Genomic DNA, 57,671 nt, shown 5'->3' on the forward strand with positions numbered 1-57,671 from the left:
ATCTTTTATCACTACTTTTGCCCATGTGGTAATTTTTATTGGTGGAACAACAAAATTACACACCTAAGGCGAAACCGAAAGGGAGTAGCCTTTTTTTATGCAAATTTTAGTCGGTCAGTAGTGATAATAAATAACGTATAACAGTTCCAAAAGTCAGGTTAGATATGTCCTATTTTAACCCCGTAAAAACGTTTTTTATTGGTTGAAAATCAAATAAAAAATAAGTGTAAAAATATAAAGGATGAGTCCACTGTAAAAAGTCGAGAACTTTCAAAAGCAATATTTAGCAAATAGTAGTTCTAAAAATTTTGAGGCTCTTCAACTTGTTTGCTGAGGCGCCTGGAAACGAAAGTTGAAGCGCCTCAACATTCGTTTCCAAGCGCCTTTAAATTTTCTTATATCATGCTTTCAAAAAAGCAATAACAAAACAGACAGACAGGTCACAATTGTGGTGAAAATCCGGAATTGTTTTTCGGGTAATATTTTTATTAGTTTTACTCCCAAATAACCACCAATCAGGATAAAGGGAACGGCAATCAGATTTAATGTCAACGTGGATATTGTAATATTATCCCAAACCCAAACCTGAATGGGTAGCTTTAAATAATTTACCACTAAGAAAAACCAGGCGTTAGTTCCGATAAAGCTAAGCTTAGGCATCTTTACTGATAAAAGATATATGGCCATTACGGGGCCTGCGGCATTGCCTATCATGGTTGTAAATCCTCCTAATAGACCAAATAAAGGGCCGTACCACCAATGATTTGTCCATGTGTTCTGTTGTCCTTTCCACTCAAACCAAAGCATCACAAAGATTGCAAACAGCAAACAAATTCCCAGTAAAAGTTTGAATCCCTCGGGTGGAATCATTTTATCCACTAAAATAGCCACGCCAAATCCAAATAGTGCTGAAGGTAATAATTTGAAGATATATCGCCATTCAGCCACACGGCGATAATAAAACACAGCTATCAGGTCGGCAAAACAAAGCATCGGAAGGATCAGTCCGGTTGAGGGTTTCGCGCCGAATGCTACGGCCATAATGGGAACAGTCAGCATACCAATTCCCTGAATACCTGTTTTGGATATTCCGATGAGTAATGCAGAAAAAAACAGTAACATTAAATTTAAAGGGGATTGCACCCACATGGATATATCAATATTCATCTCGTCGTTCGTGATTTCGAGTACAATAGTACGTCTTTTAAAAATAGCAGAGTACTCTTTTATCTTTTCTTAAGCACAAAAAATAACTACATTTGTCTGGTTAAATGAAACAAAGATTCAAATGAAACAGATAGGAGTATTAATTACGTTGTTTTTGTTGCTGTTGACAGGTTGTGGAGGTAAACAATCTGAAGACAAAATGGTCTCGGTAACGATTGAACCGCAACGTTATTTCGCCGAGAAGATAGCTGGAGATAAATTTAAAATCAATACGGTTGTCCCTTCCGGTCAAAATCCGGAATCGTATGACCCGACTCCTCAACAGATGGTGCAGGTGAGTCGTAGCAAGGCTTATTTACGAATCGGACATATTGGTTTTGAAGAAGTTTGGATAGATAAACTTCAGGAGAATAATAAAGAGATGAAGTTTTTCGACCTTTCCGAAGGTATGGAATTGATAGAAAATGCCGAAGAACATCACCACGAACATGAGCATGACCATGAGCATGGTGAGGAATGTAGCCATAGTCATTATGGCGTTGATCCGCACATCTGGAGTTCGATTACCGGAGCTAAAAAAATGGCCTGGAATACATTGAACGCATTTATTGCGTTAGATAAAGAAAATACGCAGTTCTATTGGGAAAATTATAACCGGCTTATGACAGAAATCGAGGCTACGGAACAAGAGATTGAAAAATTGTTAGCTCCGCTGAAAAACCGGACATTTATTATTTATCATCCGGCATTGACTTATTTCTCTAACGAGTATAATCTGACTCAATTGAGCATTGAGATGGAAGGTAAAGAACCCTCGCCCGCGCAGTTGAGACGTCTGATTGATACCTCGCGCGAATCTGGAGCAAAGGTGGTGTTTATTCAGCAAGAGTTCGATAAGAAAAATGCAGAATTAGTTGCAAAGGAAACGAACTGTAATTTAGTTGTTATTAATCCGTTTGATTATGACTGGAAAAAAGAAATGATTCATATAGCACAAGCATTGGCTGATGGAGAAACTAATTGAAATAAGAAATGTCTCTGCTGCATACGGCAATAAAACGGTGTTGCGTAATGTAGATCTGGATATTTATAAAGATGATTTCCTGGGGATAATAGGACCGAATGGTGGTGGTAAAACGACCTTGTTAAAGGTAATGCTTGGATTGCTTACACCTGCTTTGGGAAGTGTGACTTTCTGGAATGATAGGGAAGAGACCTCTTCTTGTAAGATCGGTTATCTTCCGCAAATCAATAATATTGATAAGAAATTTCCGATATCGATCTGGGAAGTCGTAGCTTCTGGCTTAGCCGAACAGAAGCCGTTATTTCGTGCATACACGAAAGCGCAGGAAAAACGGATAGATGAAGTGCTGGAGCAGATGGGAGTCAAAGAACTCCCTACGCGTCCGATCGGAGAATTATCCGGAGGACAGTTACAGCGGGTTCTGTTAGGAAGAGCGATTGTGTCTAAGCCGCAAGTACTGATCTTAGATGAACCGAACTCCTATGTGGATAAACGCTTTGAATCTCATTTTTATGACTTACTGTCTGAAATAAATAAAGAGAGTGCGGTTGTCTTGGTCTCTCATGATATAGGAACGGTAGTGAGCATGGTGAAGAATATTGCTTGTGTAAACGAAACGTTGCATTATCATTCCGGAAGTGATGTGACTGAAGACTGGCTGACGCATGTCTATAATTGTCCGATTGATATTGTAGGACATGGTGATTTGCCTCACCGGGTGTTAAAAAGGCATGAGAATTAACCTTTTGTTGATTTGTCGGTATGTGTCCAGGAGTATATTGTATGATAGGGTTGCCCGAATTCGGATTTATTGTTTGGGTTGCCGTTCTTTTGTTTGGTATCAAAGCTGTTTCGCAAAATCCATTTATCAGTCGCGGGCAAAAAACACTATGGATATTAACCGTATTAGTGCTTAACTGGATTGGGCTGCTTTGGTATTACTATACATTTTATATGAAAGATAATAAGGAATAATTATGAAAATCCTGATTACCGGCGCCAGCGGATTTATTGGCGGATTCTTAGTGCAAGAGGCATTGAACAGAGGATATGAAGTTTGGGCAGGGGTACGCAAAAACAGTGACCGGTCTAATCTGCAGGATAAACGCATACATTTTATCGATCTTCGTTATGATGATATTACGACTTTGTCCACCCAATTAGCCGAACTCAAAGAAACACACGGAGTACTGGATTATGTGATACATAATGCAGGTTTAACCAAAACCCTGAATAAAGATAATTTCTTCCGCGTTAATGCACTTTATACCAAGAACCTGATTGAAGGATTGCACGCTTCAGGACATTCGCTCAAGAAATTCTTGCTGATGAGTAGTCTGAGCAGTTATGGCAAAGGAGATGAAAAAACTTTCCGTCCGATTCGTCTGGATGATCCGCAGAATCCGGATACTGCATACGGTAAAAGTAAGTTAGACGCAGAAAATTTCATTCGTTCTCAATCCTATTTTACTTATGTTATTCTTCGTCCCACAGGGGTTTACGGACCGGGTGAGAAAGACTATTTTGTGGAGATAAAAAGTGTACAGTCGGGAATTGACTTTGCTGCAGGAAGTATTCCGCAACGGATTACTTTTATTTACGTAAAAGACCTTGCGCGGGCAGCTTTTCTTGCCCTCGAAAATGAAAAAGTAGTAAATAAGCATTATTTTGTGGCAGACGGAGATGTGCATACCGATGAATCGTTTGCCAAAATGATACAAGACATTCTCAAAAAGAAACATGTCCTTCGGGGACGTATTCCTCTGCCCTTAGTACGTCTGGCTTGCATTTGTTCCGAAGGAATAGGAAAATTACTGGGTAAGAGTATGACGCTGAATACCGATAAATACATCATCCTGAAGCAACGTAACTGGATTTGTGATGTTACGCCACTCCAGGATGATCTGGGTTTTATGGCTCAATATCCTTTACGCAAAGGACTGGAAGAAGCTATTGAATGGTATAAAAAAGAAGGTTGGCTTTGAGATCAGTCCACTTTCTTTATAGAACCCGATCCGGCCACTTTTTTCGTGATTTCAGGGTCGCCTTTGTAGCGTATTTTTCCGCTTCCGGCAATTTCCACATTAATTTTATCACTAACACTCATTTCTACATCTCCACTTCCTGCAATTGAGCAAGAAAGCTCTTTTGACTGTAAGTCGAAGCCTTTAACCTCTCCACTTCCCGCTATAGATAAACTTACTTTGTTTGCTTCACCGCCTAAGATTAAGGTACCGCTTCCGGCTATCTCTGCATCAAATTCGCCATAAACAGCCTCTGCAGATCTTAATGTGCCGCTACCAGCAATATGTGTCTCTAAATCGTTTATTTCAGCACGGTCAGGCATGTCAACGTAACCGCTTCCTGCTATAGATATTTCTAATTTGTCTGTAACTAAAGGACTATTTATAGTCAACTTGTTACTACCTGCCAATTTAAAAGATTTAATCGTCGTAGAATTGGTTCTTATCGTAAACTCGGTAGGCTTAATCCGGTACATCTTTTCATATTTCTTTTGGGGTTTGATTTTGAGCTTTCCGTTTTCTACTTCAAAAAGAAATATGTCCAGAATGTTTTTATCCGTGGTTACTGTCAACTCCGGTTCTTTCTCCGATTGTTCATAGTAAGCCTCTATTTTTCCTCCTGCAAGAGTTAAAGCAGTATAATCCGTAATAGCGATTTTTTCTGTAACGACATTTCCGTCTCCTTCGATCGTCCGCATCGGGATGCAACTTGTAATTGCTAATAGTAATGAAAGGCAGATTGTTAAAGCAATACTCTTTTTCATGATTTTGTTTTTTTTATTACTGTTCTTGATTATAGGACGATCGAATTCAAAAAAAGGTTACAACATATCAACAAAAAAAGATTAGTCCTTGCTGATTGAACCTAATCCGGATTTCTTCTTCGTTACTTTTGCATCACCTTTATAAGAGATATCTCCTATTCCGGAAACTGAAGCATCTAATTCTTCACTGGCATATACTTCAATATCTCCTGCACCCGAAACAGAAGCAGAAACACTCTTAGCGATTAAATCATAAGCTTCCACATCCCCAGCTCCGGATACGGAGAATTTTGCTTGGTCTGCTTTACCTTTTAGATTGATATCCCCTGCACCTGAAACTTTTGCTTCCACTTTTTCGCATGCGAGTTTTTCTATATCCACATCTCCTGCTCCGCTAATTGAAAGTTTTACGGTCTGAATATCTGCTTGTTTCTTCATGATAATATCTCCCGCACCACTTACTGAGACGTTTAGTTCTTCTGATTCAAAGGGGGTCACAACAATAAAATCCATCGAACCCGAAACCGCAACCTTATTTAAATTTTTTGATGAAGCGTCAATGACCAATTTGGTAGGAGTTATTTTGTCTCTTTTTGTAGTTCTGATGGTTAATCTCCCATTAGAAGATTGTATATCTAAATAAGGAATCAGATTTTCATCTGTCGTTACAGTTAAAGAACTCGTACCTGCTTTCTGGCTATAGTTAAGTTTGTAACTCTCTTTAATCTTACTCGAGAACAGTTTGTTATTGTGCACAATATTTCCTCCGATATCAATCTTATCGAAGTCACCAACTTGAATTTCTTTTGTAACAATATTACCGTTTCCTTTCACATTCTCTGCATTTCCTGTAAATACCCCGAACAGGCAGATGGCTAAAATAAATACTTTTGTTCTCATATTTTCTTTTTTAATGATAATTGTTCTGTTTATATGACGTAAACTCATGAGCGAAGGTTGCACTTTTTATGCGAAAAATTGTTTCAATATAGATTATATTTTAAAGAGTTTGTACTTTAGCTGTATATAAGACGATGAATAAAAGAGGTTAAAATGAAAATAACGAAGACGAATGCTGCTCGTATATTAGATAAAGCTAAAATATCATATGACCTGATTCCTTACGAAGTGGACGAATCAGACCTGAGCGCAACACATGTTGCCGAACAGTTGAATGAACCTGTTGAGCAGGTGTTTAAAACCTTAGTTCTGAAAGGAGATAAGACAGGATTTTTTGTCTGCATAATACCGGGTGCTGATGAACTCGACCTGAAGAAAGCGGCCAAAGTGTCCGGGAATAAAAGTTGCGATATGATTCCCCTGAAAGAATTGCTTCCAACAACAGGCTACATAAGAGGGGCATGCAGTCCGATCGGAATGAAAAAACATTTTCCTACTTATATACATGAAACTTGTCTGACATACGACCGAATATACGTAAGTGCCGGTCAGAGAGGTCTGCAGATTCATCTTTCACCAACCGATCTCATCAAAGAAGTCCGGATCGAGGTGGTTAATCTGATATAAACAGAGTCAGGACGAGTACGTAGTAAACCAATGAGTCGCTTTTTCGCTATAGGTTTTTGAGATTGGTATGTCGGGGACTTTATCGATACCGAGTTCCATATAGATGCCATCCTTTTCGCGACGTATTACTTTTACCTGATCAAAATTGACCATGTACGAACGATGGCAACGCATAACGTTTGTGTCGGCAAGACTTTCTTCAATGGCCTTTAGTGAATTACGTAACATGAATTTGGTCAGATTTCCTTTGTTCAGATACCAGATACAGACGTAATTATCAGCAGACTCGATATAGAGCAGATTCGTTCGTTTTACAGAAAGTCTTAGCTCGTTCTTCTCATCATAAAAAGAATATACGTTTTGTTGCGCGGCAACGTTTGCCCTTTCTTCTGCAAGCATACGCAACAAACGTTCCTTTTCTTTATATGAGAAATACAGATGTATAGCGGAATAGGGCAAGAGCAATACCAAACTGGTATTAATGGCCGATTCTTTAAATACAGCTAAATATTCGCGTTCGGGATTAAGCACCAACGTGTATATCGTATAGAATAAAGACATGAAGAGTATTTCCAGAATGATCCAAACGGCATAACTACCATTACTGATACTATGCTTCTTTCCCCAGTAGTACATTATAATACGACTGATTACAACGACTAATACACCCGTAAGTATAATAAGACTTGAGAATACAAAGAATTTAAATTCGGAGACGTTATACCAATTCGACGAACTGAAGGGCTTGTATATATTGATGAAAACAAGAGCAAAGAAGGCGGTCAGAAGAATCAACCGGATGATGTTTGACTTTTCATAAATGTAAGACGGAATCTTGTTTGCAAGTACGCCCATAATGTGATTAGTTTTTGAACAAAGGTACACAATCTCTCGCTGAAGTTCATCCCGCATATAGGAATTTCACCCCTAAATAAGACTTTCTACCCCTTATGAAGCCCGCAGGAACCATTTTTTTTGAAAAGATCAAACTCTGTTGTTTGTTTGTATCAGCGAATAAAAAAACAACAGGTATGAACATTGCATTGCGTACAAAATTCTTAAGTCAATTATTCTCTTACGACAAGAGAACGACTATCGAAGACAGCAAACTGGAAATTATTCCTTATCAGTTTACGCAAACGGTAGGCGATGGTGAGATACATAATTTCCAGAAAGAGTTACCCACTACCGGTTTTTGTCCGGTAACGGATAACGATATTTTGGAGAATAAATCTTTTACCTATACGATCTTTGCTCCGAACGGACGCGAACGCCGTGATAAGGCCATTATTCTGTTACATGGATTGAATGAACGTACATGGGAGAAGTATCTGACGTGGGCAGAATCGCTTGCACTCTCAACCGGAAAGCCGGTAATTCTTTTCCCGATAGCATTTCATATGAACCGTACTCCGATTGCCTGGAATAATCCGCGTGAGACGATGCCCTGGGCAGTTCTTCGTAAACAGGAAATCGCAGACTTGTGTAATTCAACTTTTGCCAATGTCGCTCTGAGTAGCCGTATATCCTGCCACCCGTTGCGTTTTTATGCTTCCGGGAGAGAGTCTGTTTACAACCTTTGTCAGTTAGTTCGCGAGATAAAAAACGGTGAACATCCATTGTTCTGCGAAGATACATCGATCAATCTTTTTGCATATTCTATCGGTGCTCTGTTATCACAGGTTTTATTGCTGGCCAATCCCGAAGAAATGTTCTCGGATACTCGTTTGTTTATGTTCTGTGGTGGCTCCATATTCACTGAAATGAATGGTAATGCGCGTGATATTTTAGATAAAGAAGCCTTTGACCGCCTGCAACTTTATTTTAGGAATGATTTTTTGGAACGATTGGATATCCCTTCGTCGTTTAAGAATGATTTCTTAGAAGAAGCATTTAAGGCAATGATACGACCGGATGTGTTGACAGAATACCGTGAGTCTTTCTTTAAACGTGCCTGTAATAGAGTCCGTGCCATATCATTAAAGAATGATGTCGTTATGCCGACTGCCGGCATTGTTTCTGCTTTGGGAGAAGCTTCAGGCAAAATACTGAAGGAGTTTGATTTTCCTTTTAAGTATTCTCATCAAATTCCTTTTCCTGTAAATGGACCTGCTGATCAGGAGTTGGTTCGAGAGTCATTTAATCAGACGTTTGGTGAAGCCGCAGCGTTTTTGTAAGTAATAGCTTTTTTTTATCTTTGCGCCATTAATTTTCAACCAAAACAATATATGAAGAAAAAAATTATTCTCTTTGGAGCCATACCTATGGCTGTTTGTCTTTACCCAAACCTTATGAAAGCCCAAACTACCTCTCCGGATCAATGGGAGATATTTGTATCAACAGATAATGCAGTTCTACTTACGGACACGTTTCGTATGCAACGTTTTGAGGGAGATATGCAGGATAATTGGCCTTATACAGGCGGAGAAGGCTGTTCCATAATTGAAGCATCAGAGACCGGATTCACAGAGACAAGTGGAGGAAAACTTATGCATCTGGACTTAGGAAGTTCGTTGAAATTTTCTGACGCAGTTTCCCCGATGCATCAAACCGTAAGAGGAGGTTTGTCTTATGTGGCCAAAAATGCTATGACCGGAGAGCAACTAAAGGCCGTACTATATGAAGAGACCAAAAAAGATACAGCTGTTGTATGTAAGGTGTTGAAAGAAGATTTTACCTCAGATTTGAAACATGTAAAGATTGGCAGGACTATATATGCGATTGACTTTCTTGTAGGTGATCCTTCCGCAAATACCAAAAACGGATATTACTGTTTAGATAGTGTTTATTTGTATGGTGATATACCAGTCTATAGTCTCTTTACGGGAAAAACCTCTTGGAACAATACGGTTGCCTGGTCTCATTTACCGGCAGAAAGACATCGGCATGCGTTGATAAAGGGGGAAGTTTCCGTGACTGCTGATACGCATTGTGACAACGTAAGTCTTAATGGAGGAATACGAATTGAAAAGAATAAGGTGTTTCGTGTAAACGATCTAAATTTGTACGAGGCTTCTTCTTATATTACGAATGAAGGAGAACTTCTTTTAAATGGGAAAATTCATCTTACACGAACATTCCCTGAAAAAGGAGTCTGGTATTTCGTTTCTTTTCCTTTTGACGTATATGCGGATGGCCTTGACTCGGGTTTTACGTTAAAAGATGAGACTCCTAACGCAGGTGGTAATTATTTCTATGTACTGACTTATAACGGAAAAAGACGGAGCGAAGGGCAGTCTGTGCAGAGTAATTGGGATGTCTTGCCCGTATCAGTAACCCAAAGCGGTGAACCTGTTTTTGAGAAGAATAAAGGTTATCTGTTCGCAATTGACGAACAAGCTGATGCGACAACTATTTCCTTCTCTTCGCGATCAGAAGCTATTCCTTCTACATTTGGAAAGAATGCGGAGATAAATATTGATATTCCTTACACAACGACAGCCGATGATGCTAATTCCGGCTGGTTCTTTTGTGGCAATCCTCTCCCTGCTCCTATGCATGTAAATGAACTGGCACATCCGTCTTTAGATGGTTATGTTTATTTGTTTAACGGCGAAGAATACAGCCCGATACCTTTGGATGGAAATTATCTGTTGCCTCCTTATTCTGCCTTTTTCCTGAAAGCAAAACAGAGTACGACTCTCTCTGTAGGATCGAAGGAGGATGAAGGTCATAATGCTGTTCTACTGTCTGCAATGTATTCTTTGCATGATGCCAAAACAGAACCTTCAGCTACTATCACAACAGGTAATGAGGCGATTGTTAAGCATACTTCATACAGAATGGAAGCAACCCGGTTTTGTATTACTAATGCACCTGAAAAAGGAACAGTACATATTTGTGATGCAAATGGACGAACAATCTTAACAAGTTCATTTGTTGAAGGAGAAACCAAACAGATTGCATTACCTGAACAGCCGGGATTTTATGTTTTACTTCTTCAAACGCAAAACGGACGAATAGAATACAAACTTATCCGATAATGGAATCAAACTAATCCTGTATATTTGGGCTGTAGAAAAATTGAATAAATGAAAAAGGTTAATATAACTACAGCCCTTTTATTGGTTTATCTGTTGGTGATAGGCGTGCTTTTCTGGCCTGGCAATAATCCGAATGTTGAATCTCTTCAATATTGGGGCGTTCTTGGTGGTACTCTTTTTATCATTATCGTCCTTCGTATTATTCAGATTAAACGCCTGAAGTTGCGTGACAAATGGCGGAGAGAAAACGAAGAGACGCGGTCTGATAAAACAAATCACTAAGTTTACACAGACAGTTTGTCTTTCAGAAAACGCCCGGTGTAGGATTCTGCGCATTTTGCAATTTCTTCCGGAGTACCTGCGCACACCAGAGTACCTCCTTCTTTTCCTCCTTCCGGTCCGAGGTCGATTACATAATCAGCGCATTTGATTACATCCATATTGTGTTCGATAATAACAATTGAGTGTCCGTTCTCCAGCAGTGCATTGAATGCTTTTAATAAGGTTTTTATGTCATGGAAATGCAAACCAGTGGTTGGCTCGTCAAAAATAAATAAAGTAGATTGTTGTTTCTCTTGTCCTAAATAATAGGCCAGCTTTACACGTTGATTTTCGCCTCCCGACAATGTTGAAGAGGTTTGACCTAATTTGAGATAACCTAAACCTACGTCTTGCAACGGTTTCAGTTTTTTGACGATTTTCTTCTCCTGGCTACCTTGTTTTACACTAAAGAATTCAACGGCCTGATTAATGGTCATCTCTAATATATCATAGATATTCGCTCCACGATATTCAACTTCCAATAAATCCGAACGAAAACGTTTTCCATGACAAGCCTCGCATACTAATGTAATATCGGCCATAAACTGCATTTCTACCGTTATCTTGCCTTCTCCTTTACATTCTTCACAGCGTCCTCCTTCTTTGTTAAACGAAAAATAAGCCGGGGTAAAGTTCATTTGTTTAGATAAGGCTTGTTCGGCGTAAAGTTTTCGTATCTCATCATATGCGCCGATATATGTAACCGGATTGGAACGTGAACTTTTACCAATTGAGTTCTGATCAACAAATTCCACTTGTTTGACTAATTTCAGATCTCCTTCCAGACCGGTACAATCTACACTTGCCCGTTCGTTTCCTTCAATCGCATTTTTTACTCCCGTATAGAATATATCACGGACTAATGTACTTTTGCCGGATCCACTCACACCGGTTACCACGGTCATACAGTTAAGCGGAAATTTGACGGTTACTCCTTTCAGATTGTTTTTTCGCACGCCTTTTACCTCTATGTAGTTGTTCCATGGACGACGAAAGGGAGGGAGGTCAATTTTGTCTTCTCCTGTCAGGTATTTAACCGTATAGCTATTGCTGTCTTTTTGTAAATTGTTGACGTTACCCTGATAAACCACTTCACCACCGAGGCGACCGGCTTTAGGCCCAATATCTATAATGTAATCTGCCGCCCGGATGATCTCTTCATCATGCTCAACAATGATTACCGTATTGCCTAATGATTGTAGCTGACGCAATACTTTGATCAATAAATCCGTATCTCTGGAATGTAACCCGATACTCGGTTCGTCCAAGATATACAAAGAACCGACTAAGCTGCTGCCTAACGATGTCGCCAGATTAATACGCTGACTTTCTCCTCCCGAAAGAGAAGACGACAACCTGTCAAGCGTAAGGTATCCCAGCCCGACATCTATTAAAAATTGCAGACGGCTGTTTATCTCCGTCAACAGCCGTTTGGCAATGGCCGCATCGGTTTCATTCAACTCTAAATGATCAAAAAAGTCCTTTACTTCCGTAATCGGACGGCTTACCAATTGCGCAATATTCTGTCCGTCCACTTTCACATAAAGAGCCTCCGGCTTTAACCGGCTTCCTTTACACATCGGACAGGTTGTTTTTCCCCGGTAACGTGCTAACATTACGCGGTATTGAATTTTGTATTGATTCTCTTCTACGAACTTGAAGAAGTCGTAAATGCCATGAATGTTTTTTGTCCCGTTCCAAAGCAGCTCTTTCTCCTCTTCAGATAGTGCATAATAGGGACGATGAATCGGAAAATCACTTGCCGATTTTACAAAATCTTTCAGCCATTCACCCATCACATCCCCCTTCCAACAAACCACTGCACCTTCGAAAACAGAAAGACCTTTGTCCGGAACCACCAAGTTTTCATCGATTCCAAGTACTTTTCCATACCCCTCGCATTTAGGGCAAGCCCCCAATGGATTGTTGAAGCTAAACATCATATCCGTCGGTTCCATAAACGTAATCCCGTCGGCCTCAAATTTCTTAGAATAATCCTTTGTAACAGTCTCCTGCTCCGTATAAATACGAATACGACAAGCCCCATGTCCTTCGAAAAATGCTGTTTCAACCGAATCCGCTAACCGGCTTTTTAAAATCTTATCATTGGATACCGTCAGACGGTCAATCACCAGCTCCATATCCTTTTCAGACATAAGAGACTCATTTTCCAAAACTTCCGGAATGCGATATACCGTATCCTTTACGAGTAAACGATTATATCCTTCCTTCTGTAAAATTTCCAATTGCTCTTTTAAAGAACGCCCCTCAGGAGGAATGACAGACGCAAAGACGGCAAAACGAGTTCCCTCAGGATAGACAAGTACCTCGTTACGGATATCACTAACCTGATGTTTCTTGACCTCTGTACCCGAAACCGGTGAAATGGTTTTACCTATACGAGCATAAAGAAGGCGTAGATATTCGTATATTTCAGTTGACGTACCAACCGTAGAACGCGGATTGCGGGTGTTCACTTTCTGTTCGATGGCTATGGCAGGGGGGATTCCTTTGATGTAATCGCATTCCGGTTTGCTCATCCTTCCAAGAAACTGGCGCGCATAAGACGACAGGCTTTCTACGTATCGCCGTTGCCCTTCTGCATATAACGTATCAAACGCCAACGATGATTTTCCGCTGCCTGAAAGTCCCGTAATAACGACTAACTTATTGCGGGGGATTTCTACATCAATATTTTTTAGATTATTAATTCTGGCTCCTTTAATAAGGATATTGTTCTCTTTTGCCATAACCTGTACCCGTTCTCTTTTTTTGAAGACACAAAGATACGAAATCTTTCGCACCGTAATTTTTTACTCTCTTCACAAGGCATAAAAATGAAAAAAAATAATCATTAGAATAAATAAAAAAATATAAAGGATATTTTTCCAAAAATATCCTTTATAATTGGAAAAATAACCTTTATATTTTTGTGGCAATTTTTTCTTTGATTTTCAAGAGAGAAAAAATGCCCCATTTACGGGGTTAAAAATGGGGTTAAAAACGGGGTTAAATAAGTATATATTTGACCTGTTCAACGAGACCGGTGAGGATAATAATCTTTTGTCGTCTGTGAGTTGGCAAAAATAGCCTGTCAAATTCATTTAAAAGAGTATTCACTAAAAATAATATTCTGTAATTTCACCATCGGTTAGAGCTTGTTTTAATCTAAACGAATAAATGTGATGAAAATAGTTAGAATCCTTTTGATTGGCCTCGCAATTGTTGTTGTTTTACTTGTTGTCTTAGCTTTAGGAATCTCTACTTTTGCAAAAAATTACGTGGAGAAAAACAGTAAGGAGTTGATCGGAAGAAAAGTGCTGATGAATGATTTGGACTTGAATATTTTTACGGGAACCCTTTATCTTGATTCAATACGTTTATACGAGAAAGATGATACTACGATCTTTGCTTCAATCGACTCTTTTTACGTAAATCTGGAACTGTTACAGCTCTTGAAAAGTAAAATAGAGATTGCTCAATTGCGCTTTATTCGTCCTTATGCTGCAATTCTTCAGGATGGTGATGTGTTTAATTTTGATGATTTTTTCGCTGAAGGGGATACGGTAGAGAAGGAAAAAACTCCTTCTTCTTTTCCGGAGTCTGTATTGGTCCGTAATATTTATGTTGACGGCGGCAGATTGGCTTATACCGACCAACAGCTGAATAATACGATCCGGATGAACGATTTAGGAGTCGCGATACCCGAACTGGCTTTTGAACGGGGAAATACAAAAGCGGGGATACATCTGAAAATCGGAGATTCTGCTACCCTGAACAGTGAATTAACCATGAATATGCAAACAAATGAATACTTGTTGGCATTACAATTAGAGAACCTGCCTGTCGAAATAATAAAACCCTATATGGCAGAACGCTTCAATATAGATTCTTTTGATGGAACGCTGAATACCGATCTGAAGATTAACGGGAATACGGATCATATGATGGACTTTACTGTTAGTGGGACGGCAAAAGCTGAAAATTTTAATATGACCAACGGCCAACATGAGCCTGTTCTTGCTATGAATGAAGCTGTTGTAAGTATGAATAAAATTCATCTGCCGACTTCTACCTATCTTTTTGATTCGATTGAAGTGAAGGGAGGTAAACTTGATTTTATTCTTCATAAAGATTCAACAGATAATATCAATTCTCTTTTCAAAGCGGCTGCAGACATCGCTTCGGTTGATACGACTGCTGAGGAACAAATCGTGTTTAAGGTTGCAAAACTACATGTCACGGAGTCTCAATTGACATATCTGGATCATACATTGCGGAGTTCGGAATTCAGTCTGCCTCTTTCAAATGTTGATTTTACGTCGTCGGATTTTGATTTGAATTCAACAAACAAATATGATGTGAAGGCGACTGTACCTCATGGAGGCAAAATTGATTTCAGCTGGAAGGCGAATTTTAATAACTTGTCGGATCAGGAGATAGCGGGTAATTTCCGTAATATCAACTTGGGCTTGTTTACGCCTTTTTGCTTAGACTACACGGCGTATGATATAACAAAAGGTAATATGAATTTCACAACGAATAATAAAATACAAAACAACTATATTCAAAGTGAGAATAAAATAGATGTATATAACATGCGGGTAGGGAAAAAACGGAATGATATAAAGCCGGAATACAATATCCCGCTCAAGTTGGGTTTGTATATTTTGAGAGATAAGGATGAAAAAATAGAATTTGATATTCCAGTCAAAGGAAAGATCAATGATCCGGAATTTTCATATAAAAAGATCGTACTCAAAACAATTGTTAATCTGATTGTGAAAGTAGCCGTCTCCCCTGTACGATTTATCGCCGGTTCTTTAGGAATGAATCCCGATGAAATGGCTTCGATGCCTGTTGATGCATTGCAAACGGAAATAAATGCCCGGCAATATAGTCAATTAAACGAGCTGGCAGGTATTTATTCACAAAAACCGGAAATGGTTTTGCAATTGAAGCAATACGTAAATCTGTCTGATGCGCTGGATGATTATGTCCTGTATCAGGCTAAAAATGATTATCTGATCTCCCGTACTCCGGAGAAAAATAATCAGTTATTTTCCTATGAAGAGGCGAGCGACAGAGTTGCAGATGACGATGATAATCTGAAAAACTATATAGAGAAAAGAAGCGCAGATGGAGAAAAGAATATCGTTAAAAACCTTTCTTTGAGAGACAAGCTATACTTGATTTTCCCGAAAGATTCAATGCAAAGTCTGCTTGTTGAAAAACTCAAAAACAGAGATGAATACATTAAAAACTATTTAGTAGGCACCGGAGGCATCCCGATAGAAAACATAACGGTAGAGACTGCTTCGATGGACTCTCTTTCACACTACAATGGAAAGTCGCAATACAAGATTGAACTAACCTTGTCTGAAGATGAATAGAACTGCGTCAGTCAATATCCGTGCTACTTAGTTTCTTCTTATCAGCATATGAATTAAGAATTAGAGTCAGAGCGCCGTCGGACGTAATGTTGTGGGTCGTCCCAAAACTATCTAAAAGTGCAAATATGCTAATCATCAGGGCTGTGCCCACTTCGTCTATTCCTAATACCGCATGAATAAGCCCCAGAGAAGTGATAAGCGTACCTCCCGGAAGTCCGGGCGCAGCAATGGCGAATATTCCTAACAAGGGAATAAAAATGATCATTTTGTCGAGTCCGGGCATCGAGCCGTAAAGCAATTGAGAAACCGCAATTGTGAGGAAGACAACATCGAGAATTGAACCGACAAAGTGGATGTTACCGAGCAAAGGAATCGCAAACTCTCTGACATCCTTGCGAAGTACGGGGCTTTTCTTTGTTTCCTCTATCGCCACACCAAGACTTGCGGCAGAAGACTGTGTTCCCAAGGCAGTCAATATAACAGGTCCGTAAAATTTCAGAACTTGCCAGGGATTTTTACCTGAATACAGACCCGCGGTAATGTAAAGAAAACTGATCCAGGTTATATGACAAAGCAGTGTAATCAATAAAATAGCGAAGAAAACAGGTAAACGGGAAGCCAAAGCACCTTCATAAGCTAAGACACTGAAATTAGAAGCAATAAACAGGGGGAGTATTGGTAACAAAAAACGTTTAACCATTGTGAATACCAAAGACTGAAACTCATAAAGTGCTGCTTCAATTCGCTCTGCTTTCGTCCAGATAATGGACAGCCCTAACATAAAGGCAAGCACTAATGCGCTTAACACAGACATCAGAGGCGGAATGTCTAATCGGAATATCATCTCAGGTAATGCTTTGCCCGCGTCCGTTACGGGAATGATATTCAGCAACGGAATGCTCGTATAGCCTACGACAGCAGCCAATGACGCACTTCCTACACATGACGCATAAGCTAATAAAACGGCGGCAACCAGTAGTTTCGATGCATTTTTCTTTAATCGCGTGATGGAAGGAGTAATGAATCCGAATATAAGCAACGGAATCAGAAAAAAGATTATTTGCCCTAATACATGCTTTATCGGAAGAATAACGCTGATAACTGTTTCATTGGCAAAATGACCGATAATAAATCCGGCAATCACGGATAGGATCAACAATACACTGGTGTTAGAGAGTATCTTTTTCATTCTTTGCATTTGTTTGTTCGAGACGCAAAGTAAATTAAATAGTAAAGTCTGCTAAATACCATATTCGTGGTATTTAGCAGATTTCAATAGAAAAACGAGTTTATTCTACTTCGGTTTGTCTCTCAGCTTATGCCTGAATAAAAAAAGAAAAACTTTTGCGAAGTCTCTGAATATTTGTATATTTGCACCTTGAAAAGAGGCGAGGATGAGGAGGGGGCGGATAGTCCCCTTCTTTATTCTCATATTTAGAACCTATGATTGATAAAAACGAAATAGTTCGACTCGCTGAGGAAAAACTGGCTTCATCTACGATTTTTCTGGTAGATGTTCAGATTAAGCCGGGTAATATGATTGTTGTTGAGATAGATAGCGACGATGCTATTGGGATTGATGATTGTGCCGAATTGAGCCGTTATATTGAAAATGCTTTAGACAGGGAAAAGGAAGATTTTGAACTGGAAGTAGGATCGGCCGGAATAACTTCACCGTTGAAAGTGTTTCGCCAATATAAAAAGTATATTGGGAAAGAGGTAGAGTTATTGCTGGTAAAAGGAATTAAGGTTACCGGTATTCTGAAGTTTGCAGACGAGAACGGTCTTGTTGTCGTTGTGGAGAAAAGGATAAAACCGGAAGGCGCAAAAAGGAAAGTGCTTGTTGAAGAAGAGCAGGCATATGCTTTTGACGAAATAAAACATACAAAATATTTACTAAGATTCAAGTAAAAGATTATGGCCAAGAAAGAGGAAACAGTCAGTATGATTGATACGCTCGCGGAATTTAAAGAATTAAAGAACATCGACAAGGACACTATGATCAGTGTACTTGAAGAGTCATTCCGTAATGTAATAGCCAAAATGTTTGGGACGGATGAAAACTATGACGTTATCATCAATCCTGAAAAAGGAGACTTTGAAATTTGGAGAAACCGCGTGGTGGTAGCTGATGACCAGCTGGAGGATTCGAATTTGCAATTGACACTGACGCAAGCCCGTGAGATAGATCCGGACTGCGAAGTAGGAGAAGAGGTGACGGATGAAGTGCATTTTGCTAAATTCGGAAGACGGGCTATCTTAAATCTGAGACAAACTTTAGCGTCTAAGATACTTGAACTTCAGAAAGACAGTTTGTTTGCAAAATATAAAGATCGTATCGGGACGATTATTGCTGCTGATGTGTATCAGGTATGGAAAAAGGAAATTCTGTTGCTTGATGATGAAGGGAATGAATTGCTTCTTCCGAAGTCAGAGCAAATACCGACAGACTTCTATCGTAAAGGAGAAACCGTACGGGCAATTGTGCAACGTGTGGAAAATATTAATAATAATCCGAAGATTATTTTATCCCGTACGGATAAAGTATTTCTGCAACGTTTGTTCGAATTAGAAGTGCCCGAAATCAATGACGGATTAATTACAATCAAGGCGATTGCCCGTATTCCGGGAGAAAGAGCAAAAGTCGCTGTAGAATCCTATGATGACCGTATTGATCCTGTGGGCGCTTGTGTTGGTATGAAAGGTTCTCGTATTCATGGTATTGTTCGCGAATTGAGAAATGAAAATATTGACGTGATTAATTATACGTCTAATATTTCTCTTTTTATTCAGCGTTCTTTGAGTCCGGCTAAGATTACTTCAATTCGTGTCAACGAAGAAGAACATAAAGCAGAAGTGTCTTTACGTCCGGAGGAAGTTTCGCTGGCAATCGGAAAGGGTGGTTTGAATATAAAGCTTGCCTGCATGCTGACCGAATATACAATTGATGTATTCCGTGATATTGATAGTGTAGATGAAGAAGATATTTATTTAGATGAATTCTCGGATGAAATCGATTCATGGGTACTGGATATATTGAAAAATACTGGATGTAACACGGCTAAGAATGTGTTGACTATGGACCGCGCCGAACTAATTGAGCGTACTGATCTGGAAGAATCTACTATTGATGAAGTGTTAGCTGTTTTAGCTGCGGAATTTGAAGACGAGGAAAACGCATAAAGTATTACGATAAATTTTGATATGCCTATAAAATTAATAAAAGTAACAAGAGATTTAAACGTAGGGATCACCACGGTTGTGGAGTTTCTGAATAAGAAAGGTCATCAGGTTGAGAGTAATCCTAACACGAAGATCAGTGATGAACAATATACTTTACTCGTAAACGAGTTTGGGAAACCTTCGCATGTCGGAGGACGGGAACGCCCTGCATTTGAACGCCCTGTTAAAAAAGTGCATATCACAAAAAAAGAGACTCCGGAAGTTATTAAAACAGAAATTCCAGAGGAGTTTAAACCTAAGCTTGTAACAAAAGGAAAGATAGATCTGGATGAATTGAATAAGAGTCCGGAAGTGGTGGAGACACCTGTTTCGTCAGCACCGACCTCTGCTCCTGAACCCGAAACGCCTGTGCAGGAATTGCCTGTGCAGAAGCCTGTAGTTCATGAAAAAAAGGAAGAGGTGGTACCTGCTGTTGAGAAACAATCGTCTGCAGAAAAACTAAATGATGAAAATAAAATAACTGTGGAAACAGAGATTGTTAAAAAAGCACACCCTGAAGTTGTCTCTAAACCGATATTAAAGAGACAGCCGGAGAACGATTCTACAGACAAAGAAGAGGCTACTACTAACTCTGATGCTTCTGATTCTTTGTTCCGGTTAAATACTCCGAAATTTGAGTCCAACATCAAAGTTACAGGAAAAATAGATCTGGATACGCTTAATCAATCTACCCGTCCGAAGAAAAAAACGAAAGAGGAACGGAAAAAAGAACGAGAAGATAAGCGTGAAAGATATAGTCATAATAAACCCCAAGGTGGAGTATCTCATCCTCAAGGTGGTGGAAAAGACAATTCTTCTAATCCGGTTAAGGCAAGTCCAATTAAAGCCGGCGAAGGAGATCCCAAGAAAAAACGTAAACGTATCAAGAAAGATCGTGTTGATGTAAATAATACGTTGGGTACAAATGCTCCGCAAGGAGGAGGACATCATCATAACAGTGGCGGAAATAAAGACTTCCGTAAGCCTCGTCTGAAAAAGCCGGTTAAGGCAGAAGTAAGTGAGGAGGATGTACAAAAACAAGTAAAAGAAACACTGGCTCGTCTGACCAACAGAGGTAATAAGACGAACAAAGGTGCTAAATACAGACGTGACAAGCGTGATGCTGCCGTAAAGCGTGAGCATGAACTGCAGGAACAAGAGGAAAAGGAAAGCAAAGTATTGAAGTTGACGGAGTTTGTTACAGCAAACGACTTGGCTAATATGATGGATGTTCCGGTTACTCAAGTTATCGGTACTTGTATGAGTATCGGTATGATGGTTTCTATAAACCAACGTTTGGATGCTGAAACGATCAATATCGTTGCTGATGAATTTGGCTATAAAACAGAGTATGTAAGTGCAGAAGTGGTTGAAGCCATTAATGCGGACGAGGAGGAGGATACGGAAGAAGATTTGGTTGCCCGTCCACCTATTGTTACGGTTATGGGACACGTTGACCACGGTAAAACGTCACTATTAGACGGTATCCGTAATGCTAATGTGATTGCCGGTGAGGCCGGAGGTATTACGCAGCATATCGGAGCGTATAATGTGAAGTTGCCGAGAAGCGGACGTCGTATCACATTCTTGGACACTCCGGGTCATGAAGCGTTTACCGCTATGCGTGCTCGTGGAGCTAAGGTGACAGATATCGCAATCATCATCGTGGCTGCGGACGATAATGTCATGCCTCAAACAGTAGAAGCCATTAATCATGCTGCTGCAGCCGGCGTTCCGATTGTATTTGCTATTAATAAGATAGATAAACCGCATGCAAATCCCGAAAAGATTAAGGAAGAGCTTGCGAATATGAACTACCTGGTCGAAGACTGGGGTGGTAAATATCAGAGTCAGGAAATATCAGCCAAGAAAGGTACCGGTGTAGAAGAATTGCTTGAAAAGGTATTGCTTGAAGCTGATTTGCTTGATTTAAAGGCTAATCCGAAACGTAGAGCTACAGGGTCTATTATCGAGTCTTCTCTTGATAAAGGACGTGGTTATGTTTCGACGGTTCTTGTTGAGAATGGTACGCTTAAAATGGGTGATATTGTTCTTGCCGGTACGCATTATGGCCGCGTAAAGGCTATGTTTAATGAACGTAATCAACGTTCCGAACAGGCAGGTCCATCTGAACCTGCATTGATTTTGGGATTGAACGGTGCTCCTCAGGCAGGTGATACATTTAATGTATTAGAAACAGAACAGGAAGCACGCGATATCGCTAATCGTAGAGAACAGTTGCAACGTGAACTTAGTCTTCGTACGCAGAAAATGCTTACGTTGGATGATATCGGTCGCCGTATAGCTATCGGAAACTTCCAGGAATTGAATGTGATTGTGAAGGGAGACGTGGACGGTTCTGTAGAGGCCTTGTCTGACTCTCTTATCCGTCTATCCACACCGGAAATCCAGGTGAATGTAATTCATAAAGCGGTTGGACAGATTTCAGAATCGGATGTAGTACTTGCTGCTGCTTCTAATGCCATTATAATCGGATTCCAGGTACGCCCGTCTCAATCGGCAAGACGCCAGGCAGACAAAGAAGGAGTGGAGATTCGTTTATATTCAATTATCTACGATACGATCGAAGATGTGAAGAGCGCTATGGAGGGTATGCTTGCGCCTGAAGTTAAAGAAGAAATTACAGCGAATGTGGAAGTACGTGAAGTCTTCAAGATTACTAAGGTCGGTTCTGTAGCCGGTTGTATGGTGAAAGAAGGAAAGATCAAACGTTCTAACAAGATACGCCTGATACGTGACGGTATTGTTATCTATTCTGGTGAATTAGGATCTTTGAAGCGCTTTAAAGACGATGTGAAAGAGGTTGCTTTCGGATATGAATGCGGACTTAATATCACGAACTATAATGATATTAAGGTGGGCGATATAATCGAAGCATACGAAGAGGTTGAAGTTAAAAAAACATTATAAAACAAAAACATGAACTGGTTGGACATTGTATTTGTATGTCTGGCAGGAGTGGGATTAATGAAAGGCCTGTTTGATGGAATGATCAAACAGGTTGTTTCGCTTATAGCCTTGATTGTTGCTATCTTTTTCTGTTCGAAAGTGGCAACTTGGCTTGAAGTATATATTACTCAATTGGGATGGTTCCCGGAAGATTCGGTTTCAATAATCAGTTGTGTAGCAGGATTTATTTTAATCTTAGGACTTATTATTCTGGCGGGTGAGATCGTACACAGAGTGATCGGAGCCACACCACTTAGTATAGTAAATCATTTAGGAGGAGGAGCATTCGGACTGTTAGTTATGCTCCTTTTTTTGAGTTTATGTCTGAACACACTTGAATTTATTGACAAGAAGAATAAACTTCTTTCGCCTGAAGTTAAGATAGAATCCCGTTTTTATTTCCCAATAAAGGAAATCGTGCCAACCATTTACCCGTACAAGTTGTTTAATAATGAGTAAATGATTGTTTTTTAAATAAAGTATAATGCAGGAATCAAATGATATATTAAATGAGGTAACAACCAATGAATATAAGTACGGATTTGTTACTGATATTGATACGGAGACGATTCATAAAGGTTTAGATGAAGAAACGGTTCGTATTATTTCCGCAAAAAAGAATGAGCCTGAATGGTTGCTGGATTTTAGATTGAAAGCATTTCGTCACTGGCTTACTTTAGAGATGCCTACCTGGCCACATCTCACTATCCCTCCAATAGATTATCAGGACATCATTTATTATGCAGCTCCGAAGAAGAAAGAAGGACCGAAAAGTCTGGATGAGGTAGATCCGGAATTGCTTAATACGTTTAATAAGCTGGGTATTCCGTTGGAAGAACAAAAGATATTGAGTGGCATGGCTGTAGATGCGGTCATGGATAGTGTTTCCGTGAAAACGACCTTTAAAGAAACTCTGGCGGAGAAAGGTATAATCTTTTGTTCGTTTAGTGAGGCAGTATTGCATCACCCTGATTTAGTGCAGCAATATTTAGGAAGTGTGGTAAGTTATCGTGATAACTTTTTCGCAGCGTTAAACTCTGCCGTCTTCTCGGATGGGTCTTTTGTCTATATACCCAAAGGGGTTAGATGTCCTATGGAACTAAGTACATATTTCCGGATAAATGCGGCAAACACAGGTCAGTTTGAAAGGACACTTATCGTAGCTGATGATGACTCATATGTAAGCTATCTGGAAGGTTGCACTGCACCGATGCGTGATGAGAATCAACTGCATGCTGCAATCGTAGAAATTGTGGCGCAGAAAAATGCCGAAGTTAAATATTCGACTGTGCAAAACTGGTATCCCGGTGATAAAGAAGGTAAGGGGGGGATCTATAATTTTGTGACCAAAAGAGGTCTTTGCAAAGGCGAAAACAGTAAGATATCCTGGACGCAGGTAGAAACCGGCTCTGCCATTACCTGGAAATATCCAAGCTGTATTTTAGCTGGAGATAACTCGGTTGGAGAATTTTACTCCGTTGCGGTAACGAATAATTACCAGCAGGCAGATACCGGAACAAAGATGATTCATCTAGGTAAGAATACCAGAAGTCGTATTGTATCGAAAGGAATATCTGCGGGATTCAGCCATAATAGCTATCGCGGATTGGTGAAGATCTCGTCTCGTGCTGAAGGAGCTCGTAACCATAGTCAATGCGACAGTTTATTGTTGAGCTCTACCTGTGGTGCACATACTTACCCTTATGCAGACGTGCAAAACGAAACAGCAGTAATCGAACATGAAGCAACAACAAGTAAAATCAGTGAAGAGCAGTTGTTTTATTGTCAGCAACGCGGTATCTCGGTTGAAGAAGCTGTTGGACTGATCGTAAATGGATATGCAAAAGAAGTTATGAATAAATTACCGATGGAATTTGCGGTTGAGGCGCAAAAGCTGCTTAGTATATCATTAGAAGGCAGTGTCGGATAATCAGTAAAGCTATATAAAACTATGTTAGAGATAAAGAACTTACACGCCAATGTGGACGGTAAAGAGATATTAAAGGGAATAAATCTGACAGTAAATGCAGGCGAAATTCACGCGATTATGGGGCCGAACGGTTCCGGTAAGAGTACACTGAGTAGTGTCTTGGTTGGTAACCCTGCTTTTGAAGTAACAGAAGGAAAAGTGATATATAATGGTAAGGATCTTCTTGAACTTGAACCGGAAGATCGTAGCCGTGAAGGAATTTTCCTTAGTTTCCAGTATCCGGTTGAAATACCTGGAGTGAGTATGGTTAACTTTATGCGTGCAGCATTAAACGAACACCGTAAATACAATGGATTGGAACCTGTTTCGGCAACGGATTTTCTTAAATTGATGCGTGAAAAACGCGCAATTGTAGAGTTGGATAATAAATTGGCCGGCCGTAGCGTAAATGAAGGGTTCTCAGGCGGTGAGAAGAAGAGAAATGAAATATTCCAGATGGCGATGCTCGAACCAAAGTTGTCTATTCTGGATGAAACGGATAGTGGTTTGGATATCGACGCCTTGCGTATTGTGGCACGTGGTGTGAACCAGATGAGAACGGCAGAAAATGCTGCGATCGTGATTACACACTACCAACGGTTATTAGAATATATTAAACCGGATTTTGTACATGTCCTTTATAATGGACGTATCGTAAAGAGTGCCGGGCCGGAATTAGCATTGGAACTGGAAGAAAAAGGATACGATTGGGTTAAAGAGATTGAAACAGAAGCGTGATATGGGAGCAGAAAAACAATATATTGATTTATTCGCCCAACATGAGAAACTAATTCGTAAACATTCTCCTGAGGTGATGAATAATCTTCGGACTCAGGCCTTCGAAGACTTTAAACAGATGGGCTTTCCATCCGTGAAAGACGAAAACTACAAATATACGGATGTACAGAAGGCATTTACTCCTGACTATGGGGTAAACTTGAATCGTTTGGATATTTCCTTTAAACCAGAGGATGTATTTCATTGTGATGTGCCGAATCTTGGAACATCGCTTTATTTTGTGGTCAACGACGCCTATGTGGAAAAGACGCATAAAGATAAAAATCTGCCGGAAGGCGTATATATAGGTGGGTTTAAGAAGTTTTCTGAAAACTATCCCGAAGTGGCTGCCCGTTACTACGGAAAAGCAGCATCTTCTTCACATGATGGTCTGATTGCTCTGAATACGATGTTAGCGCAGGACGGATTTGTTATCTATGTGCCTAAGGGAGTAGTCGTAGAGAAACCAATGCAATTAATCAATATTTTGCGTAGTAATGTAGAAATGATGGCTAACCGTCGTATTCTGATTATTATAGAACCCCATTCTCAGGCTCGCTTGTTGGTGTGTGATCATTGTCTTGATTATAAAAAATTTCTTACTACGCAGGTTGTTGAGATTTTTGCGGAAGAGGGGGCGGTTTTCGATTATTATGAGCTTGAAGAGACGAACGATCTTACTACCCGATTTTCTTCCCTGCATGTTCAACAAGCTGCAAATTCTAATGTCCTTATTAATGATATTACATTGATAAACGGCATTAGCAGAAATAATTACTATGTAGAACTAAATGGTGAGCATGCAGAAACGACCTTGTCTGGCATGGGGATAATGGACAAAGAAAAACATATCGATGTCTATAGTCACATAACGCATGCTGTTCCCAATTGCCATAGTACGGAACTGTTTAAAAACGTTCTGAATGACAAATCTACGGGAGCTTTCTGTGCTCGAATCTTAGTAAAAAAAGATGCGCAGAAAACCCGTGCCTATCAAAGTAACCGTAACTTATGTACTTCTCGTGAAGCTCGTATGTACAGTAAGCCCCAATTAGAAATTTATGCGGATGATGTAAAATGCTCGCATGGGATGACAACCGGACAATTAGATGAAAATGCGCTTTTCTATTTAAGAAGTCGTGGTATTCCCGAAGCTGAAGCCCGTATGATGCTGAGTGTCGCTTTTACTGCCGATGTGCTTGATCATGTACGTCTTGAACCATTGCAGGAGCGACTGAAGGGTCTGATAGAAAAACGTTTCCGTGGAGAATTGGCGACATGTTCTGCCTGTAGAAATTGCAGATAAGAAGTTAAATAAATAATTTGCTAAAGCGGAGAATGGTCAATTCATTCTCCGCTTTTTTTCTAATCTTTTATGTTTCTGAAGGATGTCGCCTGCTCATTAAGATAAATAAAGATGTTAAGAAAGTGTTGTTTTGATTAATAACCCTATCTTTGCGACAAGATATAATTCAGTGTATGGCAGATAAAAATAATATTTGCAGAATAGATATCAAACAAATCTTAAGGCAAAAGTCACCTTCCCTTGCAGGGAAAATACCGGGATTTATTGTCGACTATTTGGTGAAAACAGTCCATCAAGATGAACTAAACCATATTCTGACTATCTATCAGGATAAGCAAGGTGTGGACTTCATGCAAGAATTGATTGGGTATTTTGACCTGACATTAAAACTTGTAAATGAAGAAAATGTGCCTGATGAAGGACGGTTCATTTTTGCCTCTAATCACCCATTGGGAGGATTGGATGGGATATGTCTATCTGCTGTTATAGGGAATAAGTTTGAAGGCAAGATAAAATATCTTGTGAACGATCTTCTTCTTTATCTTTCTAACCTGAAAACGATCTTTGTTCCGGTTAATAAACATGGGGCGCAAGGGAAAGATGCTGCCCGACTTATCGAAGAAGCCTATGCTTCGGATAATCAGATTGTCACTTTTCCCGCAGGGCTTTGTTCCCGTAAGATAAAAGGAGAGATTGTTGATCTGGAGTGGAAAAAATCTTTTATTCAGAAAGCGGTAGAATATAAACGTGATATTATTCCTATTCGTTTTGAAGGAAAGAATTCTTCTTTCTTTTATCGTTTAGCTAATGTCAGGAAAGCTTTAGGAATAAAGATGAACTATGAAATGATCTATTTGCCGGATGAAATGTTTAAATCAAAACACAAAACGTTTAAAATATATTTTGGAAGGCCTATTCCCTGGCAGACGTTTGACAAGAGTAAAAAGCCTGCCGAGTGGGCTGAATGGGTGAAAGAAATCGTATATAAACTTTAGTAAATAGCACTATGCAGATGCAGGAGATAATAAGTCCGGTTGATAAGAAATTGCTTAAAGCTGAATTAACAAAGGATAAACTCTTACGAAGAACCAATAAATCCAACAATGAGATTTATATTGTTACGGCTCATGATTCGCCTAACGTTATGCGCGAGATTGCGAGATTGCGCGAGATTGCATTTCGTTGGTATGGAGGCGGGACAGGTCTTGAGATGGATATTGACGAATACGACACGATGGATAATGCTTATCGGCAGCTTGTGGTGTGGAGTCCGGAAGACGATATGATATTAGGTGGTTACCGCTTTTTATGCGGTTCTGATGTGAAATTTGATGCAGCCGGAAAGCCGATGTTAGCAACTTCTCATCTGTTCAATTTTTCAGAGAGATTTGTAAAAGACTACCTTCCTTATATTGTGGAGCTCGGGCGTTCATTTGTTACTCTTGAATATCAATCGACGCGTGCTGGTTCCAAAGGTTTATTTGTTTTAGACAACCTGTGGGATGGACTGGGTGCTTTGTCTGTGGTTGATCCTACGCTGAAATATTATTTCGGGAAAGTTACGATGTATAATACATACAATACGGAAGCCCGTAATATGCTTTTGTATTTCCTGGGTTTGCATTTCCCGGACAAAGATAATCTGATTACTCCGATCTATCCACTTCAGACCGACATGGACATGGAGAAGATGAAAACTCTTTTCCCGCATAAAGATTTTAAAGAGAACTATAAAATACTGAACACAGAGGTGCGTAAATTAGGTATCAATGTACCTCCTTTGGTGAACGCTTATATGAGTCTTTCTCCTCGTATGCGTGTGTTCGGAACCGCAATTAATCATGAGTTCGGAGAAGTAGAAGAAACCGGCATTCTTATTGCGATCAATGAAATTCTGGAAGATAAGAAGAAGCGTCACATCGAAACTTATCTGAAAGAGGAACTGCAATCAACCGGGTTGATTAAGAATGCAGAATAATTAAAAAATGCCGGAAGAAGTCTTACTCAAATATATCTTCCGGTATTACTATTGCTTCATAAAATGCAATAGCTATTCCTATTGCTACGATAGCAAGAATTCCCAAGAGAATGTAAAACAATAGCTGACTATAGATGCATTTGAAGATGTTTTTCTTCCATGTGCCTCCTGTTAATTGCTTCATATCATAGCTTAACAATAACAGATAAGTAAACATGAGCGTGTTGTCACTTATAGAATAAGATGAAAATACAAGATTGTATAACACGGCAAGTAGTTCAACGATAATAATCTGAGAAAAGAAGTAAGCCGCAATGAAACACGTTTCTACCCATGTGAAGCGATAACGCACCTCTTTGTATAACATACGAAACACAAAGACTTGTAAAGGAATGCAACAGACCCACATGATGCCTCTGTTGTTCTGAAAAAAGCGAATTAATTTGGTGGCAAAAGTATTCAACGCCGGAGATAGTAAATCCTTAATATCATCGTTAAACGTGAAATCACTATTTTCTCCACTCCAGAAATAAATAATCATGTAGGCAGTAGCCATAATGAAAAGCAATTGGAAGGGGGCAAAAAACGTAACCCGCCTGCCATGAATATACTCGATTGACATACGTGCCGGCCGTACGAAAAGATCAATCAGCGTACGAATCATACCCCTGTCAACCGTACCGAAACTCAACATTACACTTTGAGCCAATGACTTGTAAGTGAGAGAAGAGGTGTCGCTTTCCTGTCCGCAGTATGGACAATACGGCGTGTTGACTTCTGAATTGCAATTTTTACATTTCATCTTTTTTTTGTTTTTCCCATTCTGTTGCCACTGTCTCAAGCTCAGAATACCAGGCTTCTCCAAATTTCCGGATTAAAGGTCCTTTTAAAAACTTATATATCGGAACTCCTTCTTTGTTTCCCAGTAGTTCTGCCGGTTTACAGATTTTCCATTTATTGTAATTAAGCGCACGGAAAGTGTTATACTTGGCAACGCGTATCGGATACAAATGACATGATACCGGTTTGTGAAAATCAATTTTCCCTTCACGATAAGCCTTCTCTATCGCACATTTGCAGATGCCTTTTTCATCATAATAAGTAAATACACAATCACGTCCGTTCACTAATGAAGTTACAATTTCCCCATCTTCATCCACATAGCCTACACCTTGCTTATTGATAACAGCCTGAGCTTCGGGAGACAAATACTCCCATACTTGAGGTAATATTTTTTTAATAATTTGGTATTCACTACCTTCAAGTGGTGCGCCAGAATCACCTTCCACGCAACATGCCCCTTTGCATTGTACCAGATCACAGATGAACTTTTTTTCAATGATGTCTAAACTGATCAGCGTGTCTTCTATTTGAATCATGGATAAATATATAAATTGTAGAGACAAGATATACCTTGTCTCTACAATGATGATATTGTCATTTATTTAATTAACGAACGTCCCGTCATTTCTGATGGCTGGGATAATCCCATGATTGCCAATAATGATGGCGCTACGTCTGCCAGAATACCGTTTTCTACTTTCGCATCTTTGCGTTCTGTTACGTAAACGAAGGGAACCGGATTCAGCGAGTGCGCGGTGTTCGGGCTACCATCTGCATTTACTGCATTATCCGCATTTCCATGGTCTGCAATGATAATCACTTCATACCCTTTGGCTTTTGCTGCTTCTACGGTATCGCGAAGACAAGCATCTACAGCAACTACCGCTTTCTCAATAGCCTCATATATACCGGTATGGCCTACCATGTCTCCGTTTGCATAGTTGCAGATGATGCAGTCGTATTTCTCTGTATTGATTGCTTCTACCAATTTATCTTTTACCTCGTATGCACTCATCTCCGGTTTCAGATCGTAAGTTGCTACTTTTGGAGAAGGAACAAGAATACGGTCTTCTCCTTCAAACGGCTCTTCACGTCCACCGTTAAAGAAGAAGGTCACGTGCGCATATTTTTCAGTTTCAGCAATGTGAAGCTGCGTTTTCTTTTGCTCTGCGATGTATTCACCTAACGTGTTGCTTACGTTATCTTTATCGAACAGGATATGTACTCCTTTGAAATTGGCATCGTAAGGAGTCATACAGAAATAATGCAAACCTGGGATTGTTTTCATCCCTGCTTCAGGCATATCTTGTTGAGTAAGTACCACTGTCAATTCTTTTGCGCGGTCGTTGCGGTAGTTGAAGAAAATAACCACGTCCCCTTCTTCGATCACAGCCACCGGCTTGCCGTTCTCCGTATGAACGATCGGATTAATAAATTCATCCGTAACCCCTTCCGCATAAGATTCTTCTACAGCCTTTACCATAGATTCGGCGGGTTTCCCGGTGCCATGTACTAAAAGATCATAAGCCACTTTTACGCGCTCCCAGCGTTTGTCTCTGTCCATCGCATAATAGCGACCTACTATGGAGGCAATCTTACCACCTGTTGATTCCAGATGTTTCTCCAGTTCTTCAATAAACCCTTTTCCACTCTTCGGGTCGGTATCTCGTCCGTCCATAAAGCAATGTACGTATGATTTTGTGATACCGTATTCCTTCGCAATATCTGTCAGCTTCATCAGATGTTCCAGAGAACTGTGAACACCACCATCAGAAACCAAACCAAGGAAATGTATATTCTTATTGTTTTCTTTTGCATAACTATAAGCACGTACGATTTCAGGATTCTGAAGAATCGAATTGTCGCGACAAGCGATATTGATCTTTACTAAGTCCTGATAAACCACGCGTCCTGCTCCAATGTTGAGATGTCCAACTTCAGAGTTACCCATTTGCCCGTCAGGAAGCCCTACGTTCTCACCCGACGCCTGCAACTGGGAGTTTGGATAATTCTCTAATAAACTGTCCCAATAAGGAGTAGGGGTTGAAAAGATAACATCATTTTTACTTTGATTACCAATTCCCCAACCATCGCAAATGATTAAGAGTGCCTTTTTGCCCATAATTTCAGATATTCAATTTTAGTTACTATTTCGTATAATCACCGCAAAGATAGCCATTTCCGATTTATTACGGGAGGAAATAAAAGAATAGTACTGTTGTGAAAATACATACTTTCTAATTGTTTATTTAAATACAGACACCGACTGTATCGCTTCTTCTTGACAATGTATTATTTTTGTTTTCTGAATGGAATGGGAAATTGAAGATAAAGAATTAGGAACGATAACCTTTCGTAGAAGTCCGAGAGCCAGTCGATATACACTTAAAATATCCGAGGGAGGGATTGTTGCTGTTCTACCCTGGGACGGGGATGAGAAGAAAATGTTATCTTTTATCGAAGATAAGCGAAAACAATTGCTCAAAGCTCTTGACAAACGACCGGCAAAGACTGTGCTTGATGAATCGACCGATTTGCAGACAAATACATTTAAACTTCATATTTTTTGTGCCGAGAGGACGAATTATTATATGACGCTTGAAGATGGTATATTGCATATCGCTTGTCCTGTAAATACGGATTTTGCAAAAGAGCAGGTTCAGGAAATACTACAGGATTTGCTTGGCAGAGCTTTACGGCATGAAGCCAACCGTGTGTTGCCATTTCGTTTGAGGGAATTAGCTCGCAAATATCATTTTTCTTATACCGATGTGAAAATTACAAAAAGTAAAACCAATTGGGGGAGTTGTAACGCCCGGAAGGGGATAAATCTGTCTCGCTCATTGATGTTCTTACCGGATCATTTGATTGATTATGTCCTTTTGCATGAACTTTGTCATACCATGGAGATGAGTCACAATGAACATTTCTGGCGTTTGATGGATAGCGTGACGGATAATAAGGCGAAGTTACTCCGTGCGCAGTTAAAGAATTACCATACGATATAGCATATGTCTCATTTATTGAGATAAAGAGAACCGGACGGTAACACCGTAGTTTGAATTGGATGTAGGGTAGGTGGTGCTTGAAACCAAGGGCTCATTGATCTGTAAATCGTAAAAGGCACGTAAGGTGAGAGAGCGACTGAATCCATAATCAGCCGAGAATTGGAGTGTCTTTGCTATGTTGCCGGTTGTTGGTTGTGTAAGCCCATCTTCTATCTTTCGGATAAGAGATTGTATGCGTCGATGTGAAAAGTCCAGACGGATAGTCAGGTCATTGCTGAAATTCTCTGTCTTCTTCATGTTCAACACCTTGTTGAATTCTGTTAGTTTATAGCCAACACCAACAATAAATTCGTTTGTTAACGCCTCGACTATCTGGTAAGAGGATAAATTGAGGCTGAGGTTTCGGATTTTCCGGTATTCTAATTTTGATGTGATATTATTTAAGAATGTAGCATCTACTCCGAACAGAGGAGTGAAACTCTCTGAGATACTTACTGACGAAATAGAATAGGGAGAAGAAGGAAGCCCGTTCACGTACCCCATTCCGTTACCTGCATTTTCCCACTGAAGGAAAGAAGTATATGATCCTACGTTGTATGAAGACCTGTATTGATGGCTTAATACCACACTTTTAAAACGGTCTTTGATGAAAGGCAGTTTTACCAGACCATCGTATGTGATTCTCCAATTCGGACGCAGATTAGATAAGGATGGGAAAGGAGTAAGTCCCACCTTGTTTGCACTCTGTCCCGTATAAGCGGAAAGGAAGGCCGGTATCAGTACGTCAGACGAGTTTCTGCTGATCTTAGTTGAACTACCGTTCAGTGCGGCATAATTATTGTCTATTCGGGTACCTATTATTTCCCGGTTACTTCGTAGTTGTTCAAATGCTTTTGAATTGTATCCGTTTTCCTGATTTCCTATACTTTGGAATGCCGTTCCGAATGTAATGGTGGTCATGGTGAAATTTCCACCCAACGTTTCAGGCATCCCGCTCAACATAAACTTAATGTCGGACGTCTTGGTTTCCACACGGTTTGCATTCAGATCGATCTTTAACCCGTTTATTGGCTCCAGATTTGCCCGGACATTCAGCGTGGTGGCCTTACTTATCATGGCCGGCGTAAGAATAGATTCGTCCATCACCAACCAACCTTTGTCAGCAGCATCGTCGATGTACGAACGTCTTACATCTCCAAAAGCAAATCCTAATCCCGGAGCCATGCCTGCAGTATAATTCTTTTGCCCGAAAACAGAACCTATCTCCGGCAAAAAGCCCGGGAGCATCATTCCATCGGTAAGACTATACTGGATGTTTATTCTGCGTACCATCATTGCAAAACGAGTAAGATGCTGGAGTGATTTATAAGCAAAATCTTCTGTTGGCGGCAGACCGGGCTTAATGCTTAACTTCAGCGTTACCGTATCTTTATTGAGAATCTGTATCCGGGCGAAGTCAAGCGTTTTGTATTTTATATTATACACCTTACCATCGGCTCCCTTAGCTCTGACATACAGTTTTTTTGTTAGTAATCCATGTTGAACGATCGTTCCACTGTCCGTATTAAGAGTCACTTCTCTTTCTAAGACAGTTGGTTTGCGTTTGGTTGTTTGCTGTTTTCCTCTTTGAGTCGTAGAACGCGTAGCACCAAATTTCTGGTTGATATCTTTCAGAAACTTATTTTTATTGTACAGGTTAAGCAAATTCAATCCGCCTTGTATATCAACTTGACGTTGGTTTCGGATTGTGTTTCCCACTTCTGTCTCATCAACCGTTGTTACACGTTCCCAGTTGTATGTCGAGTTATATGTTGCCGATCCCGTAACCCAGTCTAAAACAGGAATAAACTGGAAAGGCATATTATATGTGGCAACGAAGCTCTGGTCGTATTTCATAGGTGTTCCTAAATCAAGGATACTTTGTATCACGGAATCTTTCCAAACCTGGTATTGGTCAGGATTCAATTTCTTGTTTACCTGCATATAAGGCTCTTCTATACGTGCATTCGTCCCAGAGGTGAACGAGAAATTCAGGTTATTCGTTAATGCCCAGGAAAGATTAAAAGCTCTGTCCCAATTGAAGTTCTGACTGAACGATGCCGGTATATTTGAGTTTTCCAAATTCGTCAGATCACGTAATTGTATCTCGTAATAATTACGCGTCATGGCTGTCTGAAAACTAATATTTGAAGGCAGGTAGTTTATCCCCAGTTGTTTCAGGAATCTTGTATAACCGGCATTGGATGCCATCTTTTCAAACGGCTTGAACTGTTTAACATAAGGCACATAAGTGTAGGCAAAATTACCATTGTAATCTTTTGTCGTCTCATAAACGGTTTCCGGATTTCGTATATTGCTTTCTCGGAAAGAATAACCAAAAGAGAAGTTTGCCGGGTCATAAGGCATCGGTGTCTTACTTCTTATATTTACTCGTACATTATTGAACGCGATTCCTTTGGATACGGTAACATCTTGAGAAAGTGACTTCACAGAATCTTTTTCTGCTTCTGTCGTAAGATTATTTAATGCATCTTTTAGTTCAATGTCTTTGTCCAACGGGTTGTATTTCGGAGAGGTTATTTCCTTCGAGTAAGAATAATACAACGGGATACTTACTTTTGCTTTTTCAGGAAAGAATTTTCCTAATTCGATATTGGTTGCCACATTGAATTGAGAGTAGTCGTCCAAACGGCGCTCATTAACCGACTGGTCCAATGCGCCGAACCCTGCTGTCTCGATTCGTCCGGAGAGGTTTACTGAACCTAAATCAGATAGATTAACATTCAGATTTGCATTTGCCGCCCAGCCTCCTTCTTCATTATAATCAGTCAGACGTAATTCGTTAACCCATATTTCTCCACTTTTCCGATCTTTAGAGTTATTGCGGACTCCGATCATGATTGTCTTTACTTCCGCCAGACTTGGATTACCTACTACACTGATGATATTATTGGGGTTGTCCGGGTCATATCCGGAGTATATTTGCTGAAAACTAACTCCTGTATCTCCTTCTCTCTTTGCTTTATTACGCTGCTGCTTCAAATCTGTTAATACCTCCAGATTAAAGTTCAATTTATTAACATCCGGCCAGACAGTCTCCTGATCTCCTTCGTTGTTGGACGAATAACTTCCCGGAGGAGTTAGTTTCGTCATTACTTCATATTCGTAATAGTTGTTTTTGTAATCCGATCCTAAACGAAGAAATACCGAGAATTCGCCGTCTCGCAAATTAGTCGAATTATCTTCCAGCGCTTCGGCATGAGTGAACAATTGCAAACGCTTATATTGTCTCAAGTCATAGCTCGTGTTTTTATAAATAGCACGTGCGTCTTGTGAAGCCAGATCCGTTACTTTAAGTGAAATTGCTTGCTCATTTTGTAATTGTATCTGTGGTTGTCCCGGATCGTATGTACGGCTGATTCCCGGAGGTAGTACATAACTTACCGGTTGTTTGCTGCCGTTTTCCTCAATGTTGACAGTCGAAACGTCTAAAGTACCTTTGTTCGTTGGCAAGGTTCCCGGAGCTGATAAGTCCTGTTCATATGTACGCCACTCACCACGAACCAACTCAAATTTCCCAAAACGAAGAATGGTGGTTTCTTTAAAATCGGTCATAAACATACGCATAAAACGGATTGACTTAAAGTCCTGAATCGAACCTACTTTTTTCTGAGGTTGTTTGATTGGGATCTTAAATTGATACCAGTTAATCGTTTCATGTTCCTTATCGCCATTAGGTAAATCAACTTTTACCTGTTGTACGTTTACAATGTAATTACTACCAACTTTCATCTTAGAAGGACGTAATTCCACCTTGTATTGGAAATATCGTTCGTTCTTGCTTAACGTATTGTCTTGGTTTAGGTCTTCTACATCCGGTAATGTCTTTGCGGCAGCATTATAACTTCCTGAACTTTCTGCGGAATTACCTTCCGTTCCGTTATATCGTTTGTAACGAGTAAGAATATCTGCTTCCTGAGAATCATAGTATGAACTACGGAAATAACTGAACGTGTCTCCTGCCGGATCATTCCTTTGCGAAAAAGGATCGTTTAGCATATTATTCCAGGTATCTCCTGACAATTTTGTCTGGAGCTTATTCAGGTATTCTACATAGGTAGGATATTCTTTCTCTTCATCAGAAGATAGACCATTTAATCCGACATCCTGTAGTGCTCTGGCACCGGCTGTATTGTCAAAGGCGTACACTGTGCTTTGTATTCGAGGAACTTTACCCCAGGGCGTAAGTTCGACCTTTGACGTGTCTCCGTCAATCGGCAGACCGTTTTCAAAGAATTTCATTTCATCTTTGAGAATGTCTTCCGAAATATCTCCGAGGTTAAAATACAAATCTCCACCGTCCACCGTGTTGTCATAGATAAACGGATCCATCATCCAGAACTCTATGTATTCAATATTGGCTGTTTCAAAATCGCTTTGGTCGATTTTGCGCATAATACCTCCCCAACGTTTCTCCGGATTTTGTAGTGTTCCGTCCGGATTGACTAAATCTGCATCTAAATTGTATGGCCCTCTTTCATTGGGGTAATAAGCCAAGTTTAAAATAGATAAATTATTATCAGAATAGACGCTCTGATCTCTATTCGGGTATAGTTCGGTTGTTTTTACACCACGCATGTAGTGATTGGAGCGCATGTCTTTATCATTCTTAATATGACCCGGCATAAGCGTGGAGTTTTCACGGGTGAAAATGCCATCAATATAGTACCAAGCCAATAATGCCCTGTTCTTACCGTATGCAATATCGTTCGTAAACGAAGATTCGGGGAAAAGCTCTGTTTCGGAATCCCCATCTGTTGCTCCATTTGGAGTGCTGGCCAATGTCCACGGATAAGGATTAAGCAGGTCAAAACCGGTTTGTGTAGATTCAAAGTCATCTAAATACGAATAACCACCTGTGTTTTTGTTTTCGTAATGACCAGCTATTAAATTCGCAAATTCTGCATTGAACGAAATCTGACTCGGCTTAGTAAGCGTAAGAAGAGGAAGTTTATCTACTAAGTTCGTGAGCCACTGACTCTCTGACCTGTATGACATGTTTAACCCCCAGAGTGTATTTTTGATTGATTCGTCTCCAAAAGCCGTTTTTGTAGTGAGGGGCATTTCGGATAAGTGCATGATTGTTCCACCTAAGGTCAGGTTCTTACTAAGCTCATAATTGAGGTCAAGTCCCATCATCGTTTTTCGTTGCATGCTGAACATGCTCCTGTCTTCCAGTGTTACGCTGACATCTGTTCCGCTTGAGATAATGGCTTCGTTCAATAAGGTTACGCGTCCTGACGTATAATCTACGGTATAATCCACATTCTCTGTCAGCACAACACCACCCGCAGTAACACGAACGGAACCTCTGGGCACATTACTTGCCCCTAAATCTATCTCTGCTGCGGAAGAAGCCTTGTACTCTCCCCGAAGAATGAACTTGTTTTTTTCTGCTATCTGTTGAGCTGCAGTTTGTGTTGTATCATATAGCTCCTGGAATACATATTTGTCTGCCAGTACATCATTGTTTATCTTTTTACGCAGATGCGAACCAAACGGTTCGACTACGGGGAAGATGACCTTACCGTTTTCTGATAGAATCGTATAACCTTCAAGGAAGTCATAAATCCCATCCGGATAAGCTTGTCTCTGAGAGTTAAGACGGTCCAAGTTCATTACCCGTAAAAGAATTGAATCCTTAATTGCCCCCTCAGATAAATAATTCAGATAAGTACCTGTTGTGTCACTTTGGTATAGGATGTCCAATTTAAATTTTTCTGATTGCACAGAGTAAGCCCCCAGAGAATAAATGTTCTTCATCATTAAATCCCAGAACGGCATGACGGGTGACATGTTAGTTCCCTTTAGTAATTTAACGTACAAATTACTTGTTGTCTGTTCAGTATCGTCTGTGGAAAACTCTCCTACCTGATATGCTTGCCCATTGTATGTATATTCATACGCAACCGCTAATACTTCATCTGCCTGTAGTTGAGATTTTAATGAGATATATCCTAAATATTTATTGAATGTATATTCTGTCTCTTCGAGCAGACGGGCACTTTCAATGTTTTCATAATCTACGCCTTCTTCAATAAATCCGGAAAATGTTTGATTTACCTTGCTTTTGTCACGTGCTTCAGAGTAGTTGTTCACGATGGTTTCATAGAGTGAATTTGCCTTGTTTCGAGGATTTACACTGCCTCCATTCGATATGAACTGAGGATTCGAAATATGTTTACTTTCAGCCAGATCAGAGAAAGCTACAATATTACGTGCCTGCTCATAATTACTTCGTTTGTTTGTCACCCATACTTCAATACGGCTGATCAATATCCCGGAACGAACATTCGGAGCCTGATTGGAATAGTTATCGTATGTGTCACGGAAGTAATGAGATAAGAAGAAGTGACGGTTCTCATCATAAGAATCTGCTTTGATCTCGAATGACTGAGTTTGCACTCCCCCTCGCGAATTAACTGTTTTCGATTGTGACTCCTGTTGGGCTAATAATGCATTGATCCTCAATTTTCCGAACTGAAGATCCGCTTTCATCCCAAATAATGCCGCCCCGCCATTAATAAGTGAATTATTGGTGGTCATACTAACATTTCCGGCCTCTAACGATTTTATGATCTCGTCTTCTTCACCCGTATAAGCTAATTTTAAACGTTTGGAATCAAAATCAAATGACGTTTCCGTATTATAATTCATTCCGAAGTTCACCTTTGTTCCAACGCTTGCATTTACATTTAGCTGAACCGTTTCATCAAAGTTAAAGAACGTACGTGTTCTGGCGCGTTCGGGAAGCGACGGGTTTTTGGTGGAATTTCGTTTCATTCCTAAAGTAATGTCCGCGCTACCCTGCGTTTTAACCTTCACTCCACCCGCTCCGAAGATACGTTCCCCAATCCCAAGATCAAACTGCATATCCGTCAGGTTGAATTCTTTCTCCGCTTCTTTTCTGAATTCTTCCTCATTCCGTTGACGGAAATAGGAACGAAGTGATTCCTGCATACTGTAGTTTTGGTATTCTTCCGGAGTAAGTGTCATCGGAGTGCCCAGCTCCATATCGCCTAAACGAGTACGGACGATATACGTTCCCGATTTAAGATCATATTCAATCGTTGTCTTTATATTGTCCGGATTCTTGAGGTCAAGAGGAGCTTGATTTTTTAAATCATTGTATTCTTCAGGAATAGTTTTGGTGACCGGATAGCGTGGAGTAATAGAATCTTCCGGCGCAAAACCTTCTGCTAATGTTATTTCCGGCGAGGTCAAGGAAGACACTAAGAAGTCCGCATTCAGAGAATACAGACTTACGCCGAATAGAAGCAGCACCAGCCATACAATATATTTAAAAAACTTTTGTTTCATTGCACCTTAGCAATCCATCCTTTAAAAAGTGGACTTACAGCATTCTTAATGCCGCCTTTATAACCTGTTCTACCGACAACCCCGGAGATTCTTTTAAAATAGCAACAACCGCTTTTTGAGATGGGTTTTTCTGAAATCCCAACATCGTAAGTGCCGCAATAGCCTCTTCTGCTAAAGCGCCGCCGGCAAAAGGACTATTTGTTTGTGCCGTGTCGCTAGCTATAGAAGCGGTCTGTACTTTGTTCTTCAGATCAACTAAAATACGTTGTGCTGTTTTTAATCCAATACCTTTTACTGAAGTCAATGCGGTTTCATTTTTATTGGCAATGACCTGAATCAGATCTACGGGTGGGAATGATGATAAAATCATTCTTGCCGTATTCGGACCTACACCCGATACTGTGATCAACATAAGGAATAATTCCCGTTCTGTCTTTTCAGAAAAACCAAATAATAAATGAGCATCTTCGCGGATTACCTCATAAACATAAACCAACCCGTTCTTTTTGCCATTAAATGCGCTGTATGTGTTTAGTGAAATATTCAATTCATAACCAATGCCCGCACATTCCAGAATCATACGCGTTGGGGTTAATTCGGCGATTTCACCTCTAATATATTCAATCATTTTCTTCTGATTATAAAAATCTCGTATCTATTATAACGTAAAAATGAGCAAAAGCGTATATAGAAGCCAAATTAGTTTTACTCGTTGTTCGGCTATTGTTTCCAGAAGCCCGGAACCAGAATTGTTAAAACAGTAAATATCTCTAAACGTCCTACCATCATTAGGAAACCAAGGTACCATTTTGCTGCATCAGGAATTGACGCATAATTGGATATAGGACCGAGCTCACCTAATCCTGGACCAATGTTTCCGATACAGGAAACAGCAGCTCCGGTAGCTTCTTCAAAACCAACCCCCATAAATGTCAGAATTAAACAACTAACCACTATTAAGGTTAAATAAGCAAAGACGAAAGCTAAGATACGGTGTACTAAATCTGCAGATATGGCTCGACCATTAATTCTGACCGGTATAACTGCATGTGGATGTGTTTGTTTCTTAAACGCATTAGATAAATTTTTTGATAAAACAACGAATCGGGAAACTTTTAGTCCTCCACTTGTTGAACCGGCACATCCTGAGATAAACATAAGTATTAACACGATAAACCAAATAAAAGGTCCCCATTCAATGTAATTGTCAGTCGCAAAACCAGTACTGGATATTAAAGTAATTACCTGAAAAAGTGCACTTCTTATTGATCGTTCACCTGACTCAAAATTATTTACATTAATCCAAACAGCAATAATTGTCGCAGTAAATACGATGATACCGACAAACCAGCGGAACTCTTCGTCTTTAAAAAGTTTTTGGAACTGCGCTTTGAAGCAGAAATAGATTAAGCTCATATTTACCGCTCCAATAAACATTGCAAAAATAGTAACATATTCAATGTATGCTGAATGCCAATAAGCTAAGCTGGTGTTTTTTGTTGAATAACCGCCTGTGGAAATAGATGTAAGTGCATGATTTAAAGCGTCGAAAGTTTCCATTGGTCCTGCCAGTAATAAGAGAAAAACAACAACCGTAAGAAGAAGATATACCCCCCATATGCGTTTTGCTACTTGCGTGATGCGTGGTAGAAAACGTTCATGTGTAATACCTGTTGTTTCAGCTTCAAACATTTGAGAAGCACTTACCCCGAATATAGGAAGTATGGCTACCGTAAAGACAATTACTCCTATACCTCCCTGCCATTGTGTCAAACTACGCCAGAATAGGATTCCGTGAGGTAAAGCTTCAATGTCTGTCAGTATTGATGCACCGGTTGTTGTAAAACCAGAAATAGTCTCAAAATAAGCATCGGCAATAGAATTTACATATCCTCCTAAATAATAAGGCAACATCCCAACAAAAGAAAGTAATAACCAGGTTAGTGTTACGATAAGCATACCTTCTCTTCTTCCGTTCCCGGGGTCTTTTGTTTTCCTTCCGAATAAGAAAAAGACAAAGCCTGTTGACAGCATAATTATACACGATGTCAATAAGGGTATAAAATCATCTCCTTTGTAGTATAATGCAACTAAAACTGCTGATGACATGAATAAAGATTCAAGGATCAGCATCATACCCAAAATCTTTATGACAAAACGAATATTAGGCATAATTAAAACCGGGGTTATCTAAAAATTTTCTCTAATTCATGTATTACATTCTCGAGACAGAAAATAACTACATGATCATTCTCCTGCAACTGGATGTCTCCATGAATGATCATTGGCTCTCCATTACGGATTAGTCCTCCAAGAGTAAGATCTTTAGGTAGTCCTAAATCCTTAATTGGTTTTTTGGTCACTTTTGAACCTGGTTTCACAATGACTTCTGCTACATCAGCGTTCGAAAAAGCTAAGAACTTCATGTTTGCAACATCCGCATCCAAAAGGAACTGATAAATATTTCCTGCCGTAATTAGCTTTTTGTTGATTACAGAGCCAATATCCATGTCGTTTGCCAAAGGTATATAATCGAGATTCTCTACCTGCGCAATTGTTTTAGAAACGCCGAATTGCTTGGCTGCAAGACAAGCCAGAATATTCGTGCTGGGATTATCCGTTAACGCGATAAACGCTTGCGCATCCCGTATCCCTTCTTGTATCAGTAATTCTGTATTTCTACCGTCTCCATTAATGACGAGTACATTACCCGGGGCTACTTCGGCAAACGACTGACTTGTTTCGTCATTTGTTTCTAAAACCTTGATTCGTATATTATTCGGTAGATATTGACAGGAACGCAAGGCGATACGGCTTGCTCCCATAATGAAAATCTTTTTTACTTCGGGATTGTTTTTCCCTGCTTGCGTTTGCACATCTTTTACGTGTGCTTTTGTGGTCGTGAAAAATACGATATCCCCATCTGAAATACAGTCTGTTCCATTAGGGATAATCGTACTGTTTCGCCTCTTTATTGCGACGACGTGAAAGAGCTTGTCGTCTTCTTTCAGTTCGTACAAATATTTACCAACCAAGCGGGAATTACTACGGATTTTCACACCAACTAAGATTAGCATCCCTCCAAATAATTCCCAATATTGCCTTGCCCAAGGATGTTGTACTGCAGTAACAATTTCTCTTGCGGCTAACATTTCCGGGTAAATCATTGCATTAATGCCTAATTTCTCAAAACGCTCCTTGTTCTTGGGAAGAAGGTATTCATAGTTGTTAATGCGGGCAAATGTTTTAATTGCGCCTAAATTTGACGCTAAAATACAGGCGGTTATGTTTGTTGGTTCATAAGGAGTTACACTTATGAATAAATCTGTTTTTGATATACCGGCGTTTTCCAGATCTCGTAATGAGGTCGGATCGCCAACCATTGGTAGTATCTCTGAATTTGATCCCGGCAAGAGTAGCCGTTTTTCATCCGGATCCATTAATATGATATCATGATTCTCCTGCGACAACATTTTCGCGAGATGAGTCCCAACTTCACCGGCTCCGGCAATAATGATCTTCATATACTAATTTTCTTTTTAAAATGAACGAATAACCTTGATTATTCCTTCTACATCCATTTCACAGAGACGAAGTAGTTCCGGAACAGAACCTTGTTCAATAAATTCATCCGGAACCCCAATCCGTTTTATACGAGGTGTATATTCATTGTCTGCCATAAACTCGATCACAGCACTACCAAAACCTCCTTTACGAACACCGTTTTCAACCGTAATTACTTTCGAAAAATTCTCACCCACCTCATGAAGCAATTCTTCATCTAACGGTTTGAGGTAAATCATATCGTAATGTGCAATTGAACCCGCTTCTCCGTTAAGTTGCTCAATCGCTTTTACAACATCATTCCCGATTGGCCCGATAGACAGAATAGCGATATCTTTTCCATCCCGTAGTTTTCGCCCTTTGCCCACAGGACGCATTTCCGGGGTGTTGTGCCAATCAGTCTTTTCGCCTTTCCCTCTTGGATAACGGATCACGAACGGATCATTTCCTTTATATGCAGAATACATCAGATTACGTAGCTCCCATTCGTTAAAAGGAGAGGCAATGACCAGATTCGGAATCGGACGAAGATAAGCCAAATCAAACACACCGTGGTGGGTCGCTCCATCTTCTCCCACTAACCCGCCACGGTCAAGGCACATGATAATATGAAGCTTTTGTATGGCAACATCATGTATTACCTGATCGTATGCACGTTGCATAAAAGAAGAATAGATATTACAGAAGGGGATTAGTCCCTCTTTTGCCATTCCTGCAGAGAACGTGACAGCATGTGCTTCGGCTATACCAACGTCAAATGCCCGCTCCGGGAAGGCCTTCATCAGGTAGCACATCGAACAGCCCGTAGGCATTGCCGGTGTTACTCCCACAACGCGTTTATCTTGTTCTGCCAGTTCCACTAAGGTGTGACCGAATACTTCCTGATACAATTGGGGTTGATTCAGATTGTCCGGAATAATACGTTTCCCGGTTTCTTTATTGAATTTACCCGGGGCATGCCATTCGATTGCTGATTTCTCGGCCGGCTCGAAGCCTTTCCCCTTTTTCGTTTTAATATGCAGTAATTTGGGTCCCTGCATATCTTTGATGTCATTCAGTATTTTTACTAAATAATTTACATCATGCCCGTTTACTGGCCCGAAATAGCGGATGCTAAACCCCTCGAAGAAATTATGTTGTTGAGTAATTAACGCTTTCAGGCTATTGTTAAAACGAAGAATGCTACCTCTTCTTTTTTCCGAAATGAGATTCATCTTCTTTAAGCCTTTATAGACATCATAGCGCATTTTGTTATACGCATAACTGGTCGTGATATCTACTAAATATTGATTGATGGCACCCACATTATTGTCGATGGCCATATTATTATCATTTAATATGATCAGTAAATTGTTCGGGTCTGACGCCGCATTATTCAACCCTTCGAACGCCAATCCGCCCGTCATAGACCCATCTCCTATTACTGCTACGACATGGCGATCTTCCTCCTGCTTCAGATTAGAAGCAACAGACATCCCTAATGCAGCCGATATAGAGGTCGAAGCATGACCGGCAATAAAAGCATCATACTCACTTTCGTTCGGATTAGGAAAACCGCTTATCCCTCCAAACTTCCTGAGCGTTTGGAAAACCTCTTTCCTACCCGTAAGAATTTTATGCCCGTAAGCCTGATGTCCTACGTCCCACACAATCCTGTCGAAAGGTGTGTTGAATACATAATGAAGAGCCACCGTAAGCTCAACCGTCCCAAGGCTGGCGCCTAAATGTCCAGGATTAACTGAAAGGACATCAATGATATACTGACGTATATCCGCGCATACTTTTATCAATTCTTCCTGAGGTAATTTCCTCAGATCTTCCGGCGAGTTAATTTTGCTTAATAATTCTCCGTAAATAGACTCCGCCATGCTAATTCTGTTTTAATGCGACAAAGTTAAAGAATAAACGCCATATAATACCTCATATTGTTCCCGTTTTGCGAAAGACTCCTGTCTTACAGCTCAATATATAAGCAGCTGCCTTTACTCCAAAGGATTACAACGTTTTTGAAGTCAAGGAGATTGCTTTAGAAAATAGGCTGAAAGCCTTAACTAATTTAGCCAATGCAGCGCATTGGGTAGTAGAGAAAAGTTTCTTTGCGCCCTGTAAGGACAACAGAATAGAGACGCGTTTTTTTTCTTTTTCCACAACTGTAGAAAAACTTTATCACAGATATAGAAAAGTTTTACGACAACTGTGGAAAAACTTTCTGACGGTTATCGTAAAAAAGACATGTTCTTATGAGTATAAACATTGACTTATACGAAAAACAGTGATTGTTTTTATGTAAGTTTGAAGATCGAAAAGAACGATGATATGAAAAAATACATTTTTATACTTCTTGCCCTATTTCTTAGTACTTACTCATGGGCGCAAAGACAAATAACAAAAGATACTTATACCTATGCCGTGAAAGATGGTATTGAACTTAAACTTGATAAATATGATCTTACAGGCCGGCCAGCTCAGCCATTAAAGCCTTGTGTAATCTTTCTGTTTGGTGGAGGATTTGTAAATGGGGAGCGCGACAGCGAAAGATATACGAGTTATTTTCATGAGTTGACGGAGCGGGGAAACATCGTTGTTTCTATTGATTACAGAAAATACCTTCATGGATTTGATTTCAGTACAATTTCTTTATCTAATAAGGAGGAATTTGCTAAGCTGTTAGTGCAGACCATTAATGTGGCAACTGAAGATTTGTTCAACGCCACATCATTTATCCTGAAACAAGCGGATGAATTCGGCATAGACACGACTGCTATAATTATTAGCGGCTCAAGTGCCGGCGCCATAACCGTATTGCAAGGAGAGTACTTCCTGATTAATAGACATCCGCTTGCTACCATTTTGCCATCCGATTTTCGATATGCCGGAGTAGTCTCATTTGCAGGCGCTGTTTTTACAACGGAGTCTCCTTTAAAGTGGAAAGAACCGCCTGCACCTATGTTGCTGTTTCATGGTAATGCCGACAAGAATGTTCCCTATGACGCTGTCGAATTAGAAGGTGCCGGCTTTTATGGAAGTAAATATATTGTAAAACAACTTGAAGAATTAGCCATACCGTACCAATTCTATGATGAAGAATATGCTGCCCATGAATTAGCAGACACCCCGATGCAGAACCAATTAGAACTGATAACTAATTTTATCCAAAGAGAAGTTGTCGCAAAAGAAGGCCTGCAAATTCATACGATGGTAAAAAAGATAGGAAAAGATGTCGTAAAAACTGACTTTAGTCTGGAAGATTATATTCAAATGAATTATGGGAAGTAAAGAGGTCTTTAGTGCTTTTGGGATTCCCCTGATAATGTGAATAAAAAATAAAGAATTGGCGGAATATGCTTATTCTGTTTATATTTGCATGTTATCAACAATTCTGTTGACTTTTCAACAGTTAGCTTATTTGGTGGCATGTGGTTTGATTGATTCTCGTTTTTTAGTATAGTTTTGCGACCGAAACATTTAAAGCTTTGTGTAATGGGGAAAATAATAGCTTTAGCAAATCAAAAAGGAGGGGTGGGTAAAACCACAACGACTATAAATCTGGGCGCATCGTTAGCTGTGCTCGATAAGAAAGTTCTGATTGTAGATGCTGACCCTCAGGCGAATGCATCGTCCGGTTTGAGTGTGGATATACGGAATGTTAAACTATCTATTTATGAATGTCTGATCAATGGAAATCCTGCGGAGGAAGCCATTGTTTCTACTGAAGTGGATAAGCTGGATATCATTCCTTCTCATATTGATCTGGTTGGTGCAGAAATCGAAATGTTGAATCTTGAGAATCGCGAACAGTTACTCAGACAGGTGCTTACACCTTTGAAAACGCGGTATGATTATATATTGATCGATTGTTCGCCTTCCCTTGGGCTGATAACAGTGAATGCTTTGACTGCTGCCGATTCTGTTATTATTCCTGTACAATGCGAATATTTCGCTTTGGAAGGAATCAGCAAATTGTTGAATACGATTAAGATAATAAAGTCTCGTCTGAATCCTTTTTTAGAGATTGAAGGTTTTCTGATGACAATGTATGATTCACGTCTTCGATTAGCTAATCAGATTTATGAAGAAGTGAAAAAGCCTTTTAGGGATTTGGTGTTCAATACGGTTATCCAGCGTAATATTAAGCTTAGTGAAGCATCGAGTTATGGTAAACCGGCTTTGTTGTATGATGCGGAATCAAAGGGAGCGCTCAATCATATTCAATTGGCACACGAGTTGATAGAGAAGAATAAAAAATAAGTAAATCAAAAGATTATAATAATATGGCAGGACCTAAAAGATCGCCGCTTGGCCGCGGATTAGATGCGCTGATAACGATGGACGACTTGAAAACGGGCGGTTCTTCTTCTATCAGTGAAATAGAGTTGAGCAAAATTCAACCTAATCCAGAACAGCCCCGTTCGGTCTTTGAAGAAGATGCTTTGGAAGAACTTGCAACCTCGATACGTGCGTTAGGGGTGATACAGCCGATTACGCTTCGGGAACTTGCTCCGGATAAATATATGATTATTTCCGGGGAAAGACGTTATCGTGCGTCTCTGAAAGCCGGGTTAACGCAAATCCCGGCTTATATAAAGACTGCAGACGACGAGAATGTGGTGGAAATGGCCTTGATTGAGAATATTCAGCGTGAAGATCTTAATTCAATAGAAATTGCATTGGCTTATCAGAAGTTGATTGATACATACGGCCTTACTCAGGAACGATTAAGTGAACGGGTGGGAAAGAAACGGGCTACTATCGCTAACTATTTACGCTTACTTAAATTGCCTGCTGAGATACAGATGGGGCTGAAAGATAAGAAGATAGATATGGGGCATGCTCGCGCGTTAGTTCCGGTTGAGAATCCGAAAGAACAACTGAAGCTGTATGAGCGCATTCTGAAAGAAGGGTTGTCGGTAAGAAATGTAGAAGATTCTGTAAGGAATACTTCTGTTGATTCAAAGAAGACTAAGAAAACAACAAAGGCTCTGTTGCCGGAAGAGTATAATTTACTGAAAGATCATTTGTCGTCTTTCTTTAAAACGAAGGTGCAGTTAACTTATAATGATAAAGGAAAAGGGAAGATAACTATTCCTTTTGGTTCCGAAGAAGAATTGGAGGAACTGGTCGGTTTGTTGGACAAACTGAAACGATAAGCTATTAAAAGTGAATAACAGTGTTTTTATAAATAAAATAATAGTCTGCCTCGTCTGTTCTGTCTGTTTTGTCTTTAAGGGGGTATCGCAGGAGGTTATTTCTGTTGAGGAACATATACAGGCGGGAGATACAGTTCATGTTGAAGTGAGAGATACTCTTGTGGCTGTTTCTGAGACCGTTGATTCATTAACGCAGGCGGTGTTGCGATCGGCTGATTCAATAGCTCTTCCTGCGCCTGAGGAGGTGATTGTGATTGAGCCTTTTAAACCGAACCCGAATAAGGCTTTGCTTCTTTCGGCTCTTGTTCCGGGTCTGGGGCAGATATATAACCGGAAATATTGGAAACTTCCGATATTGTATGGAGGTTTGATGGGGTGTTTGTATGCTGTAACCTGGAATAATAAGAATTATTCGGATTATTCTAATGCGTATTGGGCTACAGTGCAACAGGATCCTCTTGAATATAAAGATTTGTGGAAGCATTTTGTGCAGGGAACAATCGACTGGGATGACGATGACGCCATGTTGGAAAAAGCGCAGGATGCTACTTTTCAGAGTCAGTTGAAACGTAAAAAAGATTATTTTCGAAGGTATAGGGACATGAGTATCTTTATTGGAGTTGGTGTATATGTGTTAGGAATTTTGGATGCTTATGTTGATGCTCATTTGTTTGATTTTGATATCTCTCCGGATTTATCAATGCGTGTAGAACCGGTGGTTTCTCCGGGAAACAGTCAGACTCCCCATGTTTATGGAATTAATTGCAGTATAAAATTCTGAATCAATGATAAAACAGCTTTTGATTATAACTTGTTTGTTCTTTAGTGTAAATCTGGTTTTATCTCAGGAAGAAATAACGGAAGAAGAACATTATTCTGTCCTCTCTCAGGAAGAGTTGATAGAAGAAGTTGGTTATATCCCGGAAAGTTTAGATGCTAATATCGACAGTTTGCTTCATTCCTGGCATGTAGGGTATTTTACTTCGTCTGTTGGCTATTGTCAGGATGATGAAAAGAATGTGTATTTTCCTGATTCTATAATTAAAGAACGTTTGGACAGACTTCCCCGTCTATTGCCTATGACATATAATAATGTTGTACGTAAATGTATTGACCTGTACGCTGAGAGACGCAGAGGTTTAGTGCGTTATATGCTGGGAATGGCGGATTATTATTTTCCGATCATAGAACAGGTGCTTGATGAATACGATCTGCCGCTTGAATTAAAATATCTTGCAGTCGTGGAGAGTGCTTTAAACCCGAAAGCTTTATCTCGGGTGGGAGCATCGGGGTTATGGCAATTTATGTTGCCTACCGGTAAGATATATGGCTTGACGATAAACAGTTTGGTTGATGAACGCCTTGATCCTGTAAAATCAACTCATGCAGCATGTCGTTATTTTCAGGATATGTATGAAATATATCACGATTGGAGCTTAGTTATGGCAGCGTATAATTGCGGACCCGGTAATGTAAATAAAGCTATGCGACGTTCGGGGAAAACAGATTTCTGGGATATCTATCCGTATTTGCCCAAAGAAACCCGTTCTTATGTTCCTTTATTTATAGCCGCGAATTACATTATGAACTATCATTGCGACCATAATATTTGTCCTGTAGAGACAACTCTCCCGTTGGCAACAGATACAATCATGGTAAATAAAGCACTCCGTTTCGATCAGGTGTCAGATATGCTCTCTATAAATATAGAACATCTCAGAGCGTTAAATCCACAATATAAGCGAGATATTATTCCTGGAAATACGGAGCCTTGTGTTCTGAAACTGCCTGCAGCTTACACTTATGCTTTTGTTGATAAAGAGGATACCATTTATGTACACGGGGCAGATTCGTTGTTGGAAGAGCGAATAAATATAGCTGAAACGAAATCCTCGCGTGAACGAATTATTCATATAGCGCAACGAGGCGAAAATTTGCATGTTATCGGGAATAAATACGGAGTGACAGCCAAAGATATCCGGAAATGGAATAAACTAAGCAGTAACAGGGTTGCATCCGGAAAAAAACTGGTCTTATATGTCGATAACGGAGGTATCGCATTCGCATCAAAATCAAATCAGTCGGTATCTGATAAAAACAAAAAAACGGTTGCAAGTGTTATCAAAGAAGGAGATGATTTCTTCTCTTATACTGTGCAATCCGGAGATTCACTTTATTCGATTTCAAAGAAATATCCAGGTGTGACCATCGCTCTGATTCAGAAGACAAATGATTTGACGAGTACCAGATTGCGCCCCGGACAAATACTAAAAATACCGGTTCTGTAGAACCTGTTTTGTAATATTATTTTGACACATTTAACAACGTAAATTATGGACTTTTTAGATTTAATTAAGACCCAGGTTGCAGAATCAATCAAAGGTCAGGTGGAGCTCCCGAAAGAAAAAGAGAGTAGTGTCTTAGGTGGAATCAGTGATGCTATTCTTGGAGGCCTGAAGCAGTCGGCAGGTGAAACAAACGGACTGGAAAATATCACCTCTCTTTTCAGCGGGAAAACAGCGGCTTCAAGCAGTCCGGTTACCCAGATGATCCAATCTTTCTTCGTGCAGAATATCGCGCCTAAATTAGGCTTGAGCAGTTCGTTGGCAAGTACGGTACAGGCTTTTTTGCCTACAATTATTGAAGCGTTAACGAAAAAGACTGCATCTGATGGTGGATTGGATATAGCTTCAGTTATCTCTTCACTTGCAGGAGGTGAAAGTTCCGGAGGAAGTCTTTTAGACAAGGCAAGTGGTCTTTTAGGAGGTTTGTTCGGTAAATAAATCAAGGGAAATATGTTTCCCTTACGGGTTCGTCTTAAGATCCGTTGTCTGCGTGTAAGTCGGACAACGGTTTTTTTATTACAGAACGTAGATACAGAAACGATTTTGATGGAATAATCACACGAATTTATATATTTGTATATTAATACAGTAACAAAGAAAGAGGTCGATTATGAGTGATGACAATAAGACAGGGCTTGAAGAGATGTCTCCTGATGAAAAACTTATTCGCGCTGAGTTTGATGCGCTTCTTCAGGATTATCTGAACTCGAACCACAGGCGAAAGGTGGAATTGATAACGAAAGCGTTTGAGTTTGCGAATCAAGCACATGCCGGTGTGAAACGTCGTTCGGGTGAACCTTATATTTTACATCCCTTGGCCGTTGCCCGTATCGTTTGTAAAGAAATGGGACTCGGATCTACATCGATTTGTTCGGCGTTATTGCACGATGTGGTAGAGGATACTGAATATACGGTTGAAGACATTAACAATATGTTCGGCCCGAAGATTGCGCAGATTGTGGACGGCCTAACCAAAATTTCCGGAGGGATTTTTGGAGAACAGGCTTCAGCTCAAGCGGAGAATTTCAGGAAATTATTGCTGACGATGAGTGATGATATCCGCGTAATCCTGATCAAAATTGCCGATCGACTTCATAATATGCGGACACTCGGTTCTCTTCTTCCCGCCAAACAGTTTAAAATAGCCGGCGAAACGCTGTATTTATATGCTCCTATGGCTCATCGTCTGGGGCTTTTTTCTATTAAAACAGAATTAGAAGATCTTAGTTTTAAGTACGAACATCCACAAGAATATGCGTATATACAAGAGCGTTTAGAAGCTACAGAGGCTAATCGGAATGCCTTGTTTGAACGTTTCGCTATACCTGTTGACCGGAAGTTACAAAGCATGGGGCTGAAATATGAAATGCGTGCCCGTGTGAAATCTGCTTATTCTATTTGGAGTAAAATGCAGACAAAAGGGATTTCCTTTGACGAGATATATGATTTATACGCTGTCCGGGTTATTTTTGAAGCGCAACAAGGTGTAGATGAGAAAACGCAGTGCTGGGAAATTTATTCTGCGATTACCGATATATACCGGATACGGCCGGATCGAATCCGGGATTGGGTGAGCCGCCCGAAAGCAAATGGTTATCAAGCGCTTCACCTGACTGTGATGGGACCTGACGGCCAATGGGTGGAAATTCAGATCCGTAGTCGTCGAATGGATGATATTGCCGAAAAAGGATTTGCTGCTCATTGGAAATATAAAGAACATAATATAGAAGAAGATACGGAATTGGATAAATGGTTGCATACGATTACCGAAATTCTTGAAAATCCGAATCCGAACGCATTAGACTTCTTAGACACAATAAAACTGAATCTATTTAGTGCCGAAATCTTTGTCTTTACTCCTAAAGGAGATATAAAAACACTTCCTCAGGGAGCAACGGCATTGGACTTTGCTTATGCTTTGCATACCAATATCGGTAATAAATGTATCGGAGCAAAGGTAAATCATCGGCTTGTTCCATTGAGCCATCCGTTAGCAAGTGGTGATCAGGTAGAAATTTTAACCTCCAGATCCCAAGAACCTCAGCCGGAATGGTTGAACTTTGTGACGACGGCAAAAGCAAGAGCTAAGGTGGATTATGCATTAAAGCGATCTCGTCGTGAAGCTGCTCGAGAAGGAGAACAAAAGGTCGTTGAGTTGTTTAAAAATGCAGATATAGAGCCGAATACAAACGATTTTGATAAACTGTCCCTTTACTACGGATTTCCTAAGAGAGAAGATTTTTTCTATTCGGTGGAAAAAGGAGAAACTGTACTGTCTGAGAGTATAAAGAAAATATTAAAAGAGAAAACGGATAATCGCTTCTTTAAATACTTGAAACAAGCATTAGGAGTGGGGAAGGGGCCATTGGTTGATTTGCCGCCTGTAGAGGATGAAGCGAAAGAGATGCCTCATTACGATAAAAAAAGACCTTACGTTCTCCGGGAAGAAGCACTCAATCGAAACTATGTGATCGCGGATTGTTGTAAACCTATTCCGGGTGATGATGCGCTTGGCTTTATAAATGACGACGGGAATGTGGTGGTGCACAAACGTTCGTGTCCGATTGCAATGCGTTTGAAAAGTAGTTTCGGAGAAAGAATTTTATCAACGGAATGGAGTAGCCATAAAACCGCATCTTTCGAAGCAACACTTGAAGTTAAAGGAATCGACTCTCTGGGTGTTTTGAGTACTATCGCAAAAATTATATCGGAAGATTTTAATGTAAACATACAACGATTGCTCATAGAAGCAAAAGATGGCATGTTTGAAGGTAAGATAAAAATGAAAGTGCATGATGTCGAAGATATTCAGAAGATGTGTGTGCGCCTATCTAAGATCAAGAACATTAAGTCCGTTGGTCGCGTTGCCGAGTGATCTATGCCGTTTGTTTAAAAAAAAAATCCCGGACTTGATCCGGGATTCTATCTTGCTGATACATCTTTGATATAATCATTAAAAAGGAAGATCATCTACCGGATTAGCCGGACCGAAATCCGGAGCTGCCGGTGTGGGATTATCTAATGGAGAAGCCGGCGCTGCTGCCGTATTTTGCATAGCTACACGATCTACTTTCCACGCACTGATATTCGTATACCAACGTCCCTGATATTCTCTGCTGTCGATGTCGAAAAAGACATTTACATCTTCTCCAAGTTTTATATCCGCCTGAGCGATACGATCTGCCCCAAATATCTGAAAGCAAACTTTTTTAGGATATTGATCGTAAGTCTCCAATACATATTCTTGCTTTTTCCACTCATTCCCATTTTTGCTTGTTCCTCCTTGTTCGGGAAGAACCGCAATGATTTTTCCTGTAATTTCCATGTTTCTGTTTTTATATTGGACGCGAATTTACGCTTTTCTGTCGTAAGTCGCTAATTGTTTCTTGTTCGTTTTGGCTTAATTCCTACGACTCACTCTCAATCGAGTCGAAAGCATCACGGATAGAAAGTAATTCTGCCTTAATTTGTTTCAGGCGATTTACGATTTCTTCTTGTTTTACGGTTGTTTCTTTGTTGTCTTTTAACTTCTGGCGTGCTCCTGCAAGAGTCATTCCTCGTTCCTTAACGAGAAAATATACCAGCCTGATTGCTTCAATGTCCTCTGTTTTATAAAATCTTGTCCCTTTACCTGTTTTTCGCGGACGGATAATATTAAATTCCTTTTCCCAGAAACGTAAAGTCGATTCGTTCAGGTTGAACATGGCCGCCACTTCACTGATCGAATAATAGAGCTTTTTATTGTTTTTGTCTTTATCTTCCATACATCAGTCCATTACCTGTCCATGATTTTCTGCAATCTGTATCATCCTGTCGTATTCTTCCGGAGTTAAGTCCATGAAGTAATATTTGGAAGGATTGTCATTTTTCCCCCGCACAATAACTTCGTAGTGCAGGTGAGGACCGGTTGATTTCCCGGTATTGCCAACATAACCGATAACTTCTCCTCTTTTGACTTTTTGTCCTACCCGTGCTTTAAACTTCTGCATATGTCCATACAACGTTTGGAAGCCAAATCCATGATCGATGATAAGACAATTACCATATCCTTGTTTCCATCCGGAGAATGTGACTACACCATTGCCTGTTGCATATATATCAGTCCCTATTTTTGCGGAAAAGTCCATTCCTGCATGAAAGCGCCTTGTTCTATATATCGGATCAATACGCATTCCATAGCCGGATGCAGTTCTCCTTAAATCTTTATTTGAAATAGGCTGTATGGCCGGAATGCAACTAAGTCTCTCTTCCTGGCTTTTACCGATGTTAATAAGTTCTTCTAAAGAATTAGACTGTACATATAGTTGTTTTCGTAGAATATCCATTTTCTGTGTTGTGGCAACTACTAATTCAGAGTTTGGAAGGTTCATCAGATGTTCATACCGGTTTGTACCGCCAAATCCTGATTTCCGGATGGATTCAGGGATTGATTCTGCCTGGAAGATTGAACGGTATAAATTTTCGTCACGTTGCTGAATGTCGCTAAGTACTTCTAATGCGTCATTCAGGCGAAGAGACAAAATTTCATATTGGGTTTGGAGTAATTTGTTTTCTTTATTTAATAAAGCTTCTTTGGGAGAGTCGATCAGATACATCATGACAAAGAAAGTGGCTACCCCAAATGCAATACCGGTGCTTAAGTGACGAAGAATGGTAAAGAAACGGTCTTTGGCCGAAGGATATACCCGTTCGTAACTAAGCGTATTGGGATTATATAAATAGTACGTCTTCCGGGTTTTAAACAGCTTCATTATAATATTTTATTGTTTAAACACTGGCAAAAATAATAAAATGGCGTACTTTTGCAAATTGTTTTTCAGAATATTAACGAGACTATACAGACGTATGTTGACAGCAAAAGAAACCCGCGAATCATTTAAAGCGTTTTTCGCTTCTAAGGGGCATCAGATTGTGCCTTCAGCCCCGATGGTGATAAAAGGCGATCCTACATTGATGTTTACTAATGCAGGAATGAATCAATTTAAAGATATAATTCTGGGAAATGTTCCGATCAAATACCCTCGCATAGCCGACTCGCAAAAATGCCTTCGCGTTAGCGGAAAACATAATGACCTGGAAGAAGTAGGTCACGATACCTACCATCATACCATGTTTGAAATGCTTGGTAACTGGTCTTTTGGAGATTATTTCAAGAAAGAGGCCATAAGTTGGGCATGGGAATATTTAGTAGATGTCCTGAAACTGGATCCTGATCGCTTATATGCTACAGTATTTGAAGGAAGTCCGAAAGAAGGACTAAGCCGGGATGACGAAGCTGCCGGATATTGGGAGCAGTTTCTTCCTGAGGATCATATCCTGAACGGAAATAAAAAAGATAATTTCTGGGAGATGGGCGATACAGGCCCTTGTGGTCCCTGTTCGGAAATACATATAGACCTCCGCTCGGACAAGGAACGGGCAGCCATGAGCGGTGCGGAAATGGTGAATAAAGATCACCCGCAGGTGATTGAAATATGGAATCTGGTATTCATGCAATACAATAGAAAAGCAGATGGCTCACTTGATCCGTTGCCTGCAAAGGTGATTGATACCGGAATGGGTTTTGAGCGTTTATGTATGGCTTTACAAGGAAAAACGTCTAATTATGACACGGACGCATTCCAACCCATAATTCAGGATATTGCATCAAAGAGTGGATTTGCTTATGGACGTGATAAGCAAAAAGATATAGCCATGCGTGTGATTGCGGATCACATTCGTACAATAGCCTTTTCCATAACAGACGGTCAGTTGCCTTCAAATGCAAAAGCCGGGTATGTGATACGTCGTATCTTGCGTCGGGCGGTGCGTTATGGTTATACCTTCCTTGATCGTCGTGAGGCGTTCATGTATAAGTTGCTTCCGGTACTGATTGAAACAATGGGGGATGCATATCCGGAATTGATCTCCCAAAAGACATTGATTGAAAAAGTTATTAAAGAAGAAGAAGAGTCTTTCTTGCGTACGTTGGAGACAGGTATTCGTCTGCTTGATAAAAAAATAGCGGAGGCTACTGCTGCAGGAATTAACGTGCTGAATGGCACGGATGCTTTTACTTTGTATGATACATATGGTTTCCCGTTGGATCTGACGGAACTTATCCTTCGTGAAAATAAGATGGAGGTTGATCTTGATGCATTCAATGCTGAAATGCAGAAGCAAAAGGAACGCGCAAGAAATGCTGCAGCAATCGAAACCGGAGATTGGATGATTGTTAAGAATGGAGATAGTCAGTTTGTTGGTTATGACCATTTTGAATGCGATGTCGAAATTCTCCGTTATCGTAAAATCAAACAAAAGAATAAGGAATTATACCAGCTTGTTTTAGATAAAACTCCTTTTTATGCGGAAATGGGTGGGCAAGTAGGTGATATCGGATGGTTAATCAACGGAGATGAAAAAATAGATATCATTGATACAAAGCGTGAGAATAATCTACCAGTACATTTGACCGCTCGTTTGCCAAAAGATATAACCGCATCGTTTACAGCAAAAATAAACGTTGAAAAACGTGTCCAATGCGAATGCAACCATACAGGAACCCACTTGTTGCATGAAGCTCTTCGTGAAGTGCTGGGTACTCATGTAGAACAAAAAGGGTCGTTTGTTTCACCGGAAACATTGCGTTTTGACTTTTCTCATTACCAGAAAGTGACTGATGAAGAAATCCGTGAGATCGAAAAGCTGGTGGGAAAGAAGATTCGTGAAAACTACAAAATGGAAGAATTCCGCTCTGTGCCCATTAAGCAAGCTAAAGAAATGGGCGCAATGGCTTTGTTTGGCGAAAAATATGGAGATGAGGTACGTGTAATAAAATACGGTAATTCAATAGAGTTATGCGGAGGAACACATATTCCTTCTACAGGAATGATCGGATCATTGCGCATTGTTGGAGAAAGTTCTATCGCCGCCGGTGTGCGACGTATTGAAGCTGTTACAGCAGAAAAGGCGGAAGAATA

Annotated in this window: 44 protein-coding genes (1 of these 44 running past the window's edge); 27 read left to right on the forward strand and 17 right to left on the reverse strand. The window is 40.0% G+C overall.

The features are described 5' to 3' along the window. Positions 1 to 408: 408 nt before the first annotated feature. Positions 409 to 1,167, reverse strand: coding sequence for a sulfite exporter TauE/SafE family protein (locus PHT93_RS04355; RefSeq protein ID WP_300239936.1), 759 nt, complete (start codon positions 1,165 to 1,167; stop codon positions 409 to 411). Positions 1,168 to 1,288: 121 nt separating this feature from the next. On the opposite strand from PHT93_RS04355, the gene PHT93_RS04360 reads away from it, so the two are divergent. The 4 genes from PHT93_RS04360 to PHT93_RS04375 are packed head-to-tail and all read left to right on the forward strand — an operon-like array spanning position 1,289 to position 4,176. Further along, a complete protein-coding gene (locus tag PHT93_RS04360) occupies positions 1,289 to 2,191 on the forward strand; it encodes a zinc ABC transporter substrate-binding protein (RefSeq protein WP_300239938.1) in 903 nt (300 codons plus the stop codon). Then, positions 2,175 to 2,933, forward strand: coding sequence for an ABC transporter ATP-binding protein (locus PHT93_RS04365; RefSeq protein ID WP_300239939.1), 759 nt, complete (start codon positions 2,175 to 2,177; stop codon positions 2,931 to 2,933). The genes PHT93_RS04360 and PHT93_RS04365 overlap by 17 nt, the downstream gene beginning before the upstream one ends. A gap of 41 nt (positions 2,934 to 2,974) precedes the next feature. Continuing rightward, the gene (locus PHT93_RS04370) at positions 2,975 to 3,166 is read left to right on the forward strand and encodes a hypothetical protein (RefSeq protein ID WP_300239941.1); all 192 of its coding nucleotides are present in this window, start codon (positions 2,975 to 2,977) and stop codon (positions 3,164 to 3,166) included. Between the two features lie 2 nt (positions 3,167 to 3,168). Further along, a complete protein-coding gene (locus PHT93_RS04375) occupies positions 3,169 to 4,176 on the forward strand; it encodes an NAD(P)-dependent oxidoreductase (protein WP_300239944.1) in 1,008 nt (335 codons plus the stop codon). Between the two features lie 2 nt (positions 4,177 to 4,178). On the opposite strand, the gene PHT93_RS04380 is transcribed toward PHT93_RS04375, so the two are convergent. Then, positions 4,179 to 4,979 (reverse strand): head GIN domain-containing protein, encoded by an 801-nt coding sequence (locus PHT93_RS04380; protein ID WP_300239947.1) that lies wholly within the window; start codon positions 4,977 to 4,979, stop codon positions 4,179 to 4,181. Between the two features lie 81 nt (positions 4,980 to 5,060). After that, positions 5,061 to 5,879, reverse strand: coding sequence for a head GIN domain-containing protein (locus PHT93_RS04385; RefSeq protein WP_300239950.1), 819 nt, complete (start codon positions 5,877 to 5,879; stop codon positions 5,061 to 5,063). A gap of 153 nt (positions 5,880 to 6,032) precedes the next feature. Here PHT93_RS04385 and ybaK point away from each other — a divergent pair, with 153 nt between their 5' ends. Further along, complete coding sequence (gene ybaK / locus PHT93_RS04390; protein WP_300239953.1) at positions 6,033 to 6,506, forward strand: Cys-tRNA(Pro) deacylase; 474 nt, start codon at positions 6,033 to 6,035, stop codon at positions 6,504 to 6,506. 6 nt (positions 6,507 to 6,512) lie between these two features. Here the strand turns inward: ybaK and PHT93_RS04395 are convergent, their stop codons facing one another. After that, positions 6,513 to 7,361, reverse strand: coding sequence for a LytTR family transcriptional regulator DNA-binding domain-containing protein (locus PHT93_RS04395; RefSeq protein WP_300239955.1), 849 nt, complete (start codon positions 7,359 to 7,361; stop codon positions 6,513 to 6,515). A gap of 176 nt (positions 7,362 to 7,537) precedes the next feature. On the opposite strand from PHT93_RS04395, the gene PHT93_RS04400 reads away from it, so the two are divergent. Genes PHT93_RS04400 through PHT93_RS04410 form a run of 3 tightly spaced genes read left to right on the forward strand, consistent with a single transcriptional unit; the run spans position 7,538 to position 10,771 of the window. Further along, positions 7,538 to 8,683 carry a DUF6051 family protein gene (locus tag PHT93_RS04400; protein WP_300239958.1) on the forward strand — a complete coding sequence of 382 codons (1,146 nt, stop codon included), beginning with the start codon at positions 7,538 to 7,540 and terminating at the stop codon, positions 8,681 to 8,683. A gap of 51 nt (positions 8,684 to 8,734) precedes the next feature. Next, positions 8,735 to 10,489 (forward strand): T9SS type A sorting domain-containing protein, encoded by a 1,755-nt coding sequence (locus PHT93_RS04405; RefSeq protein WP_300239960.1) that lies wholly within the window; start codon positions 8,735 to 8,737, stop codon positions 10,487 to 10,489. Positions 10,490 to 10,537: 48 nt separating this feature from the next. After that, positions 10,538 to 10,771 carry a hypothetical protein gene (locus tag PHT93_RS04410; protein ID WP_300239962.1) on the forward strand — a complete coding sequence of 78 codons (234 nt, stop codon included), beginning with the start codon at positions 10,538 to 10,540 and terminating at the stop codon, positions 10,769 to 10,771. A gap of 2 nt (positions 10,772 to 10,773) precedes the next feature. On the opposite strand, the gene uvrA is transcribed toward PHT93_RS04410, so the two are convergent. Beyond that, positions 10,774 to 13,560 (reverse strand): excinuclease ABC subunit UvrA, encoded by a 2,787-nt coding sequence (gene uvrA / locus PHT93_RS04415; RefSeq protein WP_300239964.1) that lies wholly within the window; start codon positions 13,558 to 13,560, stop codon positions 10,774 to 10,776. Between the two features lie 435 nt (positions 13,561 to 13,995). Between uvrA and PHT93_RS04420 the strand changes: the two genes are divergently transcribed. Continuing rightward, positions 13,996 to 16,203 carry a DUF748 domain-containing protein gene (locus PHT93_RS04420; RefSeq protein ID WP_300239966.1) on the forward strand — a complete coding sequence of 736 codons (2,208 nt, stop codon included), beginning with the start codon at positions 13,996 to 13,998 and terminating at the stop codon, positions 16,201 to 16,203. A gap of 7 nt (positions 16,204 to 16,210) precedes the next feature. On the opposite strand, the gene PHT93_RS04425 is transcribed toward PHT93_RS04420, so the two are convergent. Further along, entirely contained in the window at positions 16,211 to 17,392 is a 1,182-nt protein-coding gene (locus PHT93_RS04425; RefSeq protein WP_300239968.1) for a cation:dicarboxylase symporter family transporter, read from the reverse strand. 254 nt (positions 17,393 to 17,646) lie between these two features. On the opposite strand from PHT93_RS04425, the gene rimP reads away from it, so the two are divergent. From rimP to PHT93_RS04470, 9 genes are all read left to right on the forward strand, one after another. Further along, positions 17,647 to 18,114 carry a ribosome assembly cofactor RimP gene (rimP, locus tag PHT93_RS04430; RefSeq protein ID WP_300239971.1) on the forward strand — a complete coding sequence of 156 codons (468 nt, stop codon included), beginning with the start codon at positions 17,647 to 17,649 and terminating at the stop codon, positions 18,112 to 18,114. A gap of 6 nt (positions 18,115 to 18,120) precedes the next feature. Next, entirely contained in the window at positions 18,121 to 19,386 is a 1,266-nt protein-coding gene (gene nusA / locus PHT93_RS04435) for a transcription termination factor NusA (RefSeq protein WP_300239974.1), read from the forward strand. A gap of 21 nt (positions 19,387 to 19,407) precedes the next feature. Next, positions 19,408 to 22,356 carry a translation initiation factor IF-2 gene (gene infB, locus PHT93_RS04440; RefSeq protein WP_300239977.1) on the forward strand — a complete coding sequence of 983 codons (2,949 nt, stop codon included), beginning with the start codon at positions 19,408 to 19,410 and terminating at the stop codon, positions 22,354 to 22,356. A gap of 9 nt (positions 22,357 to 22,365) precedes the next feature. Further along, the gene (locus PHT93_RS04445; protein ID WP_300239980.1) at positions 22,366 to 22,854 is read left to right on the forward strand and encodes a CvpA family protein; all 489 of its coding nucleotides are present in this window, start codon (positions 22,366 to 22,368) and stop codon (positions 22,852 to 22,854) included. A gap of 25 nt (positions 22,855 to 22,879) precedes the next feature. Further along, entirely contained in the window at positions 22,880 to 24,325 is a 1,446-nt protein-coding gene (gene sufB, locus PHT93_RS04450; RefSeq protein WP_300239981.1) for a Fe-S cluster assembly protein SufB, read from the forward strand. A 21-nt stretch (positions 24,326 to 24,346) separates the two neighbouring features. Then, on the forward strand, positions 24,347 to 25,102 hold the full coding sequence (gene sufC / locus PHT93_RS04455; RefSeq protein WP_300239983.1) for a Fe-S cluster assembly ATPase SufC: 756 nt from the start codon (positions 24,347 to 24,349) through the stop codon (positions 25,100 to 25,102). 1 nt (position 25,103) lies between these two features. Continuing rightward, positions 25,104 to 26,447: a Fe-S cluster assembly protein SufD gene (gene sufD / locus PHT93_RS04460; RefSeq protein ID WP_300240074.1), complete on the forward strand. Its 1,344-nt coding sequence runs from the start codon at positions 25,104 to 25,106 to the stop codon at positions 26,445 to 26,447. Between the two features lie 173 nt (positions 26,448 to 26,620). Continuing rightward, a complete protein-coding gene (locus tag PHT93_RS04465) occupies positions 26,621 to 27,442 on the forward strand; it encodes a 1-acyl-sn-glycerol-3-phosphate acyltransferase (protein WP_300239986.1) in 822 nt (273 codons plus the stop codon). Between the two features lie 17 nt (positions 27,443 to 27,459). Then, positions 27,460 to 28,425: a GNAT family N-acetyltransferase gene (locus PHT93_RS04470; protein ID WP_300239990.1), complete on the forward strand. Its 966-nt coding sequence runs from the start codon at positions 27,460 to 27,462 to the stop codon at positions 28,423 to 28,425. Between the two features lie 22 nt (positions 28,426 to 28,447). On the opposite strand, the gene PHT93_RS04475 is transcribed toward PHT93_RS04470, so the two are convergent. The 3 genes from PHT93_RS04475 to gpmI form a co-directional block, all read right to left on the reverse strand. Next, the gene (locus PHT93_RS04475) at positions 28,448 to 29,227 is read right to left on the reverse strand and encodes a DUF3667 domain-containing protein (protein WP_300239993.1); all 780 of its coding nucleotides are present in this window, start codon (positions 29,225 to 29,227) and stop codon (positions 28,448 to 28,450) included. Beyond that, positions 29,217 to 29,804 (reverse strand): DUF3109 family protein, encoded by a 588-nt coding sequence (locus PHT93_RS04480; protein WP_300239995.1) that lies wholly within the window; start codon positions 29,802 to 29,804, stop codon positions 29,217 to 29,219. Before PHT93_RS04480 ends, PHT93_RS04475 begins: the two co-directional genes overlap by 11 nt. A gap of 62 nt (positions 29,805 to 29,866) precedes the next feature. Beyond that, entirely contained in the window at positions 29,867 to 31,390 is a 1,524-nt protein-coding gene (gpmI, locus tag PHT93_RS04485) for a 2,3-bisphosphoglycerate-independent phosphoglycerate mutase (RefSeq protein WP_300239998.1), read from the reverse strand. A gap of 187 nt (positions 31,391 to 31,577) precedes the next feature. Between gpmI and PHT93_RS04490 the strand changes: the two genes are divergently transcribed. Next, positions 31,578 to 32,276, forward strand: coding sequence for a SprT-like domain-containing protein (locus PHT93_RS04490; protein WP_300240000.1), 699 nt, complete (start codon positions 31,578 to 31,580; stop codon positions 32,274 to 32,276). A 12-nt stretch (positions 32,277 to 32,288) separates the two neighbouring features. Here PHT93_RS04490 and sprA read toward each other — a convergent pair whose 3' ends face one another. The 5 genes from sprA to dxs all read right to left on the reverse strand — a co-directional run bounded on the left by sprA (position 32,289) and on the right by dxs (position 45,088). Beyond that, positions 32,289 to 39,656 carry a cell surface protein SprA gene (sprA, locus tag PHT93_RS04495; RefSeq protein ID WP_300240002.1) on the reverse strand — a complete coding sequence of 2,456 codons (7,368 nt, stop codon included), beginning with the start codon at positions 39,654 to 39,656 and terminating at the stop codon, positions 32,289 to 32,291. 34 nt (positions 39,657 to 39,690) lie between these two features. Further along, positions 39,691 to 40,284, reverse strand: coding sequence for a Holliday junction branch migration protein RuvA (gene ruvA / locus PHT93_RS04500; protein WP_300240005.1), 594 nt, complete (start codon positions 40,282 to 40,284; stop codon positions 39,691 to 39,693). Positions 40,285 to 40,376: 92 nt separating this feature from the next. Then, positions 40,377 to 41,828 carry a TrkH family potassium uptake protein gene (locus PHT93_RS04505; protein ID WP_300240007.1) on the reverse strand — a complete coding sequence of 484 codons (1,452 nt, stop codon included), beginning with the start codon at positions 41,826 to 41,828 and terminating at the stop codon, positions 40,377 to 40,379. Positions 41,829 to 41,842: 14 nt separating this feature from the next. After that, positions 41,843 to 43,180, reverse strand: a complete 1,338-nt coding sequence (trkA, locus tag PHT93_RS04510) for a Trk system potassium transporter TrkA (RefSeq protein ID WP_300240009.1) — start codon at positions 43,178 to 43,180, stop codon at positions 41,843 to 41,845. 15 nt (positions 43,181 to 43,195) lie between these two features. Further along, a complete protein-coding gene (dxs, locus tag PHT93_RS04515) occupies positions 43,196 to 45,088 on the reverse strand; it encodes a 1-deoxy-D-xylulose-5-phosphate synthase (RefSeq protein WP_300240011.1) in 1,893 nt (630 codons plus the stop codon). 448 nt (positions 45,089 to 45,536) lie between these two features. Here dxs and PHT93_RS04520 point away from each other — a divergent pair, with 448 nt between their 5' ends. From PHT93_RS04520 to PHT93_RS04550, 7 genes are all read left to right on the forward strand, one after another. Next, positions 45,537 to 46,496: a carboxylesterase family protein gene (locus PHT93_RS04520; RefSeq protein ID WP_300240014.1), complete on the forward strand. Its 960-nt coding sequence runs from the start codon at positions 45,537 to 45,539 to the stop codon at positions 46,494 to 46,496. Between the two features lie 204 nt (positions 46,497 to 46,700). Next, a complete protein-coding gene (locus PHT93_RS04525; protein ID WP_300240016.1) occupies positions 46,701 to 47,468 on the forward strand; it encodes an AAA family ATPase in 768 nt (255 codons plus the stop codon). A 23-nt stretch (positions 47,469 to 47,491) separates the two neighbouring features. After that, a complete protein-coding gene (locus tag PHT93_RS04530; protein WP_300240020.1) occupies positions 47,492 to 48,367 on the forward strand; it encodes a ParB/RepB/Spo0J family partition protein in 876 nt (291 codons plus the stop codon). Between the two features lie 10 nt (positions 48,368 to 48,377). Next, positions 48,378 to 49,148, forward strand: coding sequence for a DUF5683 domain-containing protein (locus tag PHT93_RS04535; RefSeq protein WP_300240022.1), 771 nt, complete (start codon positions 48,378 to 48,380; stop codon positions 49,146 to 49,148). Between the two features lie 4 nt (positions 49,149 to 49,152). Then, the gene (locus PHT93_RS04540; protein WP_300240024.1) at positions 49,153 to 50,655 is read left to right on the forward strand and encodes a lytic transglycosylase domain-containing protein; all 1,503 of its coding nucleotides are present in this window, start codon (positions 49,153 to 49,155) and stop codon (positions 50,653 to 50,655) included. Between the two features lie 45 nt (positions 50,656 to 50,700). Next, the gene (locus PHT93_RS04545; RefSeq protein ID WP_300240026.1) at positions 50,701 to 51,150 is read left to right on the forward strand and encodes a DUF937 domain-containing protein; all 450 of its coding nucleotides are present in this window, start codon (positions 50,701 to 50,703) and stop codon (positions 51,148 to 51,150) included. Between the two features lie 172 nt (positions 51,151 to 51,322). Then, positions 51,323 to 53,587, forward strand: a complete 2,265-nt coding sequence (locus tag PHT93_RS04550) for a RelA/SpoT family protein (protein ID WP_300240029.1) — start codon at positions 51,323 to 51,325, stop codon at positions 53,585 to 53,587. Positions 53,588 to 53,665: 78 nt separating this feature from the next. Here PHT93_RS04550 and PHT93_RS04555 read toward each other — a convergent pair whose 3' ends face one another. From PHT93_RS04555 to PHT93_RS04565, 3 genes are all read right to left on the reverse strand, one after another. Further along, positions 53,666 to 54,037, reverse strand: coding sequence for a DUF3127 domain-containing protein (locus PHT93_RS04555; RefSeq protein WP_300240031.1), 372 nt, complete (start codon positions 54,035 to 54,037; stop codon positions 53,666 to 53,668). Between the two features lie 82 nt (positions 54,038 to 54,119). Then, the gene (locus PHT93_RS04560) at positions 54,120 to 54,476 is read right to left on the reverse strand and encodes a MerR family transcriptional regulator (protein ID WP_300240032.1); all 357 of its coding nucleotides are present in this window, start codon (positions 54,474 to 54,476) and stop codon (positions 54,120 to 54,122) included. A 3-nt stretch (positions 54,477 to 54,479) separates the two neighbouring features. Continuing rightward, positions 54,480 to 55,463 (reverse strand): M23 family metallopeptidase, encoded by a 984-nt coding sequence (locus PHT93_RS04565; RefSeq protein ID WP_300240035.1) that lies wholly within the window; start codon positions 55,461 to 55,463, stop codon positions 54,480 to 54,482. A gap of 94 nt (positions 55,464 to 55,557) precedes the next feature. Between PHT93_RS04565 and alaS the strand changes: the two genes are divergently transcribed. Further along, on the forward strand, positions 55,558 to 57,671 hold the 5' portion of the coding sequence (gene alaS, locus PHT93_RS04570) for an alanine--tRNA ligase (protein WP_300240037.1). Its footprint extends 505 nt past the window's final position; the window shows 2,114 of its 2,619 coding nt (coding positions 1-2,114); it begins with the start codon at positions 55,558 to 55,560; its stop codon lies beyond the right edge, outside the window.

Origin of the sequence: Massilibacteroides sp. (assembly GCF_028705895.1) — a bacterium.
Lineage (GTDB): Bacteria > Bacteroidota > Bacteroidia > Bacteroidales > Tannerellaceae > Massilibacteroides.

Excerpts from the sequence above, each read along its gene's own strand:
- PHT93_RS04405 (WP_300239960.1), top strand. The coding sequence starts at position 8,735 with ATGAAGAAAAAAATTATTCTCTTTGGAGCCATACCTATGGCTGTTTGT.
- trkA (WP_300240009.1), bottom strand. The coding sequence starts at position 43,180 with ATGAAGATCATTATTGCCGGAGCCGGTGAAGTTGGGACTCATCTCGCG.
- PHT93_RS04520 (WP_300240014.1), top strand. The coding sequence starts at position 45,537 with ATGAAAAAATACATTTTTATACTTCTTGCCCTATTTCTTAGTACTTAC.
- sufD (WP_300240074.1), top strand. The coding sequence starts at position 25,104 with ATGGGAGCAGAAAAACAATATATTGATTTATTCGCCCAACATGAGAAA.
- PHT93_RS04380 (WP_300239947.1), bottom strand. The coding sequence starts at position 4,979 with ATGAAAAAGAGTATTGCTTTAACAATCTGCCTTTCATTACTATTAGCA.
- PHT93_RS04560 (WP_300240032.1), bottom strand. The coding sequence starts at position 54,476 with ATGGAAGATAAAGACAAAAACAATAAAAAGCTCTATTATTCGATCAGT.
- PHT93_RS04505 (WP_300240007.1), bottom strand. The coding sequence starts at position 41,828 with ATGCCTAATATTCGTTTTGTCATAAAGATTTTGGGTATGATGCTGATC.
- PHT93_RS04545 (WP_300240026.1), top strand. The coding sequence starts at position 50,701 with ATGGACTTTTTAGATTTAATTAAGACCCAGGTTGCAGAATCAATCAAA.
- rimP (WP_300239971.1), top strand. The coding sequence starts at position 17,647 with ATGATTGATAAAAACGAAATAGTTCGACTCGCTGAGGAAAAACTGGCT.
- PHT93_RS04465 (WP_300239986.1), top strand. The coding sequence starts at position 26,621 with ATGGCAGATAAAAATAATATTTGCAGAATAGATATCAAACAAATCTTA.
- nusA (WP_300239974.1), top strand. The coding sequence starts at position 18,121 with ATGGCCAAGAAAGAGGAAACAGTCAGTATGATTGATACGCTCGCGGAA.
- PHT93_RS04475 (WP_300239993.1), bottom strand. The coding sequence starts at position 29,227 with ATGAAATGTAAAAATTGCAATTCAGAAGTCAACACGCCGTATTGTCCA.
- PHT93_RS04565 (WP_300240035.1), bottom strand. The coding sequence starts at position 55,463 with ATGAAGCTGTTTAAAACCCGGAAGACGTACTATTTATATAATCCCAAT.
- ruvA (WP_300240005.1), bottom strand. The coding sequence starts at position 40,284 with ATGATTGAATATATTAGAGGTGAAATCGCCGAATTAACCCCAACGCGT.
- PHT93_RS04365 (WP_300239939.1), top strand. The coding sequence starts at position 2,175 with ATGGAGAAACTAATTGAAATAAGAAATGTCTCTGCTGCATACGGCAAT.
- PHT93_RS04445 (WP_300239980.1), top strand. The coding sequence starts at position 22,366 with ATGAACTGGTTGGACATTGTATTTGTATGTCTGGCAGGAGTGGGATTA.
- PHT93_RS04540 (WP_300240024.1), top strand. The coding sequence starts at position 49,153 with ATGATAAAACAGCTTTTGATTATAACTTGTTTGTTCTTTAGTGTAAAT.
- ybaK (WP_300239953.1), top strand. The coding sequence starts at position 6,033 with ATGAAAATAACGAAGACGAATGCTGCTCGTATATTAGATAAAGCTAAA.
- gpmI (WP_300239998.1), bottom strand. The coding sequence starts at position 31,390 with ATGGGCAAAAAGGCACTCTTAATCATTTGCGATGGTTGGGGAATTGGT.
- PHT93_RS04420 (WP_300239966.1), top strand. The coding sequence starts at position 13,996 with ATGAAAATAGTTAGAATCCTTTTGATTGGCCTCGCAATTGTTGTTGTT.
- uvrA (WP_300239964.1), bottom strand. The coding sequence starts at position 13,560 with ATGGCAAAAGAGAACAATATCCTTATTAAAGGAGCCAGAATTAATAAT.
- infB (WP_300239977.1), top strand. The coding sequence starts at position 19,408 with ATGCCTATAAAATTAATAAAAGTAACAAGAGATTTAAACGTAGGGATC.
- PHT93_RS04525 (WP_300240016.1), top strand. The coding sequence starts at position 46,701 with ATGGGGAAAATAATAGCTTTAGCAAATCAAAAAGGAGGGGTGGGTAAA.
- PHT93_RS04370 (WP_300239941.1), top strand. The coding sequence starts at position 2,975 with ATGATAGGGTTGCCCGAATTCGGATTTATTGTTTGGGTTGCCGTTCTT.
- PHT93_RS04555 (WP_300240031.1), bottom strand. The coding sequence starts at position 54,037 with ATGGAAATTACAGGAAAAATCATTGCGGTTCTTCCCGAACAAGGAGGA.
- PHT93_RS04425 (WP_300239968.1), bottom strand. The coding sequence starts at position 17,392 with ATGAAAAAGATACTCTCTAACACCAGTGTATTGTTGATCCTATCCGTG.
- PHT93_RS04400 (WP_300239958.1), top strand. The coding sequence starts at position 7,538 with ATGAACATTGCATTGCGTACAAAATTCTTAAGTCAATTATTCTCTTAC.
- sprA (WP_300240002.1), bottom strand. The coding sequence starts at position 39,656 with ATGAAACAAAAGTTTTTTAAATATATTGTATGGCTGGTGCTGCTTCTA.
- PHT93_RS04355 (WP_300239936.1), bottom strand. The coding sequence starts at position 1,167 with ATGAATATTGATATATCCATGTGGGTGCAATCCCCTTTAAATTTAATG.
- PHT93_RS04480 (WP_300239995.1), bottom strand. The coding sequence starts at position 29,804 with ATGATTCAAATAGAAGACACGCTGATCAGTTTAGACATCATTGAAAAA.
- PHT93_RS04470 (WP_300239990.1), top strand. The coding sequence starts at position 27,460 with ATGCAGGAGATAATAAGTCCGGTTGATAAGAAATTGCTTAAAGCTGAA.
- PHT93_RS04385 (WP_300239950.1), bottom strand. The coding sequence starts at position 5,879 with ATGAGAACAAAAGTATTTATTTTAGCCATCTGCCTGTTCGGGGTATTT.
- PHT93_RS04490 (WP_300240000.1), top strand. The coding sequence starts at position 31,578 with ATGGAATGGGAAATTGAAGATAAAGAATTAGGAACGATAACCTTTCGT.
- sufB (WP_300239981.1), top strand. The coding sequence starts at position 22,880 with ATGCAGGAATCAAATGATATATTAAATGAGGTAACAACCAATGAATAT.
- PHT93_RS04530 (WP_300240020.1), top strand. The coding sequence starts at position 47,492 with ATGGCAGGACCTAAAAGATCGCCGCTTGGCCGCGGATTAGATGCGCTG.
- PHT93_RS04550 (WP_300240029.1), top strand. The coding sequence starts at position 51,323 with ATGAGTGATGACAATAAGACAGGGCTTGAAGAGATGTCTCCTGATGAA.
- PHT93_RS04360 (WP_300239938.1), top strand. The coding sequence starts at position 1,289 with ATGAAACAGATAGGAGTATTAATTACGTTGTTTTTGTTGCTGTTGACA.
- PHT93_RS04410 (WP_300239962.1), top strand. The coding sequence starts at position 10,538 with ATGAAAAAGGTTAATATAACTACAGCCCTTTTATTGGTTTATCTGTTG.
- PHT93_RS04375 (WP_300239944.1), top strand. The coding sequence starts at position 3,169 with ATGAAAATCCTGATTACCGGCGCCAGCGGATTTATTGGCGGATTCTTA.
- sufC (WP_300239983.1), top strand. The coding sequence starts at position 24,347 with ATGTTAGAGATAAAGAACTTACACGCCAATGTGGACGGTAAAGAGATA.
- PHT93_RS04395 (WP_300239955.1), bottom strand. The coding sequence starts at position 7,361 with ATGGGCGTACTTGCAAACAAGATTCCGTCTTACATTTATGAAAAGTCA.
- dxs (WP_300240011.1), bottom strand. The coding sequence starts at position 45,088 with ATGGCGGAGTCTATTTACGGAGAATTATTAAGCAAAATTAACTCGCCG.